Annotated in this window: 59 protein-coding genes and 1 riboswitch (1 of these 60 cut by a window edge); of the genes, 23 read left to right on the top strand and 36 right to left on the bottom strand. The window is 64.5% G+C overall.

The window, feature by feature from the left end:
* Positions 1–16: 16 nt before the first annotated feature.
* Positions 17–2419, bottom strand: coding sequence for an excinuclease ABC subunit UvrA (locus tag QP884_RS04285; protein ID WP_284820913.1), 2403 nt, complete (start codon positions 2417–2419; stop codon positions 17–19).
* Positions 2420–2778: 359 nt separating this feature from the next.
* Between QP884_RS04285 and QP884_RS04280 the strand changes: the two genes are divergently transcribed.
* On the top strand, positions 2779–3549 hold the full coding sequence (locus QP884_RS04280) for a hypothetical protein (RefSeq protein ID WP_284820911.1): 771 nt from the start codon (positions 2779–2781) through the stop codon (positions 3547–3549).
* A 3-nt stretch (positions 3550–3552) separates the two neighbouring features.
* Here QP884_RS04280 and QP884_RS04275 read toward each other — a convergent pair whose 3' ends face one another.
* A complete protein-coding gene (locus QP884_RS04275) occupies positions 3553–4578 on the bottom strand; it encodes an o-succinylbenzoate synthase (protein WP_434736446.1) in 1026 nt (341 codons plus the stop codon).
* Between the two features lie 75 nt (positions 4579–4653).
* Between QP884_RS04275 and QP884_RS04270 the strand changes: the two genes are divergently transcribed.
* From QP884_RS04270 to menE, 4 genes are all read left to right on the top strand, one after another.
* Positions 4654–5115 (top strand): DIP1984 family protein, encoded by a 462-nt coding sequence (locus tag QP884_RS04270; protein WP_005322951.1) that lies wholly within the window; start codon positions 4654–4656, stop codon positions 5113–5115.
* Positions 5116–5408: 293 nt separating this feature from the next.
* Complete coding sequence (locus QP884_RS04265; protein WP_239194736.1) at positions 5409–6377, top strand: 1,4-dihydroxy-2-naphthoyl-CoA synthase; 969 nt, start codon at positions 5409–5411, stop codon at positions 6375–6377.
* Positions 6377–6502 (top strand): hypothetical protein, encoded by a 126-nt coding sequence (locus QP884_RS04260; RefSeq protein ID WP_284820907.1) that lies wholly within the window; start codon positions 6377–6379, stop codon positions 6500–6502. Before QP884_RS04265 ends, QP884_RS04260 begins: the two co-directional genes overlap by 1 nt.
* A 10-nt stretch (positions 6503–6512) precedes the next feature.
* Positions 6513–7649, top strand: coding sequence for an o-succinylbenzoate--CoA ligase (menE, locus tag QP884_RS04255; RefSeq protein ID WP_284820905.1), 1137 nt, complete (start codon positions 6513–6515; stop codon positions 7647–7649).
* Here the strand turns inward: menE and QP884_RS04250 are convergent.
* Positions 7646–8329, bottom strand: coding sequence for a metal-dependent transcriptional regulator (locus tag QP884_RS04250; RefSeq protein ID WP_284820904.1), 684 nt, complete (start codon positions 8327–8329; stop codon positions 7646–7648). The two genes, menE and QP884_RS04250, sit on opposite strands and share 4 nt — an antisense overlap.
* Positions 8330–8437: 108 nt before the next feature.
* Between QP884_RS04250 and QP884_RS04245 the strand changes: the two genes are divergently transcribed.
* From QP884_RS04245 to QP884_RS04225, 5 genes are read left to right on the top strand one after another with little or no spacing between them, the layout of a single operon-like run.
* Entirely contained in the window at positions 8438–9358 is a 921-nt protein-coding gene (locus QP884_RS04245; RefSeq protein WP_284820902.1) for a metal ABC transporter substrate-binding protein, read from the top strand.
* Entirely contained in the window at positions 9358–10068 is a 711-nt protein-coding gene (locus QP884_RS04240; protein WP_284820900.1) for a metal ABC transporter ATP-binding protein, read from the top strand. The genes QP884_RS04245 and QP884_RS04240 overlap by 1 nt, the downstream gene beginning before the upstream one ends.
* The gene (locus QP884_RS04235; RefSeq protein WP_284820899.1) at positions 10065–10919 is read left to right on the top strand and encodes a metal ABC transporter permease; all 855 of its coding nucleotides are present in this window, start codon (positions 10065–10067) and stop codon (positions 10917–10919) included. Before QP884_RS04240 ends, QP884_RS04235 begins: the two co-directional genes overlap by 4 nt.
* Positions 10916–11743: a metal ABC transporter permease gene (locus QP884_RS04230; protein ID WP_284820897.1), complete on the top strand. Its 828-nt coding sequence runs from the start codon at positions 10916–10918 to the stop codon at positions 11741–11743. Before QP884_RS04235 ends, QP884_RS04230 begins: the two co-directional genes overlap by 4 nt.
* 38 nt (positions 11744–11781) lie before the next feature.
* Positions 11782–12708 (top strand): 1,4-dihydroxy-2-naphthoate polyprenyltransferase, encoded by a 927-nt coding sequence (locus tag QP884_RS04225; protein WP_284820895.1) that lies wholly within the window; start codon positions 11782–11784, stop codon positions 12706–12708.
* On the opposite strand, the gene QP884_RS04220 is transcribed toward QP884_RS04225, so the two are convergent.
* Positions 12705–13031: a DUF4229 domain-containing protein gene (locus QP884_RS04220; RefSeq protein WP_284820894.1), complete on the bottom strand. Its 327-nt coding sequence runs from the start codon at positions 13029–13031 to the stop codon at positions 12705–12707. The genes QP884_RS04225 and QP884_RS04220 overlap by 4 nt on opposite strands.
* A 38-nt stretch (positions 13032–13069) precedes the next feature.
* Between QP884_RS04220 and QP884_RS04215 the strand changes: the two genes are divergently transcribed.
* Complete coding sequence (locus QP884_RS04215) at positions 13070–13315, top strand: hypothetical protein (RefSeq protein ID WP_005327924.1); 246 nt, start codon at positions 13070–13072, stop codon at positions 13313–13315.
* On the opposite strand, the gene QP884_RS04210 is transcribed toward QP884_RS04215, so the two are convergent.
* The 8 genes from QP884_RS04210 to QP884_RS04175 form a co-directional block, all read right to left on the bottom strand.
* Positions 13312–13572, bottom strand: a complete 261-nt coding sequence (locus QP884_RS04210) for a helix-turn-helix domain-containing protein (RefSeq protein ID WP_200436254.1) — start codon at positions 13570–13572, stop codon at positions 13312–13314. The genes QP884_RS04215 and QP884_RS04210 overlap by 4 nt on opposite strands.
* Positions 13573–14592, bottom strand: coding sequence for a c-type cytochrome biogenesis protein CcsB (gene ccsB / locus QP884_RS04205; protein ID WP_284820893.1), 1020 nt, complete (start codon positions 14590–14592; stop codon positions 13573–13575).
* Between the two features lie 94 nt (positions 14593–14686).
* Positions 14687–16318 (bottom strand): cytochrome c biogenesis protein ResB, encoded by a 1632-nt coding sequence (locus QP884_RS04200; RefSeq protein WP_284820892.1) that lies wholly within the window; start codon positions 16316–16318, stop codon positions 14687–14689.
* 7 nt (positions 16319–16325) lie between these two features.
* Positions 16326–17129, bottom strand: a complete 804-nt coding sequence (locus QP884_RS04195) for a cytochrome c biogenesis CcdA family protein (protein ID WP_284820891.1) — start codon at positions 17127–17129, stop codon at positions 16326–16328.
* On the bottom strand, positions 17130–17741 hold the full coding sequence (locus tag QP884_RS04190) for a TlpA disulfide reductase family protein (protein WP_284820890.1): 612 nt from the start codon (positions 17739–17741) through the stop codon (positions 17130–17132).
* Positions 17741–18349, bottom strand: a complete 609-nt coding sequence (locus QP884_RS04185) for a histidine phosphatase family protein (protein WP_284820888.1) — start codon at positions 18347–18349, stop codon at positions 17741–17743. Before QP884_RS04185 ends, QP884_RS04190 begins: the two co-directional genes overlap by 1 nt.
* 8 nt (positions 18350–18357) lie before the next feature.
* On the bottom strand, positions 18358–19668 hold the full coding sequence (hemL, locus tag QP884_RS04180; RefSeq protein WP_284820887.1) for a glutamate-1-semialdehyde 2,1-aminomutase: 1311 nt from the start codon (positions 19666–19668) through the stop codon (positions 18358–18360).
* Between the two features lie 607 nt (positions 19669–20275).
* Positions 20276–20590 carry a DMT family transporter gene (locus tag QP884_RS04175; protein WP_005327239.1) on the bottom strand — a complete coding sequence of 105 codons (315 nt, stop codon included), beginning with the start codon at positions 20588–20590 and terminating at the stop codon, positions 20276–20278.
* A gap of 8 nt (positions 20591–20598) precedes the next feature.
* Positions 20599–20664, bottom strand: a riboswitch (guanidine-III (ykkC-III) riboswitch).
* A gap of 31 nt (positions 20665–20695) precedes the next feature.
* Here QP884_RS04175 and QP884_RS04170 point away from each other — a divergent pair.
* Complete coding sequence (locus QP884_RS04170; protein ID WP_005327238.1) at positions 20696–21544, top strand: NAD(P)-dependent oxidoreductase; 849 nt, start codon at positions 20696–20698, stop codon at positions 21542–21544.
* Positions 21545–21660: 116 nt separating this feature from the next.
* On the top strand, positions 21661–22698 hold the full coding sequence (locus QP884_RS04165; RefSeq protein WP_284820886.1) for an HNH endonuclease signature motif containing protein: 1038 nt from the start codon (positions 21661–21663) through the stop codon (positions 22696–22698).
* Between the two features lie 71 nt (positions 22699–22769).
* Here QP884_RS04165 and QP884_RS04160 read toward each other — a convergent pair whose 3' ends face one another.
* From QP884_RS04160 to QP884_RS04120, 9 genes are all read right to left on the bottom strand, one after another.
* Entirely contained in the window at positions 22770–24149 is a 1380-nt protein-coding gene (locus tag QP884_RS04160) for a protoporphyrinogen oxidase (RefSeq protein WP_284820885.1), read from the bottom strand.
* Positions 24150–25184: a uroporphyrinogen decarboxylase gene (hemE, locus tag QP884_RS04155; RefSeq protein ID WP_284820884.1), complete on the bottom strand. Its 1035-nt coding sequence runs from the start codon at positions 25182–25184 to the stop codon at positions 24150–24152. It lies immediately after the preceding gene.
* Positions 25185–25221: 37 nt separating this feature from the next.
* Entirely contained in the window at positions 25222–25713 is a 492-nt protein-coding gene (locus QP884_RS04150) for a tellurium resistance protein TerC (RefSeq protein WP_250413605.1), read from the bottom strand.
* Positions 25710–26447: a hypothetical protein gene (locus tag QP884_RS04145; protein ID WP_284820880.1), complete on the bottom strand. Its 738-nt coding sequence runs from the start codon at positions 26445–26447 to the stop codon at positions 25710–25712. The genes QP884_RS04150 and QP884_RS04145 overlap by 4 nt, the downstream gene beginning before the upstream one ends.
* A 9-nt stretch (positions 26448–26456) precedes the next feature.
* Complete coding sequence (gene hemB, locus QP884_RS04140; protein WP_284820878.1) at positions 26457–27440, bottom strand: porphobilinogen synthase; 984 nt, start codon at positions 27438–27440, stop codon at positions 26457–26459.
* A gap of 28 nt (positions 27441–27468) precedes the next feature.
* A complete protein-coding gene (locus tag QP884_RS04135; RefSeq protein ID WP_284820876.1) occupies positions 27469–29145 on the bottom strand; it encodes a uroporphyrinogen-III synthase in 1677 nt (558 codons plus the stop codon).
* Between the two features lie 208 nt (positions 29146–29353).
* Positions 29354–30241 carry a hydroxymethylbilane synthase gene (gene hemC / locus QP884_RS04130; protein ID WP_284820874.1) on the bottom strand — a complete coding sequence of 296 codons (888 nt, stop codon included), beginning with the start codon at positions 30239–30241 and terminating at the stop codon, positions 29354–29356.
* Complete coding sequence (locus QP884_RS04125) at positions 30242–31576, bottom strand: glutamyl-tRNA reductase (protein ID WP_284820873.1); 1335 nt, start codon at positions 31574–31576, stop codon at positions 30242–30244.
* A 73-nt stretch (positions 31577–31649) separates the two neighbouring features.
* Positions 31650–31892: a glutaredoxin family protein gene (locus QP884_RS04120; protein WP_150851354.1), complete on the bottom strand. Its 243-nt coding sequence runs from the start codon at positions 31890–31892 to the stop codon at positions 31650–31652.
* An 88-nt stretch (positions 31893–31980) separates the two neighbouring features.
* Between QP884_RS04120 and QP884_RS04115 the strand changes: the two genes are divergently transcribed.
* Positions 31981–33018: an HAD family hydrolase gene (locus QP884_RS04115; RefSeq protein ID WP_284766078.1), complete on the top strand. Its 1038-nt coding sequence runs from the start codon at positions 31981–31983 to the stop codon at positions 33016–33018.
* 86 nt (positions 33019–33104) lie between these two features.
* Here QP884_RS04115 and QP884_RS04110 read toward each other — a convergent pair whose 3' ends face one another.
* The 5 genes from QP884_RS04110 to QP884_RS04090 form a co-directional block, all read right to left on the bottom strand.
* A complete protein-coding gene (locus QP884_RS04110) occupies positions 33105–33206 on the bottom strand; it encodes a 30S ribosomal protein bS22 (RefSeq protein WP_003855542.1) in 102 nt (33 codons plus the stop codon).
* A gap of 250 nt (positions 33207–33456) precedes the next feature.
* Positions 33457–33645: a helix-turn-helix domain-containing protein gene (locus QP884_RS04105; RefSeq protein ID WP_005276651.1), complete on the bottom strand. Its 189-nt coding sequence runs from the start codon at positions 33643–33645 to the stop codon at positions 33457–33459.
* 225 nt (positions 33646–33870) lie between these two features.
* Positions 33871–34662 carry a pyrroline-5-carboxylate reductase gene (gene proC / locus QP884_RS04100; protein WP_284820871.1) on the bottom strand — a complete coding sequence of 264 codons (792 nt, stop codon included), beginning with the start codon at positions 34660–34662 and terminating at the stop codon, positions 33871–33873.
* 72 nt (positions 34663–34734) lie between these two features.
* Positions 34735–35688, bottom strand: coding sequence for a tripartite tricarboxylate transporter TctB family protein (locus QP884_RS04095; RefSeq protein WP_284820870.1), 954 nt, complete (start codon positions 35686–35688; stop codon positions 34735–34737).
* Between the two features lie 9 nt (positions 35689–35697).
* Positions 35698–36627 (bottom strand): Ppx/GppA phosphatase family protein, encoded by a 930-nt coding sequence (locus QP884_RS04090; protein ID WP_239193825.1) that lies wholly within the window; start codon positions 36625–36627, stop codon positions 35698–35700.
* A gap of 33 nt (positions 36628–36660) precedes the next feature.
* On the opposite strand from QP884_RS04090, the gene QP884_RS04085 reads away from it, so the two are divergent.
* The gene (locus tag QP884_RS04085) at positions 36661–37587 is read left to right on the top strand and encodes a hypothetical protein (protein WP_284768379.1); all 927 of its coding nucleotides are present in this window, start codon (positions 36661–36663) and stop codon (positions 37585–37587) included.
* Here the strand turns inward: QP884_RS04085 and QP884_RS04080 are convergent.
* The 4 genes from QP884_RS04080 to mshA all read right to left on the bottom strand — a co-directional run bounded on the left by QP884_RS04080 (position 37584) and on the right by mshA (position 41665).
* Positions 37584–38291 carry a response regulator transcription factor gene (locus tag QP884_RS04080; RefSeq protein WP_284820868.1) on the bottom strand — a complete coding sequence of 236 codons (708 nt, stop codon included), beginning with the start codon at positions 38289–38291 and terminating at the stop codon, positions 37584–37586. The genes QP884_RS04085 and QP884_RS04080 overlap by 4 nt on opposite strands.
* The gene (locus tag QP884_RS04075; protein ID WP_284820866.1) at positions 38288–39550 is read right to left on the bottom strand and encodes a sensor histidine kinase; all 1263 of its coding nucleotides are present in this window, start codon (positions 39548–39550) and stop codon (positions 38288–38290) included. The genes QP884_RS04080 and QP884_RS04075 overlap by 4 nt, the downstream gene beginning before the upstream one ends.
* 63 nt (positions 39551–39613) lie before the next feature.
* Positions 39614–40360 carry a phosphoglyceromutase gene (locus QP884_RS04070; protein WP_200435960.1) on the bottom strand — a complete coding sequence of 249 codons (747 nt, stop codon included), beginning with the start codon at positions 40358–40360 and terminating at the stop codon, positions 39614–39616.
* 39 nt (positions 40361–40399) lie between these two features.
* Positions 40400–41665, bottom strand: a complete 1266-nt coding sequence (mshA, locus tag QP884_RS04065; RefSeq protein WP_284820865.1) for a D-inositol-3-phosphate glycosyltransferase — start codon at positions 41663–41665, stop codon at positions 40400–40402.
* A 66-nt stretch (positions 41666–41731) separates the two neighbouring features.
* Here mshA and QP884_RS04060 point away from each other — a divergent pair, with 66 nt between their 5' ends.
* The 4 genes from QP884_RS04060 to QP884_RS04045 all read left to right on the top strand — a co-directional run bounded on the left by QP884_RS04060 (position 41732) and on the right by QP884_RS04045 (position 47266).
* Positions 41732–43447 (top strand): long-chain-fatty-acid--CoA ligase, encoded by a 1716-nt coding sequence (locus tag QP884_RS04060; RefSeq protein WP_284820864.1) that lies wholly within the window; start codon positions 41732–41734, stop codon positions 43445–43447.
* Between the two features lies 1 nt (position 43448).
* A complete protein-coding gene (locus tag QP884_RS04055; protein ID WP_284820863.1) occupies positions 43449–43934 on the top strand; it encodes a methylated-DNA--[protein]-cysteine S-methyltransferase in 486 nt (161 codons plus the stop codon).
* Between the two features lie 72 nt (positions 43935–44006).
* Positions 44007–45716 (top strand): long-chain-fatty-acid--CoA ligase, encoded by a 1710-nt coding sequence (locus QP884_RS04050; protein WP_284820861.1) that lies wholly within the window; start codon positions 44007–44009, stop codon positions 45714–45716.
* Positions 45717–45727: 11 nt separating this feature from the next.
* Positions 45728–47266, top strand: a complete 1539-nt coding sequence (locus QP884_RS04045; RefSeq protein ID WP_284820860.1) for an AMP-binding protein — start codon at positions 45728–45730, stop codon at positions 47264–47266.
* Here the strand turns inward: QP884_RS04045 and QP884_RS04040 are convergent.
* Entirely contained in the window at positions 47263–48561 is a 1299-nt protein-coding gene (locus tag QP884_RS04040; RefSeq protein WP_284820858.1) for a YihY/virulence factor BrkB family protein, read from the bottom strand. The two genes, QP884_RS04045 and QP884_RS04040, sit on opposite strands and share 4 nt — an antisense overlap.
* A 71-nt stretch (positions 48562–48632) precedes the next feature.
* Here QP884_RS04040 and QP884_RS04035 point away from each other — a divergent pair, with 71 nt between their 5' ends.
* Complete coding sequence (locus tag QP884_RS04035) at positions 48633–49109, top strand: S-ribosylhomocysteine lyase (protein WP_239230480.1); 477 nt, start codon at positions 48633–48635, stop codon at positions 49107–49109.
* Positions 49110–49245: 136 nt separating this feature from the next.
* Here the strand turns inward: QP884_RS04035 and QP884_RS04030 are convergent, their stop codons facing one another.
* Complete coding sequence (locus QP884_RS04030) at positions 49246–50352, bottom strand: UDP-N-acetylmuramate dehydrogenase (protein ID WP_284820854.1); 1107 nt, start codon at positions 50350–50352, stop codon at positions 49246–49248.
* A 24-nt stretch (positions 50353–50376) separates the two neighbouring features.
* Here QP884_RS04030 and QP884_RS04025 point away from each other — a divergent pair, with 24 nt between their 5' ends.
* From QP884_RS04025 to QP884_RS04015, 3 genes are all read left to right on the top strand, one after another.
* Positions 50377–50868, top strand: coding sequence for a DUF2505 domain-containing protein (locus QP884_RS04025; protein WP_284820852.1), 492 nt, complete (start codon positions 50377–50379; stop codon positions 50866–50868).
* A gap of 20 nt (positions 50869–50888) precedes the next feature.
* Positions 50889–51701: a class I SAM-dependent methyltransferase gene (locus QP884_RS04020; protein WP_284820849.1), complete on the top strand. Its 813-nt coding sequence runs from the start codon at positions 50889–50891 to the stop codon at positions 51699–51701.
* A 64-nt stretch (positions 51702–51765) separates the two neighbouring features.
* Entirely contained in the window at positions 51766–52617 is an 852-nt protein-coding gene (locus tag QP884_RS04015; RefSeq protein ID WP_284820847.1) for an LmeA family phospholipid-binding protein, read from the top strand.
* On the opposite strand, the gene QP884_RS04010 is transcribed toward QP884_RS04015, so the two are convergent.
* The 4 genes in view from QP884_RS04010 to QP884_RS03995 are tightly spaced (at most 19 nt apart) and all read right to left on the bottom strand, a layout consistent with a single transcriptional unit that may run on beyond the window.
* Entirely contained in the window at positions 52614–53123 is a 510-nt protein-coding gene (locus QP884_RS04010) for a deoxyribose-phosphate aldolase (RefSeq protein WP_284820845.1), read from the bottom strand. The genes QP884_RS04015 and QP884_RS04010 overlap by 4 nt on opposite strands.
* The gene (locus QP884_RS04005) at positions 53123–53413 is read right to left on the bottom strand and encodes a DUF2516 family protein (protein WP_284820843.1); all 291 of its coding nucleotides are present in this window, start codon (positions 53411–53413) and stop codon (positions 53123–53125) included. The genes QP884_RS04010 and QP884_RS04005 overlap by 1 nt, the downstream gene beginning before the upstream one ends.
* Positions 53414–53418: 5 nt before the next feature.
* On the bottom strand, positions 53419–53856 hold the full coding sequence (locus QP884_RS04000; protein WP_284820841.1) for a CGLAU_01105 family protein: 438 nt from the start codon (positions 53854–53856) through the stop codon (positions 53419–53421).
* A 19-nt stretch (positions 53857–53875) separates the two neighbouring features.
* Positions 53876–55078, bottom strand: the 3' portion of a protein-coding gene (locus QP884_RS03995) for a DUF445 domain-containing protein (protein WP_284820839.1). Its footprint extends 132 nt past the window's final position; the window shows 1203 of its 1335 coding nt (coding positions 133–1335); the start codon falls outside the window, past its right edge — the gene reads right to left on this strand; its stop codon occupies positions 53876–53878.

The following is a 55078-nucleotide window of genomic DNA, read 5'->3' as shown; positions in this document are numbered from 1 at the left end:
AGCCGCGGCTCGCCGCTTAGTGCGCTTGGCGTGCGCTCAAGGCGCGGCCGGTGGCGGTATCCTCTGCGGCAACCTGCGCCGGGGTGGCATCCGCGATGATGCGGCCGCCATCTTCGCCAGCGCCTGGGCCCATCTCGATGATGCGGTCCGCATGCGCCATGACCGAAAGATCATGCTCGACGACGATTACCGTATGGCCCGCATCCGCCAGCTTGTGCAGTTCGGTATTGAGCAGGTCGATATCGGCTGGGTGCAGGCCCGTGGTGGGCTCGTCCAGCAGGTAGACCGTGTGGCCGCGACGCGAGTTGCGGGAGCGCTGCAGCTCCGTGGCCAGCTTGATGCGCTGGGCCTCGCCGCCGGACAGCTCCGGTGCGCCCTGGCCCAAGCGGAGGTAGCCCAGGCCGACGGCCTGCAGCGTGGCGATGGCGCGGTAAATCTTTTCTTCCTCGGCGAAGACCTCCGCGGCCTCATCCACGGTGAGCTCCAAGATGTCCGCGATGGTGCGGCCCTGCCAAGTCACCTCCAAGGTCTCGTCGTTGAAGCGAGCGCCGCCGCACTCCGGGCAGGTGGTGTACGAGCCCGGCAAGAAGACCAGCTCCACCTCGATCTTGCCCGCGCCGCCGCAGGTGGGGCACTGGCCTTGCTTTACGTTGTAAGAAAAGCGCGAGACCGTCCACTTGCGCTGCTTGGCCTCGTCGGTGGAGGCGAAGAGCTTGCGGACGTTATCGAAAAGCCCGGTATAAGTTGCCAGCGTGGAACGCGGGGTGCGGCCGATGGGCTTCTGGGTAATCTGCACGACGCGCTTTACTCGATCAAAGCCCTCCGTGCTCTCTACGGACCAGCCCTTGTCCTCGGTCTCTTCCTCATCGGAAACGGCCGTGGCGGACTGTCGCAGCAGGCCAGCCAGCACCGTGCTGACCAGGGTGGATTTGCCCGAACCGGAGACACCGGCTACCGCCGTGAATTGGCCCAAGCCAAAGTCCACATCCAGGTTGTCGATGCTGCGTGCGTTAATGCCGCGGAGGGTGAGGTGGGAGGAAGGGGTGCGGGGGTCGTCGGCAAGCGCGAGCGTGCGATTAGCCAGCGCGTTGGCGGTAGGGGTGTCCGCGTCATAGTCTGCAACCGGGCCCGAATAGACCACGTTGCCGCCGCGCTCGCCGGCCAGCGGGCCGACGTCAACGAGCCAGTCCGCCTGCGCGACCAAATCCATGTCATGCTCCACCAAGAGCACGGAGTTGCCGGCCGCGATGAAACGGCGGCACATATCCATGACCGCGTCGCGCTCATCGGGGTGCAGGCCGGCCGAGGGCTCGTCGAGCACATAGGCCACGCCGAAGAGGCCGGAGCGCAACTGCGCCGCCAACCGGATGCGCTGCATCTCGCCGCCGGACAGGCTCTGCGTCGGCCGATCCAGGCTGAGGTGCGCCAAGCCGAGCTCCAGCGCCGAGGTCAACGCGGGCAGAATCTGCCGCAGCAGCAAATCCTCGGCCGAGTTCTCCTCCGGGTTCTGCTTGCTGAGCACCTCATGCACCCAATCCAGCGGCAGCGCGCCCAGCTCATCAATCGGCATGCCCGCATAGGTCACCTTCAGTGCGGCCGGGTTGAGGCGGCGGCCGCCACAGGTCTCGCACTCGCGGGATTCCATATAGGACAGGGTGCGCTTGCGCAGCGTATCCGATTGGGTCTCCGCCAGCGTCTTATTGAGGTAGCTGGCCACCGAGCGCCACGTGCCCTCATAATTGCGCTGAATCTGATCCTTGCCGCGTAGAGGCTTCACGGTGACGACGGGGCGCTCTTCCGTGAAGAGGATCCAGTCGCGGTCTTTTTGCGGTAGGTCCTGCCAGGGCGAATCCAGGTCGTAGCCCAGATTCATCAGGATGTCGTGGAAGTTCTTTCCGGCCCAGGCGCCGGGCCATGCTTGGATGGCGCCTTCCTCGATAGAGAGGGTGGGATCCGGGACCATGGAGTCCTCGGTCGGCTCGTGAACCACGCCCGTGCCGTGGCACTGCGGGCACATGCCCTCCGGGGTATTCGGAGAGAAAGAATCCGAGTACAGGCCCTCCGGGTTATCCCCGGCGCGCGAATAGAGCAGACGCACGCTATTCGAGAGCGCGGAGACGGTGCCAACCGTGGAACGCGCACCGCCGCCGGAGGTGGATTGCTGCAGCGCGACCGTCGGCGGCAGGCCCTCTACCTGGCTAACCTGCGGGTCGACGGCCGAGCTAATGAGGCGACGGGCGAAGGGCGCCACCGATTCGAGATAGCGACGCTGGCCTTCGCCGTGAATCGTGCCGAATGCCAGCGAAGACTTGCCCGAACCAGACACGCCCGTGACCGCAACGAGCTTGCCGCGGGGCATATCGACGTCGACGTTGCGCAGATTGTGCAGGTGGGCATCGCGGACCTTGATAGTAGACATGTCCTCTAGCGTACGCACAGGTGGCGGGCTAGGCAGTTTGAAGTTTGACAGCAGTCTCCTTAAGCGGTTCGCCGGTTTTCGTGCGCAGGCCACCGCTTTTCAACGATTTCGTCCATACATATGGCGAAAATCGTCGACGATTTAGGTGTTTTAGATGGACGAAATCGTTGAAACGAGGAAAGCGGAACCTTCCTGGAAGATTTCCAGTCCAATGAGTCATGTGGACGAGAAATGAATTACTAGATTTAGGCCTTACTGACTATCAAATCCGCAGCAGGGTTAGTGAGGGGACGCTGTTACGCTTGCGGCGCAATTGTTACGTCCCAGCGGAGGCGAGTGCGAAGGATAAGCTCGCCGCGGTGGCGCAGCTTTATCCGGATGCGGTATTTACAGGGACGGCGGCGCTCGCGGCGTACGGCTTTTGTGAGGTGCAGCTGCCGGTAACGATTCGGGTGGATAACAATTGCCGGACACATGCGAATGAGCTGGTGCGTACTGTGAGGTCGCGGCCGGTGCCAGCAAATCGGGTGAAAGGCGTGCGGATGGCGTTGCCGGCGCAAGCGGTGGCAGATGCCCTAAGTTTTGAGCGCTGCGGCGAGTGGCTGCTGAAGGAAGCACTGGCGCAGGCGTACCGCGGGCTCAATGGAAGGGGAAGGTTCGCGGCCGATTTAGAGATGGTGACCAGCAAGGAAAAGGATGCGGTCCGCGAGCTGGCGGAGCTGGCGCCGGTCGGGACGGCATCGAAGTGGGAGCAGCGGATGTACCACGAGATGCGGCGGGTGGGTCTCAAGCCCGTACCGAATTTCCGGCTGGGACCGTACACCTGGGATTTAGGCTTCGAAGCAGGAACGACCGTGGTGGACTTGGACTCGCTTTACTATCACACGCCGGAGAATAATCACCGGGAATTTCTCATCGGGACGTGGAAGACCAATCATGCGGTGCAACACGGGTGGGCGCCATTGAAATTCACAGATGAATGCACCGACTACCACCTCAAGCTGGTGGTGGAGACGGTGCAGGAAACGGTGGCGCATCGGCGCAGTGTGCGCGGGCTAAAGAGCAGGCCGCAGAAGGTGCGCCGGGCACTGGCGACTCCGGCGTGGAGGTTTCACCAGAGCTTGCTCTAGGCCCTAGTCAGCAAGGTGCTGCCAGCAAGCACGAACGCGGTCGAACCACCAATCACGGCGGTCGGCGGGGGCGGCGAGTGCAGCGAGGCGATCTGGGTCGGGGGCGAGGATATCGGCGGAAAGGTGGCCATCGATAAGCGGGCGCGGGGCGGTGACGTCCTCTTCAAAAAGGGAGCCGGTAGCAAGGCCGGCGGCGGCCGGGGTGACGTCGATGTCCTCGTCGTCGTAGATGCGCGGGAGGGCGGCGACGGCGGCAAGGCCCATATTGATGCCGACGGAGGTATCGAGCGCGGAGGCCACTGTGATATCCATGTGACGCTGGCGCAGGTGTTGGGCCACTTCGAGGACGCGGCGCACGCCGCCCAGCGGGGCGGGTTTGACCACGGCGACATCCGCGGCCTGCAATTCGGCCACGCGATACGGGTCCGCGACCTTACGAATGGATTCATCGGCGGCAACGCGCACAAAGAGGCCGGCGCGCATAAGGCGGCCGCGGACCTGGGCAAGCTCCTCAGTGGTGGCACAGGGCTGTTCCATATAGTCCAGCGGCATCATCATCTGCGCGGCCTCGACCGCCTCATCGACGCTCCAGCCGCCGTTGGCGTCCACGCGCAGGATAGGGATATCGCCGCGTTGGGTGACGGCGTCGCGGACGGCGCGGACGCGAGCGGCGTCGTCGGCAAGCGTGTGGCCCTTTTCCGCCACTTTGATTTTGAAGGTGCGGCAGCCGGCGTAGCGCTCCACCACGGCCGGGACCTCGCTGGCGGGTACGGCCGGGATGGTGGCGTTGACCTCGATGGAATCGCGCACCGGCTCCGGAAATCCCTCGTAGGCGGCCTCAAGCCCGGCGCGCAGCCACGCGGCGGACTCGGCCTGGCCGTATTCCAAGAAGGGCGCGAACTCGCCCCAACCGGCCGGGCCCTCGATGAGCAGGGCCTCCCTAGTGGTAATGCCGCGGAAACGCACGGCGAGCGGGAGGGAGACTACGTGGGCGCGGTCGAGGACGTCATCGATATGCATGGCCTTCATGGTAGCGCCCGCCGGCCGTTGACCCCTCCCCCGCTCTGCGCTATTTTGGGAACCTATACCAATAAAGGAGGAATTATGCTGCTAGCTGAGGCATTGGCGGAGCGCGCACAGGCGCAGGAGCGCCTCAATAGCCTGCACGAGCGGCTGCTGACCGTGGCCCGCGTGCAGGAGGGTGATACCCCGGATGAGGATCCGCAAGAGCTGCTGCGCGAGCTCGACGGCGTGGCCGGGCGCATCGATGAGCTGGTGCAGGCCATCAATGCGACGAATATCGCCACCGCCTTTGATGAGAAGAGGAACCTGATGGAAGCCCTCGCGCTTCGCGACGGCCTCTTGCGCAAGCGCCGTATCTACCACGACCTGGCGCAGCGGGCGGGTACGCGCTCGGATCGCTATTCCCGCACCGAGATTAAGTTTGTCTCCACCATCCCGGTGGCGGATCTGCGCAAGCGCGTCGATGATTTGTCTAAGCAGTATCGCGAGCTGGATACCCGCATCCAGCAGCTGAACTGGAATACCGAACTGAAAAACGGATAGTCATATCGCGCGCTGCTCAAAGCGCGCGATGGTAGCCCACACACCTGCAGCGAGCAGGCCCCCACCCTGGAGGGGAAAATCCTGGGACACTGGCCCCCTTTAGCGCTTTAAGGGGCGGGGAGTTCGAGTCTCCCCATGGCATGGAGTACCGCGCTGGTATGGCGTACACGGGTATTATGCGGGGCAACAACCTCGCAGTATCGCGTATTGATTATTACCGGCCTGCTGGGCAGCGTGTGTGGGTGAGGGTTGGGAATGGGGACTATTCTTCTTTTGCCACTAAGCTGGCTTTTATGAGCGAGCAGAGAAAGTACAGCACCGATAATCCGTTCCGGCCGGAATTGTGGCATTCCGTAGAAGGGTTTGAGGACCTGACGGATATCACTTATCACAGGCTCAACGGCGAGGGGCGCAAGAACGGCATCGTGCGCATCGCCTTCGATCGCCCGGAGGTGCGCAATGCGTTTCGCCCGCATACCGTAGACGAGCTCTACCGCGCCCTAGATCACGCCCGCCGCACGCCGGATGTGGGCACGATTTTGCTCACCGGCAACGGCCCCTCCGAAAAGGACGGCGGCTGGGCGTTTTGTTCCGGCGGCGACCAGCGCATTCGCGGCCGCTCCGGATACCGATACGCCACCGAGCACGCCCACGATGACGCCACCGCGGATGAGTCCACAGTGGACACCGCCCGCGAGAAGGTGGAAGGCGGCCGCCTGCACATCCTCGAGGTCCAGCGCCTGATCCGCACCATGCCCAAGGTGGTTATCGCCGTGGTCAATGGTTGGGCGGCCGGCGGCGGTCACTCGCTGCACGTGGTCTGCGATATGACGGTCGCTTCCCGCCAAGAGGCGCGCTTCAAGCAGACGGACGCGGACGTGGGGTCCTTCGACGCCGGCTATGGCTCGGCGTACCTGGCCAAGATGGTGGGCCAGAAATTCGCCCGCGAGATCTTCTTCTTGGGCCGCACCTACGATGCCCAGCGCATGTACGAAATGGGCGCGGTCAACGAGGTCGCGGACCACGGCGAACTTGAGGACGCCGCCATCCGCATGGGCCAGGAGATCAACATGAAGTCCCCCACCGCCCAGCGCATGCTGAAATTCGCCTTCAACCTCACCGATGATGGGCTCATGGGCCAGCAAGTCTTTGCCGGCGAGGCCACCCGCTTGGCCTATATGACCGACGAGGCCGTCGAGGGCAAGGAGTCCTTCCTGGAAAAGCGCGAGCCTAATTGGGATAGCTTCCCGTACTACTACTAATGCTTATCGCTTTTTGTATCGGCATTGCCGTCGTTGCCACGGGTGCGCTCATCGTTGGGCGCATTGTGTTGCTGCGCGGCATACGCAAGGCGGAAAAAGACGAAACCCGCCCCTTCGACGATTAAAATCGCCTCCGTGACTATCCTCTCCCCGCTTCCGGTTGATCCGCACAACCCGGCCAGCATCCTCCCCGATTTGGAGGCCGCCATTGCCGGGCAGGCCTGCTTCTTGCCGCTCCCGCTTGCCGACGCCACCCGTGCCACCCTCCTGCGCAATACCCAACGCGCCGGCGAGCCCATCGACCCCAGCATCGCCCTGGTGATGTCCACCTCTGGCTCCACCGGCACGCCGAAGGGCGCGCAGCTTACCCCAGCAAACCTGGTGGCCAGCGCTGATGCCACCCACCAGGTGCTCGGCGGCACCGGCCAGTGGTTGCTGGCCATGCCGGCCCACCACATCGCCGGCATCCAGGTACTAGTGCGCTCGCTGGTGGCGGGCGTGGATCCGCTGTGCATGGATCTCAGCGAGGGCTTCGATATTCCCACCTTCGCCCGCGCGGCCGCAGAGCTCGACCGCACCGGGGACCGCACCTATACCGCGCTGACCCCGCTGCAACTGGCCAAGGCCATGGATTCGGTCGAGGGGATCGACGCGCTGCGCACTTTCGATGCCATCCTGGTCGGCGGCGCGGCCATCAACCCGCGCCTGCGCGCAGCGGCCGAGGAGCTGGGCATTGCAGTAGTGGCGACGTATGGATCCTCCGAAACCGCCGGTGGCTGCGTCTACGACGGCCGGCCGATTCCCGGCGCGCAGGTCCGCGTCCAGGACGGCCGCATCCTCTTAGGCGGGCACACCATCGCCCACGGCTACCGCAACGCGCCCGAGCACGAAGCCTTCCGCGAGCCAGGCTGGTTCGCTACTTCCGACGGCGGCTTTATCGACGCCGGCACCCTCACCGTCACCGGCCGGCTGGATAACGTCATCGACTCCGGCGGTCTCAAGCTTCACCCCGAGGCGCTAGAAACCGAAATCCTCAAGGTTAAGGGCGTGGACCATGCCTGCGTCGTCGGCGTGCCACACCCGCGGCTCGGCCAGGCCATCATGGCGGCATATACCGGCTGGGCCGATATCGGCGATATCCTTGAGGCCCTCGAAGACGCCGAGCTTCCCCGCTGGCAGATACCGAAAGACATCAAGCGCCTCGCGGAATTTCCCACGGCCGGGCCAGGCAAAATAGACCGCCGCGCGGTGGCGCGCATCTTCGGCGCTTAGCCACCTTCCACGTCGCGCACCGCGATATCGCGCGCCGCGGATTCCCCGAGCGAAAAGCTGGCTCCATTATCCACGCTAACCTCTAGGAGGCCGGCTACCGGCGGGGCAACGACGGTCAGCCGCACGCCTGGACGAACCCCGTGTTTGTCCAGGTAGCGCAGGAATTCGCCATCGGCGTCATTGACCTGTTCCATGGTGACGGGAGAGTTGGGTGGGACGTCGGCAAGCGTAATGCGCGAGAGCGGCTCAGCCGTGCCATCGGCCGCCGGAATGGGATCGCCGTGGGGATCGCGCGCAGGGGCGCCGAGGAAAGCATCGATGCGCTCGACAAACCTATCGGAGGTCGCATGCTCTAGCATTTCGGCTTCCTCATGCACCTCGTCCCAAGTATAGCCCAAGGTGCATACCAAAAAGGTCTCGAGCAGGCGGTGGCGGCGCACCATGGCCACGGCCAATTCGCGACCTTCCCTGACCAGCCGGACGCCAAAGTAACGCTCGTGTTCCACGAGTCCCTTGGCCGCGAGGCGCTTGACGGCCTCGGAGGTGGTGGGCAGCTTCTGGCCGGCAGCCTTAGCCAGATCACCGAGCGGCATGGCGGTATCGCGTCCCGCCTTTTCCTCGTGGTTCCACAAAATCTTGAGGTAGTCCTGGGTGCGTTCGGGCAGCTCGCTTACGTGCATTCACCCCATCGTAGTTCATCCTATTGCTTCCGTAAGTTTCAATATGTATGTTTTACAGAGTTCATTCCAGTGAACTTTGGTATTCATTTCTACTTTAAGGACTTTTCGTTGCAGAAAACCACCGCACTTCCCCTCGCCGTACTGCTCGCCGCTACTACGCTAACGGCCTGCTCAAGCGGCGATGACAACCACGGAGATAGCCTAAAAATCTTCGCCACCACCGGCTACTTGGCCGATGCTGCAGCCAACCTCGCCCCCGAAGCCGATATCACCACCATGGTCGGCCCCGGCGGTGATCCGCACACCTACCAGCCCACCACGCACGATATTGAGGCTATGAAGGACGCCGACCTCGTACTCTGGAATGGCCTCCACCTCGAGGCCCAGATGGTGGACCAGCTCAAGTCCCTGGGAGACAAGCAGCTCGCGGTGGGCGATCAGCTCGATGAACAAGATCTCCTGCCCTGGCCGGAACAAGGAAAGGGCGGCGAGCAACTCTATGATCCGCATATCTGGAATAGCCCCAAACTGTGGAGCCAGGCCGTCGAGAGCATCGGCGACAAACTTGGCGATATCGATTCCGAGCACGCCGCGGACTACTCCACTGCCGCCGATAACTACGAAAGCCAGATCGCCGCTGCACACGACAAGGCTAAGAAGGAACTCGCTGCTGCGAAGCCCCGCGTGCTCATCACCGGCCATGATGCTTTCAACTACTTTGGCAAGACCTTCGACTTTGACATCCACGCCACCGATTTCGTGACCACCGAGGCCACAAAATCCGCCACCGAGATCTCCGAGCTGGCCGATACCATCGCCGATAAGAAGGTCCCCGTCATCTTCAAGGACAATCAAGCCAACCCACAGGCCATCACCTCGCTGCAGCAGGCCGTGGAGTCCCGCGGCTGGAAGGTTACCGTCTCGGACGAGGAGCTCTTCGCCGATACCCTCGGACCCGACGCGCCCACCGATACCTACCTCGGGGCTTTCGAGCACAACGCACACACCGTGGCAAAGGCCTTAAGCTAATGCTGCGCGCCACCCACCTCACCGCGGGCTATCCGCGCACGCCCGTGCTTGCCGACGCCACCTTTGCCCTCACTCCCGCCACCATCACCGGCCTCGTGGGCGCCAACGGCTCCGGCAAGTCCACTCTTGTGCGCACCTTGGTGGGCCTGCTTCCACCGCTTAACTGCGAATCGCTCACCTTTGATGGCACCAACCTTGCCCATTTCCGCCACCGGCTCGGTTACATGCCGCAGCACGCGGAGATCGATTGGGATTTTCCGGCCACGGCCTTCGACGTCGCCCTTATGGGTCGCACCGCCGGCCTGCGCTGGTGGCAGTGGCCGAGCCGCGTCGATAAGCGCGCCGCTCACGACGCGCTCGCCCGCACCGGAATGCAAGAGCACTCGCACCTGCCCATTTCGGCCTTGTCCGGCGGCCAGCGCCAGCGCGTCTTACTCGCTCGCACGCTCGTGAGCGATCCCGAGCTCATTATCTTGGATGAGCCCTTCGCTGGGGTCGACGCCGCAAGCCAGCGCGCCATCATGGAGGTACTGGAGAATCTGCGCGCCGATGGCGCCACCATCCTGCTGGTCCACCACAACCTCGCAGAGGTCGCCGATTTCTGTGATGAGGTCCTCATGGTGGGCCAAGGCCGCCTCATCGCGGCCGGGCCTACTAAGCAGGTGCTCACCGAATCCGCTATCGCCGACATGTTTTGCCTGCCCTCATGAACCCACTAGAACTCTTTCAGGATTTCACCTATACGCAGGCGCTTTGGGGCACCGTACTCATCGGAGCCTGCGCCGGCGCGCTCGGCCCGCTGGTCTATGTGCGCCGCACCAGCCTGCTCGCTGATGCCATCTCGCATTCCTCCTTGCCTGGCCTGCTGGTCGCCTTCATCGTGGCCACGGCCTTAGGGTGGGACGGCCGCAATATCTGGCTGCTTTCTGCCGGCGCCATCCTCACCGGCACACTGGCCGTCGGCTGTATTCACCTGATTCCACGGCTGGCCCCGCTCGGCCCGACCACCGCGATGGCCGCTACGCTTACCACATTCTTCTCCATCGGCATGCTGCTCATGCAGCATATTTCCCGCCAGCCCTTGCCCGGCAAGGCCGGCATCCAGGATTACCTGCTGGGAAACGCGTCCACGCTCACGCGCGCCGATGTGAGTTCTGCGCTCGTCATTGGCGGCGGCGTCTTGCTAATTCTTTCTTCGGTACACACTCGGCAAGCCACCGTCGCCTTTGACGCCCCCTTTGCCCGCGTAGCCGGCATTCGCACCACGGCCTTAAATGCCCTCAGCTTCCTCTCCTTAACCGCCGTAACGGTTATAGGCGTCAAGGTGGTCGGCGTGGTCCTCATGGTGGCCGTAGTCATCAGCCCGGCCGCGGCCGCCCGCCCCTGGGTTCACCGCCTGCTTCCCTTCATTGCACTAGCCGGCTTCCTAGGCGCGCTTACTGCCGCCGTGGGTTGCTACCTTTCCATCGCCTTTGGCCCGCTGCCTACCGGCCCCATCATCGTGCTGGTGCAAGCCGCCACCGTAGCGTTCAGCCTCGTCACCAGAAAGCTTCGACCATGACCCTTGCCGCTACCGCTTGCCTGCTCGCCGTCCTTACCGCCGTAGCATGCGCGCTGCCCGGCACTTTTGTAGTTCTACAGGGACAGGCCATGCTTATCGACGGCATCGGCCACGCCGTCCTCCCCGGCATCGCCGTGGGCTACCTTTTAACCTCCGATATCGACTCCCCGCTGCTGCTTATTACCGCCGCGGCCGGTGCCCTGGCCGTCGCGCTCGGCACACGGTGGCTGCAGCGCAGCGCGCTGGTTACTGCCGATGCCGCCCTAGGCCTCATCTTCCCCGCCCTCTTTGCCGCCGGCGTCATCCTCATCTCTACCCGAATGAGCCACGTACATATCGATGTCCACGCCGTCTTGGTTGGCGATGTTAACCTCGCCGCCTTTTCCAATCCCCACTACTGCTATGTCATGGCCGGCGTGCTTGCCGCCAACGCAATCTTCCTCGCCCTTACCTTGCCGCGGCTTTCCGCCACATCCTTTGACGCCCCCTTCTGCACCGTGCGCGGGGTCCGCTCCCGCGCCGTACAAACAACGTTTATGGCGGTAGTTGCCTGCACTGCTACTGCCGCTTTCCACGCCGCCGGCGCCATGCTGGTAATCGCCTTGATGGTCTTTCCCACCATGACCGCGCGGCTTTTCACCCGCCGCGTGCCTACCCTAATGCTCGCCGCTTGCGGCATCGCGGCACTCAGCGCAGTCGCAGGATTCTGGCTTGCCTATTGGCTTGATGCGGCCACCTCCGCCGCGATGACGGTCACCAATGCCACTCTTTTCTTCGCGGCACTAGCCGCCTATCGGCTGCGCCGTCGCGCCTACCTTGGCTAATTGCCGCCCGCGCGTGACGCAGTGGCACAATAGTGGCTATGTCTGCCTCGAAGTCTGCCCCGCATTCCAAGGACCATTCCGCCGGCCGTTTCTCCGCCACTGCCCAGGATTGGCTCGAGGGCGCGCGCCCACATACCTGGGCTAATGCGTTCGCGCCCGTCGTGGCGGGCACCGGCGCAGCCTTCGGCATCGGCGGCGGCCACGTGGGCCGCGCGCTCCTCGCACTCATCGTGGCATGGGCACTTATCATCGGCGTGAACTACGCCAATGACTATTCCGATGGCATCCGCGGCACTGACGATGACCGCACCGGTCCGCAGCGCCTGACCGGCGGCGGCCTGGCCCGCCCGCAGCAGGTGAAACTCGCCGCCTTCGCCGCGTTCGCCGTGGCCGGGCTCGCCGGCATCGCGCTGTCCCTGGCAGCACATGCGTGGTGGCTCATCCTCATCGGCGCGCTATGCATCGCTGGCGCCTGGTTTTATACCGGCGGCAAGAACCCGTATGGCTATCGCGGGCTCGGCGAGGTCGCCGTGTTCGTCTTCTTCGGGCTCGTCGCCGTGCTCGGCACCGAATTTACCCAGGCCGGCCGGCTGTCGTGGTCGGGCCTCGCGCTGGCCGTGGGCATCGGCGCGATGAGCTCTGGCGTCAACCTGGTCAATAACATCCGCGATATTCCCTCCGACGCCGAGACCGGCAAGATTACCCTCGCCGTGCGCCTCGGCAACGAGAAGGCGCGCCTGCTCTTTACGGTGCTGCTCCTGCTGCCTTTCTTGCTGACCATCGGCATCGCCTTCGGCAGCTGGCTCGCGCTCGCCGGCTTGGTCTACTTCCCCCTTGCGCTGCGCGCCATCCGCACCGTCAACCGCGGCGCCCAGGGCCCAGAGCTTATCCCCGTGCTCGGCCTGACCGGCCGCGCGATGCTGCTGTGGGCCGTTATCGAGGCCGCCGCGCTCATCCTCGTCTAATCCTGGGCGGCGCGGCCTTCCAGCTCCGCCTGGACCCAGCGCTTGTGGGCCTTACGCTGGGCGGAGTACTCGGCCAGCGTCTGGGTGGCCTCGATGCGCCACTTTTTAAAGATCAGCATCGATAGTGGCAGCGCCACAAAGAGCGCCAGCAGCGCCGCGATGAGCACCGGGATGGGAAAGCCGATGGCGAAGGCCAAAAGCTCAATCACCACGGTCAAAGCGATAAAAAGCACCACGCGGGCGAGCCCGTACTTCCACAGCGCCGCGCGCGAACGGCGGCGCAGTTCTGGGTCCGGCTTGGGTGGCTCAGGGTTATGCGTCATGGGGGTTGATTGTACGCGGTGCAGGTAGAATCGCACGCATGGGCCGAATCATCCTCCTCCTACTCTTTGTTCTCGCCGCCTACCTCGTCTGGAAGGCCTTCGGGCCCTCGACATGGAAGAAGCGCGAGGTGGAACAACCCCGCGCTATCAAGGGCCCCGATGATGACGAGGAATTCCTCTGGAATCTAGAGAAGGAGCGCTTCAAGCAGCGCCGCGCCCAGGAGGCAGAAGAAGAAAAGCGCCGCCAGCGCCGCAAACGCGACGCCGACGGCGAGAAGGACTAGGCTTCCTTCGGCACGAAACGCATCTCAAGGCCTAAGGCCTCGGCCACGGCGGTAATCTTTTCCCACCGCACGCCCGCACCACCGTGCTCGATGGTGTGGAGGGTGGAGCGGGAGACCCCGGCGGCGTCGGCAAGCTGCTGCTGCAAAATGCCCAACTCGCGGCGCCGCTCGGCAAATTGGGCGCCAAGGCCCAAAATCACGGCATTATCGCCGGCCGGCTTGCCCTGCTTATGGCGCGGACTCGTATGCTCCGCCATCTAGTTCAGCCCCGCATAGGAGTGCAGGCCGGAGACGACCATATTGATAAAGAACAGGTTGAAGACCATCAGCGCCATCGCCATGACGTTGATCCACGGCGCCGCCTTGCGGAAGGCCGGCGTCGCACGCGCATGCAGGTATGCGGCATACAGGATCCAGGTGGCAAAGGACACGGTCTCCTTCGGATCCCAGCCCCAGAAGCGGCCCCAGGCGGACTCGGCCCAGATGGCACCCAAGATGATGCCCAGACCCAAGGTCGGCAGGGTGATAACAGCCAGGCGATAGGCCAGCTGGTCAATCTTCGCGGCCGAAGGCAGCGGGCGGGCCACCGCACCGAAGAAGCCATGCTCGGCATGCTTCGGTTGCGCCATACGGAACAGCGTCAGCAGCGAGACAATGCCGGAGATAATACCGATGGACGCGCCCAAAGAAACCACGGTGACGTGGATGGGCAGCCAGTGCGACTGCAGCGCCGGCACCACTGGGGCGGACTCGGCATAGAGCTTGGTGGAACCATAAAACATCAGCGCGAGGGTCGGGGTGAGCAGCCACGGCCACACGGTGCGCCATTCCTTGCGCTGCATAGCCATATTGCCCACCAGCAGCACACCAAAGCTCACCATCAGCACGTACTCGTACAGGTTGCCAAAGGGGAAGCGGCCGGTGGCCAGGCCGCGCAGCACGATCGCCGCGGCGTGCAACGCAATGCCCACCCACATCAGCGCGCTGGTCATGCCGCCGAGCTTATCGGCCTTGCGCTCCTTTTCCTGCAGCTCATCGGCCGTGATTCCGGAAGAAGACTGGGCAACCTCGCCGGCATAGCTCTGCTTGTCGACGCCCCCAGCGCCCGCCCCCACCAAGACCTTCGCGGCCTCGGACTTCACGGCGCGGCGGCCCTCGATGATGCCCTGCATGCGGCCGTAGTAAAACAGCGACAAAAAGAGCGCGAAGCAGTACACCACAAAGGCGGTCTGCACCGCGATATCCGAGAAATTAGACAGATTCTGATCGATCTGCATGAATGCTCCTAGCCTTCACACGTGCGGGGTAAGTGCTGATTACCTTACTCAGCGAAACGGCCCAATCCAACTTTTGTTGGATCGGGCCGGGGCGCTAGTCATCGGTATAAAGTTCGTCTTCTTCGACCTCGTCTGGGTCGGGTAGTTCGAGCAGCGCTCGGTGCAGCTCGTGGAACTCCTCGGACCAGCCGGCGCGGTCGGTGCGGGCGAGGCCGCCCATCTCCACGTCGGTGCCGCCAGCCGCGTTCGGCCGCAGGCGGATGTAGACGCGGCGGCGCTTAATTATCAGCGATCCCACCAAGGAAATGAGCATCACCAGCGCGGAGACCAGCACCCACTTCTGGAAAGGATCATAAGAGACCTGGTAGTTGGCGAACTCGCTGGCGCCGTCGAAGGTGATCTTCGTGCCATCGTCCAGGGTGACGTCCTCGCCCTGGTTGAGGTTCACGCGGTCGATCTTTTGCAGCTGGCCGGACTGCACCAGGTTCGGGTCCAGTGAGAAGAAGGATTGCGGGGTGCCGGTGTCCAGGCCGGCATCGCCGCGGTAGATATCGATGGCCATCGCCGGATCCTGCAGGCCCGGGTATGCGGACTGGAGCAGCTTGCCGTTCTCGCCGGCCCATTCGGCCGTGGGTGCGAAGAGGCCCTGGATGGCGATCTGGTTCTGGCGGCGGTCATAGAGATCCGGGTGCATGCCGGCCGGTGGGTCGAAGCGCATCGCGCCGGAGGACAAGAAGAAGGTCGTGTCATTCGGCTGGAACTGAACGGTCTGGGTGCGCTTTTCACCATTGGGCCATTCCACCGTGACCGTCGGCGCGTAGCCGTGGCCCTGCAAGTAGACGCGGTTGTGCGCCAAGCGCAGCGGGTGGTTGACCTTAAGCTCATAATCCTTCCACTCGGAATCGTCCTTGTAGATGTCCTCGCCCTCCGCGTAGGAAACGTTGGAGGTAAACATCTCCGCCTGGCCGTTGGGCAGGTATTCGGCGGCGAAGTCATGGGCGACGAAGCAGAAGGGGTGGAGACCGGTGCCGTCGAAAAGCGGGCCGGCGCGGAAGGAGTCAAAGTTGGACGTGGAGGTATTGCAGAACTCCGTGGACTGATCCAGGGTCTGGCCGCCGCCCTGCGAGCCGGACTCGGTGACTACGATGACCTGGCCCTCGTAGTTGACCAAGCGGCCGGCGGCGACGGTGACCAAGATGGCCACGAGCGCCACGTGGAAGATCAGGTTGGCCAGCTCGCGGCCGTAGCCGCGCTCCGCGGAGAAGGTATGCACACCGGCGCGGTCTTCTTCTGGGGAGTACTCGGCCACACGCCACTTCTTCAAGCGCTTTGCAATTTCCGCGGAGAGCTCTTCCTCGCTCTTGTCCGAGTGCCCTTCGGCCGCCAGCGGCAGCTTGTGGAGGTACTTAGGCGCGCGTGTTGGCGGGGTCTTCCACGCCTTGTAGTGATCCCAGGAGCGTGGCAGGATGCAGCCCACTAGGGAAATGGCCAAGAGGATGAAGATGGCCTGGAACCAGACGGAAGAAAAGACGTCGAAAAGCTGCAGCTTATCGTAGATCTTCGCCACGTTGCCATTGGACTCAATGAAGTCCTGCACGTTCTGCTCGTTGAGATCGCGCTGCGGCAGCAAGGAACCGGGAATCGCGGCCAGCGCCAGCAAGAAAAGCAGCGCCAGTGCCGTGCGCATGCTGGTCAGCCAATGCCAGGCTTTGCGGAAATATTTCACGTCTCTCCTAAATCAGGGTGGCGCCGTAGTCCACGGTCCACTGGCGGATGAAGTTAATAAACTCGCCCCACAGGCCGGTTACCAGGGCCAAGCCGACGAGGATCATGGCCACGCCGCCGATTATCTGGATGGTATGCGAGTGCTTGCGGGCCCACGAAATCGAGCGCATCGCCCGCGCGGAGCCCAGCGCCACCAGCAGGAATGGCAGGCCCAAGCCCAAGCAATAAAAAATGATAAGCAGCACGCCGCGCGCGGCTGTCATGCCTTCGGTGCCGGCCGATACGGAAATGATGGCGGCCAGCGTTGGGCCCAAGCACGGCGTCCAGCCCAGCGCGAATATCCCGCCCAGCAGCGGCGCGCCCAGCCAGGTGGTCCAGCGCTTCGGTGCCATGCGGGTGTCTTTTTGCAGCGCCGGGATAGCGCCGAGAAAAACCACGCCCATCAGGATGGTCACGCCGCCGCCGATGCGCATGAGCGTCTCCTCATTGAGCCGGAGCGCGGAAATCGCGCCGAATACGGAGACCGTCGCCAGCAAGAAAACCACGGTAAATCCTAGGATGAACAAGGCGGCGGCCAGTACCACGGCCCATTGCCTGCGCTTGCCGACGCCCACCCCCAGCTCCCCATCGAAGGTAACCTCACCGCCTACCACGCCGGCCAGGTAGGAAATATAGCCGGGCACCAGTGGGATGACGCACGGGCTGGCGAAGCTCACCAGCCCCGCCACGGCGGCCGCGAACAGGCCCAGAATGAGTGGGCCGGAGGTCGCGGCCTCGGCAAAAGAGTTGCCGATGCTCGCTGCGTTGTCCATTTATTCCTTTTCTAATTTGTCCACTACGTCCATCACATCTTGAGCCGTGATGGACCGCAAAAAGACCGTAGCCGGGCGGTGCTGTTTATCCAACACGATGGTGGTCGGGACCACGGAGGTGGGCACGCCGCCCAAGGCCGCCGCGGTCTTAAACGGTGGATCGTAGATGGAGGGGTAGGTCAGGCCATTATCCTTGAGAAAGTCATTGGACACCTGCGGGTTATAGTCGCGCACATTAATGCCCAAGACAGTGCCAATCTTCCGCTTCTGTAGCTCGGAGTGGACCTCTTGGAGGTCATCGGCCTCGGCGCGGCACGGAGCGCACCACTGGCCCCAGGAGTTGAGCACGACGATTTCGCCCTCATAGTCCTCCAGAGAAATGGTCTTATCCCTATCGCGCACATCCTCGCCGGAGAAGGTGCGCAATGGCTTGCGCTCGGATTCCTCGTAATTGATGACCTTTTCGCCGCCGGGCGTGATGAACTCGAAGTTGCCGCCGGTAGCAACCGCGTTTTGCGCTTTATCGGAGTCCTGCGAGCAACCGGCAAGCGGCAGCGCTACCGCCACCGCAGCGAGCACCGCGCCGACTGCGCGTCTGCGTTGTAGTGCCATTAAATCTCCTGCGCCGGTTCGGAATAGAAGATATCGGTGACCTGGTTATCCTCAAAAAGCAAAGAGGTGACCGAGGCCAGGTCGCATTCGCGATTCCACGGCGCGTGCGGCAGGCGCTGGCCCAGCACGGTACGCTGCACCATCACAATGGGCAGCTGGTGGCTGACCAAGATCGCCTCGTGGCCGGCTGCGGCGGTGCGGGCGCGCTCGATGGAGCCCAGCATGCGCTCGGCAATCTGCTCATAGGGCTCGCCCCACGAGGGCTCCAGCGGGTTGACCAGCAGCGGCCAGCGGCGCGGGTTCCACAGCGCGGAACGCAGGCCCTTGGTACGCAGGCCCTCGAAACGGTTGCCGGACTCGATGAGCGTCTTATCGACGTCCACGTCTAGCCCCGTTACCTGCGCAATCGGCCGCGCGGTCTCCTGGGTGCGCTGCAGCGGCGAGGCCGCCAGGTAGGTCACGTCATGATCGCGGAAGGACTCTGCGGTACGCGCCGCCATGGAATGCCCGCGCGAGGACAGGTGATAGCCCGGGATGCGACCGTAGAGGATCTTCTCCGGGTTGTGGACCTCGCCGTGGCGCACGAGGTGAACGATAGTGCGTGTCATGTCTCTCCTTAGTGTGCGGGACGCGCGGCGGCCGCAGCCTTGGCGGCGGGCTTGAGGGCGGCTTCGATGAGTTCGAAGTCGGCGTCGGTAAGTGCATCCGAGACAAACCAGGTCTCGAATGGGCTTGGTGCGACGTAGATGCCGTTATCCAGCAGGGCGTGGAAGAACGGGGTGAAGCGGAAGGTCTCGGCCGCCTGCATATCGGCAAAGTTGCGGCCCTCGCCCTCGGCAAAGCGGATGGAGAACATCGACGACGCCCGCTGGATGTGGTGCGCTACGCCCTCGGCCGACAGCGCGGAGGAAATCATGCCGGTCAGGCGGTCCGCGTTGGCCTGCAGGCGCTCATAGAGCGATTCATCGGCCAACTCCAAAGACTTCAGGCCGGAGGCCATCGCCACCGGGTTACCGGACAGCGTGCCGGCCTGGTAGACCGGACCGTCCGGGGCGAGGTAGTCCATAACCTCGGCGCGGCCGCCGAAGGCAGCGGCCGGCAGGCCACCGGAGACGACCTTGCCGAAGGTCACCAGGTCCGCCGCCACGCCGTCGACGCCGTACCAGCCCTTATAGGAGGTGCGGAAGCCGGTCATGACCTCGTCGAGGATGAGGAGGGCGCCGTCTTCATGGGCGACGTCGGCAAGCGCGGCGTTGAAGCCTTCCTCTGGAGCCACGGTGCCCATGTTGCCGGCCGAGGCTTCCGCGATGATGCAGGCAATCTCGCCCGGGTGCTGCGCAAATGCCTCGCGCACGGCCTCGATATCGTTATAAGGAACGACGATGGTATCGGCCGCCGTCGCGCCCGTAACGCCAGGGGAATCCGGCAGCGCGAAGGTCGCCACGCCGGAGCCGGCCGAGGCCAACAGCGCATCCACGTGGCCGTGGTAGCAACCCTCGAACTTCAGCACCTTGGCGCGGCCGGTATAGCCGCGGGCCAGGCGCACCGCAGACATGGTGGCCTCGGTGCCGGAGTTAACCATGCGCACCTTATCGGCCGCGGTGCGCGACACAATGGCCTCCGCCAGCAAAGCTTCGCCTTCTGTGGGCGAGCCAAAGCTCAAGCCACCCGCAGCCGCCTTTTGCACGGCCTCCACAATCTCTGGGTGCGCATTGCCGTGAATCATCGGGCCATAGGAGCTGACCAGGTCAACGTACTCATTGCCGTCGGCATCCCACAGGCGCGAGCCCGCACCGCGCTCAATCACGCGAGCCTGGCCACCCACGGAGCCAAACGCGCGCACCGGCGAGTTCACCCCGCCCGGAATCACCTTGGAGGAACGCTCAAACCACTGTTGCGACTGGGAAGTATTAGGCATGTCTGACATTCTAGCGATTCGCGCGCTATACAAAAGTTGGAGTGCGCGATTCACAGTCAGCCGCTAAACTTCGGGGCGTTGCACTTTTCAATTCGGGGGGATTTTCAATGCAGCGCACTCTCATTGTCGCCATCCTGGCCGCTTTCTGCCTCGCCGGCTGCGCTCAGCCCGAGCCCGAGCGGCCGCTGCCTACCTCGGTGGGTGCCACCCCGCTTGCCGACGCCCCCTCCTGGCAGCCCCCTCCCCGCCCGCTCGCCCCGCGCGACCTGCCTCGGGAGGACGCCCCGGTTCCCTCGCCGCCTACCGATCAGCCTTCGCCGTCGGATGCGGCGCCGGCGCCTGAGTCTGCGCCTGGTTCGCACCCTGGCCCGGCTCCCGCGCCCAGGCAGCGTCCCGCACCCGGGCCTGCACCGGCGCCCCACCCGCAACCTGCGGCGCCGGACCCACGCCCACCTGCGCGGGACAAAAGCGGCCTGCCGAACCTGAATATCCCGCCGCACGAAGTCCGCGGGCGCATCGAGGACGCGGTGCCTGATATGCCGGCCGTGCCCGCTATGCCCGCGCCGGCCCCGCCACCTGCGCCGCCGCTGCCGCCCGCGCCGCGGATTCCGGGTCTCTAACTCACCGCTTTCAGCCCCACGATGCCGCCGATGATCATGGCGAGAAATAGAACCTTCCACACCGTGGCGGCCTCGTGTCCAGCGGCGAAGGAATAAATAACCGCCACCGACGCGCCAACGCCCGCCCACACCGCATAGGCCGTGCCGACCGGGATGCTGCGCATCGCCCAGGCCAGCCCACCCATAGAAATCGCGCAGGCCACGAGGAAAATAAGCGAGGGCCACAGGCGCGTAAAACCTGCGGACTTATCCAGCGCCGCCGCCCACACGGCCTCGAATGCGCCGGAGAAAATCAAGATGAACCACGCCATAACTACTTCCTGGCCGTCTTGTCGCGTTACCGGGTACGGCTCCCTCGTCCGGGGCTCGCGCAAGCCGCGGCGAACCTGCACCCAATGATGGCACACTAGGAAACCATGAAGATTGCATTTCTTGGAACTGGCCGCATGGGAACCGAACTAGCCCGCCGCCTGCTCAACGAGCAAGACGGCATCGAGTTGACCGTCTGGAACCGCACCGCCGAGCGCGCCCAGCCGCTGGTGGAGGAAGGCGCCGAGCTTGCCGCCTCGCCCACCGAGGCCGTAGCGAACGCCGAGGTCATTATTACCTCTCTCTTCGGGCCTGACGATGTCCGCGAGGTCGTCGTCGAGCCGCAGCTCATCCCCGCCGGCGTGACCTGGATCGACACCACCACCGTCTCACCCAACGATGCCCGCGAGTTCGCCGCCGCCGTGGAAACCTACGTCCACGCCCCGGTCGTCGGCACGCTCGGCCCGGCCCGAGAGGGCAAGCTCGGCGTCTATGTGGGCACGCCAGACGACGCCCGCCGTGAGCAAGCCATGTCCCTCGCCGAATCCTGGGCGGGCGAAGACAAGCTCATCGGAGTGGAGGCAGCGGCCACGGCGGCCATCGGAAAGCTGCTGGCCAACCTCGCGCTCGCCGTCACCGCCGAGGGCCTGCTCGAAGCCCTGCAACTCGGCGAGTCCGAGGGCCTAGACTCCGAGGTGGTGCTGCAGATGCTCGATATCACCGGCCTGTCCTTCATCGCCAATATGAAGGCGCCGTTTATCACCGGCGAGCGCAATACCGACCCGGGCGATTTCACCGTCGACGCCCTGGCCAAGGACGCCAAGCTCATGGAGATGACCTCCACCAAGCCGCTGCCCGCCCTGACCGCCGCCATCGGCCGCTTCGAGGAAATGCAGGCCATGGGTCACGGCGATCAGGACTTCTCCTCCATCTTCGTCTTCCGCAATAAGGGCTAGTTATCCACAGGCTCGCCGGGCGTGCGGGCCGAAATTCGCCCTGTGGGCCCTAGTTATCCACAGGTTCGCGCGCTCGCCCTCGCACAGGTTGCGCGCCGTGGCTTAGGCTGCGGGGCATGACAGCTCTTCAGACCTATCTCGCGGCCCTGGCGCCCGGCATCGACATCGTTGCCGGGTGCGCCGGCATGTCTGAAGACCAGCTGCGCGCTGCCGGTGCGCCCAATAAGACGGCCCGCACCTTGCTCACGCTTGCCGACGCCCTCTTTGCCCCCACCTCCTTTGCCCGCCTGCAGCGCCAGGCGGTTACCGCCGCCCGCGACCGCGCCCACCCGCTGCCCACGCTGGAGGTAATCGAGCGCTACGCATCCCGCGCTAAGACCAAGCGCGATGCCTGGCGCCTGCGCGTGGAACTGTGCCGCACCGCCGCCGATACCGATGAGATGGAAAAGCTGGCGCGCAAAAAGCTGCGCGAGCTCAATCCCCCGGCCCCGCCGCGCCCCGGCGTGCGCATCCGCCGCCGCAAGGACGCGCCGTGGACCCTCGCGATTACCGGGCCCTCTTCGCTCATCGCGGATTTGGAATCCAGCCTGGATGAGGATGCTCCCCTCGATTCCGTTGCGGAGCTCTTCTCCCCTTCCGGCGCCTCCCCGGCTGCCCGCCCGACCATTACGACGAACGCGATCATCACGCTCGACGAGCTCGACCGCATCATCGATGGCGACGGCGAGGAAATCACCATCCAGCTCACCAATGGCGCCCGCCTCACCGGCGCGGAACTTGTCTCGCGCACGCTGGCAGACCGCGGCCTTATCACCCTCGTTCACCCCTTCGAGGGCGCGGTCAACCTCTACCGCACGGAGCGCATGGCCAACGAGAAGCAGCGGCTCATGGCCGCCGCGGAAAATCCGGTATGCCCGTGGGCGGAATGCAACTATCCGGCGGATAAATGCCAGGTGCACCACTTGCAGGCGTGGCAGCACGGCGGCGATACCAATATGGCAAACCTCGCCACCTGTTGCCCGTACCACAACGGCGTCAATGACGATGACCCGAATGCCCCACCGGTGCGCGGGCGCCTCGTTCGGCGCCGAGGCCGCGTGGTGTGGCAGCCACCCTGGGCTGACACCGCGCCAGCACCGCCATCGGCCCACTAGCCCCCTAAACCGCCAGGCAGCAGGATGCCCTGCTGCCGCATTGGCATGCCCGCAACTAGCGAACCCCGCAGCTAGCGAGCGATGCGGGCCGCAGCAGCGCGGGCGTCCGCGATGACATTGGGTACGCCAACTCCGCCGGCCCAAGCGCCGGTGGCATCGATGCCTGGCGTCGCTGCCAGCGCACCGCGCGCACCGGCCACGGTTTCCAGGTGGCCGGCATCAAAGCGCGGCAGGCCGCCGAACCAGCGCTGGGTGAAAATCTCGGCAACGCCAGCGGCACGGCCGTCGAATCCGGTGAGGCGCTGGAGGTCATCGAGGGCGTAGTCGACCAGGTCGTCTTCCTCGGCGCGGACGATGGCGTCGTCGCCAAAGCGGCCGAAGGAGGCGCGCACCAAGGCACCGCCGCGCTCGGCCAGGTGCGGCCACTTGCGCGAGGACAGCGTGAAGGCCTTGGCGTGCACGTCGTCTTGGTCCGTAGCAACGAGGATGCCGGAGTTCTGCGGCAATGCGTTGCCGGCCGGATCCGTGTCAGACTCGAACTTCAGGCCCACGACTGCCGACGCCGCCAGCTTCACGCTCTTCAGCCGCTCCGCCGCCCGCGGGGACACCTTAGGCAGCAGGCGCGCTGCGGTCGGGGCCGGGGTGGCGACCAGCACACGGTCGAAGGGGGCGGTGTCGCCGGGTGCGCCGGCCAAGCGGAATTTTTCGCCCTCGCGAGTGATGCCGGAGATGAAGGTATCGAGGTAGATCTTGGCGCGGGATTTATCGGCCAGCGCCTCGTAGAGCTCTGCGTAGCCGCCGCGGAAGGTCTGAAAGACGGGTCCGCCGCTGCTCGGCTTGGCCGCGCGGGCTTCTTCCAACGAGCGGACCGCGGCCGAGAGGGTGACTGGGCCGCGCTCGGATAGCGCGTCGAGCGTCTCGGCCAGCGCCGGGATGGTCGCGCGCACACCCAGGTCATCGGCCGAGCAGGAGTACACGCCGCCGAGGAGGGCGGAGATAACGTGGTCGACGAGGTCGTCGCCAAACTGCTGGCGCACTAGGCGGCCGACGGAGACGTCGCTGCCGGCCGTCCATTCGAAGGGCTCCTCGTTATCAATGCGGCGGGCGGTCTCGGCCGAGACCAGGTGTGCGACCGGCTCCGAGTGCGAAGGAATGCCCATCATCCCGCCGCGCGGCAGCGGCTTAAGCTCGCCGGAGTACACCAGCGAGTGCAGGCCGGAGGGCTCAACCAGGCTGTCGCCCAGGCCGAGGGATTCGATGAATTCCACGGCGTCGTGGCGGCGGGCCAGGAAGGCCTCGGCGCCCATGTCGGTGGGGCCGTCATTAAACGGCACGGAGTACAGCTTGCCGCCGATACGGCCGGCGGCCTCGAAAACCTCAACGTCGTGGTCGCGCAGCTCGTAAGCGGCCGTCAAGCCCGCCAGGCCGGCACCAATAATCGCAATACGCATTTAGCCCTCCTCATGAATGATGGATACGGCGCGGGTGATGGCCTCCGCGTCGGTAGTTGGCAAGACCCCGTGGCCGAGGTTCCAGATATGGCCGTCGATATCGCCGCGCTCGCGGGCCCGATCGACCTCGCCGCGGATGGTGCGCACGGCCTGGCGCACGGCGTCGTCGCCGGCAAAAAGCATGGCCGGGTCGAGGTTGCCCTGCAGCACGCGGGCGCTCACGCGCTCGGCCGCGGCGTCCATGGGCACGCGATAATCGACGCCCATAACTTCCGACCCCGCCTCCGACATAGCCGGCAAGAGCTCGCCGGTGCCGACGCCGAAATGGATGCGCGGGATAGTCACGCCGGCCAGGATCTCCCGGGAGTACGGCAGCACGAATTCGCGGTAGTCACGCTCGTTGAGGTAGCCGGCCCAGGAATCGAAAAGCTGCATGGCGTCAATGCCGGCGTCGACCTGCACCTGCAGGAAGCGGGTGATGGTCGGCACCAGACGGCGCATGAGCATGTGCCAAGTCTCCGGATCGGCGTGCATGAGGGCCTTGGTGCGCTCGTGGTTCTTGGATGGCCCGCCCTCAACGAGGTAGCTGGCCAGCGTGAACGGCGCGCCAACGAAGCCGATGAGCGCTTGGGTTTCGGTGAGCTCGGCCAGGATGCGGGCGATGCCTTCGGTGACCTCGGGGACGTCGGTCTCCAGCAGCGGCAGCTTGCCGACGTCCTCCCTACTCCGCACCGCCTGCTCCATCACCGGCCCACGGCCCGGCACAATATCGACCTTGACGCCCGCGGCCTTGAGCGGGACGACGATATCGGAGAACAAGATGGCGGCATCAACGTCGTGGCGGCGCACCGGCTGCAGGGTGATTTCTGCCAGCAGTTCCGGCATGAAGCAAGAATCGAGCATGCTAATCCCCTCGCGGGCGACGCGGTACTCCGGCAGTGAGCGGCCGGCCTGGCGCATGAACCAGACTGGAGGGCGGGAGGGGGTGCGGCCGAGGGCGGCGTCGATAAGCGGGGCACGATTGAGTCGAGACATGCCCCAATTATGAATCAAAAGTTGGAGTGAGGGCTAATTAGCCACGCAAGCTGCGGTCCTTGATGAAGCGGTTGGACTGCGGCTGGAAAAGCAGCGCGAGGGCGACGATCAAGGTGATGGGGATAATCAGCAACCCGAGCCCGCCGATGCCGAGCGCGAGGGCGGCGATATTGGTAAAAAGCGCGAACGCGATGACCGCGGTAATGATGCGGCGCGCCCACTTGGACCCGCCGGCCAGCTGCGCCGCGAAGAGCGCAAGCAGGATGGCACCGACGGAGTTGGTCACCGCGACAAACAGGCGATTGGAGTGGAGGTACTCCGCGACCTGCGCATTCTGCGGCTCCACCTGTGGCCCGCCCGAGCCGAAGATGCCCACCATGCCGCTGACCAGCATGATCACGGCGCTGACGACGAGCACCCAATATGCCCAGCGCAGTGGCCGCGGCCACGCGTCGAGGCTCTCTTTGGCGGAGGTGTTTCGGGCCGCGCGGTTATAGTCGCGGGGCCCGGGCCGCTCGGTGTTATTCATCGCTTGTCCTCCCGGTCATTGCGGCTGGCACGGTCAGCACGCTTGCCGCCGTCGCGGTTGCCGCGCTGGTCGTCCTTGGAGCGCTTGCGCTCTTCCTCGGCGCGCTTCTTCTCGCGCTGCGCTTGCTCGAGTTCCTTTTCCAGCTCGCGCATCTGCTCGAGTTCGCCGGTGTAGTCCAAGGTCTCGGCCCGCACGGAGAAAATCAGGCCGAGGACCGCCGCGACGCCGACAAGGATCTGCACCATGCCATCGGCGGCAAAGAGCCAATCGGGCACGTCCGCGCCGGCCGGGGTGACCATGAAGGTCAGCAGAATGCGGAATCCGAAGTACAGCGAGAAGGCGAACCACACGCGGCGCGAGGTGCCGACCCGCTTGCTGCGGTTTGCAAGGGACCGCAACAGGAAGGCCAGCAGCACGATAATCGCAAGCGAAATGGCCGCCGAAAGGGCGACGGAGCCGTAGGCGGCGGCGCGGAGGAAGGCGTCGGAAAGCTGGGCTTCATCCACGCCGGCCGGTGCGGATTTGGCCATGTCCTTGGCCTGCGACATGAGTACGTCGTGGTTGAGCAGCGTGAGCACCACGTTGAGCACCTGGTGCACGGCCTCGCCGCACAGCGCGCCCAGCCACAGCCACAGCATGTACGTCACGGACTCCGGCCGCTGCTGCTGCCGCGGCGGGCGTTGCGTGCGTGGCGGGCGCGGGGCAGGGGCGGGCGACGGGGGCGTAGCAGTCACAAGGGTCCTTTACTTGAGCAGGCGGGCGGCTTCGGTAGCGAAGTAGGTCAGAATCTGATCGGCGCCGGCGCGCTTGAATGCGGTCAGGGACTCGAGCATGATGGCTTCGCCGTCGATCCACCCGTTGGCGGCCGCAGCCTTGACCATCGCGTACTCGCCGGAGACCTGGTAGACCGCAACCGGCACGGGAGAAGTCTCCGCCACGGCCGAAAGCACGTCCAGGTAGGGCAGGCCGGGCTTGACCATAACGAAGTCCGCGCCCTCGTCGATGTCGAGCTCGGCCTCGAGCAGAGACTCGCGGAAGTTGCGCGGATCCTGCTGGTAGGTGCGGCGGTCGCCTTCCAGGGAGGAACCGACGGCATCGCGGAACGGGCCGAAGAAGGCGGAGGCGTACTTGGCGGAATAGGCCATGATGGCCACGTCCTCGTGGCCGGCCTCGTCGAGATCGGCGCGGATGGCGCCGACCTGGCCGTCCATCATGCCCGACGGGGAGACGATCTGGGCGCCGGCGCGGGCTTGGGAGCGGGCCATGTCTTGGTAGAGCTTGACGGATTCGTCGTTAAGCACGCGGCCCTTGTCATCCAGCACGCCGCAGTGGCCGTGGGAGGTGAACTCGTCGAGGCAGGTATCGGCCATAACGATGAGGTCATCGCCGAATTCCTCGTGCAGGCAGGAAATACCGCGGTTCAAAATGCCCTGTGGGTCCCAGGCGACGGAGCCGGTGTCATCCTTGTCCTCATCGAGCGGCACACCGAAAAGGTCGATGCACGGCACGCCGGCCTCCAACGCCTCCTCGGCCGCGCGGCGCAGGGAATCGAAGGTGTGCTGGTAGACGCCCGGCATGGAGGGAATCTCGCGCGGGGCGTCGAGTCCGTCCACGATGAACATGGGCAGAATCAGGTCCGAGGGGCGGACCTCGGTTTCGGCCACGAGGTTGCGCATCTGCGGGGTGGTGCGCAGGCGGCGTGGGCGGCGGGCTGGGAAGGTGCTCATTGGGTACTCCTTAGAGCGAGACTAAAACTTATGCCTTGTCGACCTTAGTAGCCTTCTTGCGCGAACGGCGTTTCTTGCGCGGCGCGGGCAGGTTTCCGGCGGCGCGGAGGGCGGCGACGTGGTCTGCGAGGGCGTCGACAAGCGAGGGCACGTCCGCAACCTCGGGCACGACATCGACGCGCAGGCCCATCTCTTCCGCGGCCGCTCTTGCCGACGGCCCGATACACGCGATGATCGTCCGCTGGTGCGGTTTGCCCGCAATGCCCACCAGATTGCGCACGGTGGACCCGGAGGTAAAGGCGACGGCGTCGAAGCCGCCGGTCTTGATCATGTCGCGGATTTCGGCCGAGGGCGGGGCGGCGCGGACGGTGCGGTAGGCCACGACGTCATCGACCTCCCAGTCCAAGGCCTTGAGCCCGTCAACTAGGGTATCGGCCGCGATATCGGCGCGCGGGAGCAGGACGCGGCCGACGGCGTCGATGTCTTCTACGAAGTTGGGGAAGACATCAAGCAGGCCCTCGGCGTTCTGCTTCTTCTTGTGTGGCAGAAGCTCCGGAACCATGCCTTTGGCGCGGATGGCGGCCGCGGTTTTGGTGCCCACGGCCGCGAGGTGGACGCCGGCGAAATCGCGGGCGTCGAGGCCGAGCTGGGCGATCTTGTCCCACACCGCGGTCACGGCGTTGACGGAGGTGAAGACGATCCACTTGTAGCGGCCCTCGACGATGCCCTTGATGGCGCGGTCCATCTGCGCCGGGTTGCGCGGCGGCTCGATGGAGATGGTGGGCACGTTTTGCGGGATGGCGCCGTAGCCGGCCAGGCGCGCGGACATCGGGCCGGCCTGCTCCTTGGTGCGCGGGACGAGCACGCGCCAGCCATAGAGCGGGCGGTTTTCCCACCAGGAGTACTTGGTGCGGTCGTCGATGCTGCGGCCGAGGGTGACCACGAGCGGGCCGGTGAGGTCCGCGTCGAGCTTGCCCATGGTGCCCAGCGTGGTCTCATAGGTGCGCTGCAGGCGGGTGGTGCCGTGGACGGTGACAAATGCCTCGGTCTCGGCCGGCATGCCGCGCTGCTGCAGCTCATCGGAGATGACTGGCAGGTCTTCCTTGGTGGCCTGCAGGACGATGGGCTGGGTGGCGTTAGCCAGCGCGTCCCAATCGGCGCCGTCGGTAACGTCGGCCTCAGTATAGGTCGAACCGAGCGCAATGCCGGCAAAGGACGGCACGGTAGACGGCAGGGACATGCCCGGCACTACCTGGAATTCCAGGCCGGCAGACGCCACGGCGTTGATCTCGGCCTTGATGGACTCGCGGTGCAGCGGGTTGCCGGTGACCAGGCGGATGACATCCTCACCATCGGCCTCGACCAAGCACTCGCGCAGCTGGCCGACGATATCTTCGGCCGGCTCGTACAACACCGCGGCCGTTGGCGGCGCGGGGCGCGGTGGTTTGCGGCGCGCGCCCTTGGCTTTGGCATCGGCGCACATTTGGGCGTATTCGGCCTCGGCGGCGTCGAGAAGCTCTTGCGGAACGGGCAGCGCGGCGGCGACGGCATCGCGCACGCCCTGCATGACCTGCGGATCGGTCACGGCGATGGCACTATTTGCCAGAACCTCGCGGGCGCGGACGGTCAGCAGGTCGGGATTACCTGGACCAGCGCCCACAAAGACGATCTTGCCCAATTGGGTGTCTGGCGCGGCATTGCTCATAAAGTTCTTTTCTAAAATCGGGCGCGCGGCACCGCGCACGGACATGATCGCATGCGGTGTGGTTCCCCGCGCCGGCGGTGGGTGACACGGTCTTAACGGCCAAAATCCCAGGCCTTGCGTCCTGGGATGCCCTTAAAGGGGGCCGGATCATTGCGGGACAATGATCTGTGGTATCTACACCTTAAATTATTAGCGCCTAAAGGCGAAATTACTTGCCCAGCAGCTCGGCCGCGCCACCGGCGAAAAGCTCGTCCGAGATGCGCGCGCCAAGATCGGCGGCTTCGGCCGCGGAGCCGGAGGCGGTGGCGGTGAGCTGGCGGGATCCGTCGAGTGCAAAGACGCCGCCGCGCACGGTGAGCTGGTCGCCGTCCCAGCGCGAGGTGGCGGCCACTGGCGCAGTACAGCCGGCCTCGAGGCGGGCCAGCACGGCGCGCTCACCGGCAGCGGCGGCCGAGGCGCGGTCGTCGACAATAGCGTCTAGGGCCGCGGCGGCCTCAGTGCCGGCCACGGCCTCGATGGCGAGTGCGCCCTGGGCCGGCGCCGGCATGAAGACGGAGGGTTCGAAGATTTCGGTGGCGCGGTCCGCGTAGCCGCCGCGCAGCAGACCGGCGTAGGCCAGCAGAACGGCGTCGAGCTCGCCGTCGGTGACCTTGGACATGCGGGTATCGATGTTGCCGCGCAGCGGGCGAATCTCCAAGTCCGGGCGGAGGGCGGCGAGCTGGGAGATGCGGCGCGGGGCGGAGGTGCCCACGCGCGCGCCCTGCGGCAGCTGCGCCAGGCTCAGGCCATCGCGGGCGACGAGCGCCTCGCGGGAATCCTGGCGCTGCGGCACCACGAGGCGGAAGCGTTCATCGGGCGCGGTAGGCAGGTCCTTAAACGAGTGCACAGCAATATCGCACTCGCCGGCATAGAGCGCCTCGCGCAGCGCCTGGGTAAATACGCCGATGCCGATGCGCTCGACCGGCGCCATATTGACGTCGCCGGCGGTGGTGACGATGTGGAGTTGGGAGTCAAAGCCGGCGTCGATAAGCCAATCGCGCACATGGCCGGCCTGGGTGGTGGCGAGCTTGGAGCCGCGGGTACCAATCTGAAACATTTAGGCCTCCTTAGTCATGGTGGGCAGTTCATTGACGGCCACGGACACCCCGGAGCCTTCCAGCTGCAGGCCAAAGAGCTCCTGCAGGGCGCTTTCGCTGCTGACACTGCTTTCCGACGCCGCCAGCTTCTTCGCCCTAACCGTCGGTTCATGCAGCAGTTTATCGGCCACGCGCTTGAGCGCGCGCTGCACGTCCTCGAGCTGCTTGCCCGCGAGCTCGGGGTGCTTGTGCTGCAGGCGCGCGGCCTCGCACTCGACGAGATCGGCCGCGCGGCGGTGCAGGGCGCTTACGGCTGGGGCGACGTCGCGCACGCGCTGGGCCGAGGTATAGGCCGCCAGTTCCTCGTCGACGATGTGGCGGGCCTGCGCGTGCGGGCTGGTACCGGCCGCGACATCGGTATCGGCGGCCGAAAGCGACTTGCTCAGACGCTCGATATTGACCAAGTCCACGCCCTCGGCCGCGGCGGCGGCATCGTCGATATCGCGCGGCAGGGAGAGATCAATGAGCATGAGATCGCGGCCGGCGGGGAGGTCGGCGGCTTCGATGGTGAAGTTATCGGCGCCGGTGGCGGAGATGGCTAGGTCGACGTCGGAAAGCGCGGCGGCGCGCTCAGAAAAGTCCACGACGCGGGTGGCAACGCCCGCCTCCTCGGCGTGGCTGGCCAGGCGCTCGGCGCGCTCGCGGGTGCGATTGGCCAGCACCAACTCCTTGACGCCCAGACGGCCGGCGTGGGTGGCGGCGAGGGACGCCATGGCGCCCGCGCCGAGCACCAGCGCGGTCTTGCCGGTCAGGTCCGCGGCGTCGAGGCGCTGCAGAGCCTGGTCGAAGGCGAAGGACACCATGGAGGCGCCGGCCTCGTCGATATCGGTCTCGGAGTGCACGCGCTTGCCGGCCCGCAGCGCGGCCTGCGCCAGCGCGTGGATGCGCGGGCCGACCGTGCCCTGCTCGGAGGCGGACTGGTAGGCGCTGCGCACCTGGCCGATGATCTGCTGCTCGCCCACCACCATGGAATCCAGGCCGGAGGTCACGGACATCAGGTGCTCGGCCGCGGCGTCGGCATAGCGCACGTAGAGGTAGTTGCGCAGCTCCTGCTCTCCCACGCCCGAAACCTGGGTGAGCACGCGCACGACTTCCTGCACGCCAGCGTGGAAGGAGTTGGTGACGGTGTAGACCTCCATGCGGTTGCAGGTGGAGATAATCATGGCCTCTGAAAGTGGCTCGGCCGCCACGAGTTGCCCGCAGGCGGAATCCTGGACCGCACTATCCATGCTCAGCTTCTCCAGCAGCGCCACCGGCGCCGACTGGTGGGACATGCCCACGACGAGCACGCTCATGCACAACACTCCTCAACCCTTTGATTGATTTTAATCCTCCAAAAGACTACCCGTCGGTGTCGCGGATCCCGAATCAACCGGCCAACTCGGCCGCTAACTCCTCGTTATCTACTTCCCAGCAGGCAAACTCTTCGCCGTCGATGACCACAACGGGCACGCGGTCGCCGAACTCCATGGCCAGCTCCGCGTCCTCATCCACGTTACGCACGGCAAGCTCCGCGCCTGCCTGCTTGACGACGGGGGTGATCTGCTCCCTCACGCGCGCGCAAGAACCGCAGGTGGTGCGCACCATGAGCTCGACGAGATGCTGAGACATATTCTCCTCACAAGGACGGCGGCGGTCGAAACCATTACTATGGACACGTTAGTCCACCCCGCGTTTGCGAAAGCTGTTTGTCTCACTCGTGTCCGCTACCACTCCCCCAGGGTTCCCCGAATCCCCCCGCGACTTCTTGGCCAATTGGACCGCCTCGCGCGGCAATCTGCGTAATTTCTTGGAGACCCAAGCGCTCGCCCCGTTGGACGAGGAATCGCAGCGCACCGCCGGTGAGGCCGCGGCCGCCGCGGCGCTGGAGGAATTTGGGCTGGAGTTGGAAGATTTTGCTTCCGGCGTGGACTCGGTCACCGGCTCCTATGACGCGGCTGGCGCGCAGCGCATCACCGCCCAGGACCCAGACGTGCCGGTGGATGTGGGCGCGGCAGCGTTTTTCGACGTCGACAACACCCTCATCCAAGGCTCTTCCCTCGTGGAGTTCGCCTTTGGCTTGGCGCGCAAGCGCTACTTCCGGCTTTCTGAGATCCTGCCGATTGCGTGGAAGCAACTCAAGTTCCGCGTCTCCGGCAGCGAAAATGCCAAGGACGTGGCCGTCGGCCGCGCGCAGGCGCTGGAGTTTGTCAAAGGCCGCAGCGTCGACGAGCTGGTGGAACTATGCGAGGAAATCGTGGACGCCTCGCTGGCCCGCCGCGCCTACCCCGGCACCACGCAGCTCGCGGAGATGCACCTAGCCGCCGGCCAGCAGGTATGGCTGGTCACCGCCACGCCGGTCCAGCTGGCACAGGTGCTCGCCCGGCGCTTCGGGTTTACGGGCGCGCTCGGCACCGTCGCGGAGGTCAAGGACGGCAAATTCACCGGCCGGCTGGTCGGCGATATCCTGCACGGCCCCGGCAAGAAGCACGCCGTGGCCGCGCTCGCGACCATCGAAGGCCTCGACCTCTCGCGCTGCACCGCGTATTCGGATTCCGCCAACGATGTGCCGATGCTGTCCATGGTCGGCACCGCCGTGGCCATTAACCCAGACCGCAAGCTGCGCGATATTGCTGGCGACCGCGGCTGGCTCGTGCGCGACTATCGCTCCGTGCGCCGCGCCATCCGCACCTATGGCCTCCCTGCGCTGGCCACCGCCGCCTTTTCCTATGGCGGCTGGCGCTACTACCGGCGGTAGCCAGGGCGGTAGCGGGCGCTGGGGGACGTCGGCAAGCATGCAAAAGCCCTCCGCACAATGGCGGAGGGCAAGAAGCGGGCTGGGGTTTACTTGCCCAGCTTACGGCGCTGCACGCGGGTGCGGCGCAGCATCTTGCGGTGCTTCTTCTTGGACATGCGCTTGCGGCGCTTCTTAATGACGGAACCCATGGAGTCCTCACTTTCGTGTAGTACGTACTGTCAAACTTGTCAGCGCTAAAACGGCGAAGGTGCACTCTTGCCGCCGTGGCCACACGGACCGCGGGCCACATCAGCGAGCCGACACGAATGCACACCATCTTACCCAGCACCCAGCCCGTGACCAAAAAGGGCCCGCGACAACAACAGTGAGAAACAACAGCGCCCACCACCGCTGACCACGAGGGCCAACAGAGGTGGGCGCTGTCTGTGCGGCGCGAGCCTAGGCTCCGTAAACGGAAGCCTCCAGGTACTCGTTGACGGCAGACTCGTGAACGCGGAAGGAGCGTCCGACGCGAACAGCCGGCATTTCGCCTGCGTGAACCAAACGGTAGACGGTCATCTTGGAGACGCGCATAATCTCGGCGACCTCCGCGATCGTCAGAAAGGTTCCCTTTTCTTCATTTGCCATATATATCTAACCCTTCAGCTCGTTACGCGCTGTAGGCTTCCCCTCCCACAGGACTTCACGCACGTGCTTGCCCTAGCCTATCGTGAAACATGTGACTAATGCGACCCAAGTGCCAAATTTTTTCACAGCATTCATTAGGGTTTCCCCTAAAAGCGCTGCTTAACACCCGCCCCAACACTCCCGGGTGGGTACACCCCCACCACGGGGAGGTCGCACACGGCGGCGCTAGCCGAGCTCCTTGGCCTTATCGGAGCAGGCTTCTGCCGCGCGGTAGAACGCGCCGCGCAGGCCGGACTCCTCCAACTCGCGGACGGCGGCCGCGGTAGTGCCGCCCGGCGAGGTTACGCCAGCGCGCAGCTGGGTGGCCGAGCGGCCGGAGCTAGCCAGCATCTCACCAGAGCCGGCTGCGGCCTGGGCGGCAAGCTTCTCGGCGACGTCGCGGGGAAGGCCGAGCTGCACGCCGGCATCGACAAGCGCTTCTGCCACAAGGAAGAAATAGGCCGGGGAGGATCCCGCCAGTGCGGTGGCGGCGTCGATATTCTTCTCTGGGATGACCGCTACCTCGCCGACGGCCTCCAGCAGCTCGCGCACGCCGTCCATCTGGGCGTCGCTCACGTGCTCACCGGCCGCGCAGGTGCACATGCCGCGGCGCACCAACATGGGGGTATTGGGCATTACGCGCACCACCGGCACGCCTTCGCCCGCCGCACCCTGCAGCTGCTCGAGCGTCAGGCCCGCTGCCATGGACACGACCACGGCATCCTTGGCCGGTTCAAGGCCTTCGAGCAGGTCCAGGATGGCGTAGGGCTTCACGCACGCGAAGATATAGTCCGCGCCGTCCACCGCCGCCGCATTATCGCTGGTGGTGGCGACGCCATAAGTTTCTTTGAGTTCCTGGCTGCGGGATTCGGTGCGGTTAGTGACCGTGATATCCGAGACCGCAAAGCCCGAAGCTACGAGTCCCGAGGTCAAAGCCTCACCGATTTGTCCGCCGCCTAAAATTGCAATCTTTGTCATAGTCTCCACCATGCCAAAAATGCGGAACCCCGGCTACCGCGTGGGGTAACCGGGGCGTCGACAAGCGGGGGCTTAGAGCATAACCAGCAGCAGCGGGCCGAAGGTCAGGATAAGGCCGGTAAAGCCGGCCAGGAACATGGAGAATCCATCGCGCGCGGTGCGCAGGGCGTGCGTCACGCCCACCATAATCGCGGTGACGCACAACGCGAGGATGGCGACGATCACGCGCGGGAAGCTATCCCACAGAATCTCAAAGCCCTTGAAGATGACAATCGCCAGCAAGATGCCCGCGACAATCATCAGCAGGATGGAAACTGGGTTGAGCTTCTCGTGCTCTTCCTCGATCCACTCTTCGTCGTCCTCAATCTTGGGCAGGTTGCCGGTTTCCTCGGCATCCTTAGCGACGCCCGCCTTCTTCGACGCCGGCACCGCCGCCGCAGCGGCCGCTCCAGCGCCTGCAGCGGCAGCTCCCGCTCCAGCTGCCTTCGCGCCCTTGTCGGCCTTCGGCTTTTCAGCAACGGGCTTCGCTGCGGTGGCCTTGTCCGCGCCGGCCTTGTCAGCGGTCGGCTTCTCCGCTGCAGGCTTGGCCGTAGCTGCGTTCGCCGCGGCAGGCTTGGTGGCAGCCGGCTTAGCGTCGTCCGCCTTTGCCTTATCCACGCGCTGGATTACCGCGGTGTCATCGGCAGAAGGCTGCTTCTTCTTCGCCGCCTCCTGTACCGCGCCGGCAGCGGCAGGCTTCTTTGCGGTGGACTTCTTCGCGGAGTCGGCATCGGTCGCGTCGGCAGCCTTGGGGGCGCGGATGACGGGAGCGTCCTCGTCGATGGAGACGGAGGTGTGCTTGGCCTCGGCAGGCGAAGCCTTGACCTTCTTGAGGTTGCCGGTTAGCTCGGCAACGGAGATGCCGCCTTCATCGAGGCTGCGGCGGTGGCGGCGCGAACGCTTGTCGTCCTTGCCGCCCTTTTCGCCGCGGGCCTTTTTATCGCGAGCCAGCAGCTCTGCCACGGTCAACTTGTTCTTGTCAGCCATGATCTCTTCCTATTCCAATCCCTTGTCGGTCCGGCGCAAAATGACGCCCTCACGCAGCGCCCACGGGCAGATTTCCAGCTTCTCGATGTCCAAGGCTCGCATGGATGCCTCGGCCACTAGAGCGCCGGCAACGATTTGGTGCGATCGGTTAGAACTTACACCTTCTAGGTCCGCTCTGTCTGCCGCAGTCATGCGAGAGATAAAGGAGATCAACTGGCGCAGACCCGGTGCAGTCAACGTGCGCTTGACGTATGGGCCGGCAGACGAAGGTGCGGCACCGGTCAGGCGGGCCAGCGTACGGAAGGTTTTGGAGGTACCCACGGCAAGGCCAGCGGGGCCCATGGCCTTCATCTGCTGGGCGGCGTCCTCAAGCTCCGCATCAATGAAATCGCGCAGCGCGCTTACCTTTTTCTTCTCTGGCGGGTCGGTGTCGAACCAATTATGGGTCAACCGGCCAGCGCCCAGGTCGAGGGAGAAGGCAAGGTCTGGGTGCTCGTCGGTACCGGTGGACAGCTCTAGCGAGCCGCCGCCGATGTCCAGGTTGGTAATGCGGCCGGCGGACCAGCCGTACCAGCGGCGTGCGGAGAGGAAGGTCAGTTGGGCTTCTTCCACGCCGGAGAGGATCTGCAGGCGTACGCCGGTCTGCTTTTCCACCTCATCGAGCACGGCCTCGGAATTGGGTGCAGAGCGCACCGCCGAGGTAGCAAAGGCGATAAATTCCGCGCAGCCCAGCTTATCGCCTAGCTCGCTCGCCTCCGCCACGGCGCTGACCAGCTTCTTTACACCCTTTTCATGGATGTTGCCCTTCTTGTCCAGCTGTTCTACCAGCCGGAGCGGGGTCTTCCAATCGCTCATCGGAGTGGGCCGCCCGCCCGTCGCGGCATCGACCGCAACGAGGTGGACGGTATTGCTTCCGACGTCTAATACACCTAATCGCACACTAATAGCGTAGTAGGTCTACCGTGGTTAGGTGTGAATCGCCCAAAATCTGACACGGTATACCTAGGTTTTCCCGCGAGCTCGCCCGCGGCGGCGTCGATAAGAGCGGGCCGCGAAGAGGCCCCTGATTTCCCGCGGGAGTGGTTCGAATTTACCAACCCGAACGACCCACACCACGTCTTTTCCATCGACCTGACATGGGTGGAATCGCACTACAGCTGCCAATTTGGGACGTCGGCATGCCGGGGCATCGATAAGAGCCAGCCCGAGGTGGGCTGCTGCGTGCATGGCGCCTATATGGCCGATGAGGAAGACCGCGACCAGCTTTACGACGCCGTCTCGCGCATGCCCGCCAAGTATTGGCAGCTGCGCCCAGCGGGGGTAGATGAGTTCCTCGCGCAGGACGCTACGGACGAGTTGGAGCCATGGCTGGAGTGGGACGAGCTCGACGGCGAGGACGGCGAGCCGGAACCGGCGCTAAAGACCCCCATTGTGGATGGCGCGTGCATTTTTGCCAACCGCGCCGGCTGGGCAACGGGTACGGGCTGCGCGCTACACCAGTGGGCTGTCGATACCGGCGAGGAGCTCACGGTGGTAAAACCCGAGGTGTGCTGGCAGCTGCCGCTGCGCCGGTACGAAGACTATGAAGAGCGCCCGGATGGGCAGGAGATTTTGCGCACGCAGATCGGCGAGTATGACCGCCGCGGTTGGGGCAATGGCGGCGAGGACTTTGATTGGTATTGTTCGGCCGATGCTGCCTGCCATGCCAACCCGCTGCCGATGTGGCAGTCGCACGAGGACGAGCTGGTAGCGCTCATGGGCCGGGAGTCCTATGAGATTCTGGCCGCGCACTGCAAGGCCCGCGCCGCGGCGGCCGAGCACGGCGTCCAGCTCACGCAGCACCCGGCCAGCGTGAAGGCCGGGAGCCTACAGGCAGGAAGCCAGCAGGCGGAGAGCTAGAGCTCGAATTTATAGCCCAGGCCGCGCACCGTAACCAGGTGCTTCGGGCGGGAGGGCTGCTCCTCGATCTTGGAACGCAGGCGCTTGACGTGAACATCGAGCGTCTTGGTGTCGCCAACATAATCGGCGCCCCAGATGCGGTCAATGAGCTGGCCGCGGGTAAGTACGCGGCCGGCGTTGCGCAGCAGGTACTCCAGGAGGTCGAACTCTTTAAGAGGCATGGATACCGGCTCATCCGCCACGGTAACGGTGTGGCGTTCCACGTCCATCTTGACGCGACCGCCCTCGAGGATCTGCTCGGCTACGTCTTCTTCGGCCTCGGTATCGGCACCGGCTCCGGAATCGTGGCCGCGGCGCAGAACCGCGCGGATACGCGCGATGAGCTCGCGGGAGGAATAGGGCTTGGTCACGTAGTCATCGGCGCCCAGCTCGAGGCCGACAACCTTGTCGATCTCGGAATCGCGCGCGGTCACCATGATGACCGGCACGGAAGAAGTGGTGCGCAGCTGCTTGCAAACCTCGGTGCCAGACATGCCGGGCAGCATGAGGTCTAGAAGGACGATATCGATGTCGTTAGCGGCAAACTTTTCCAGCGCGGTGGGGCCATCGTGCGCGATGATCGGCTCGAAGCCCTCCTTGCGGAGGAGAAATGCCAGCGGATCTGCCAGCGACTCTTCATCTTCAACGATGAGGATGGTGGTCATTGTGCTTTATCCTTTCGACGTGCTGCGACGCGTGCTACTGCACGCGGGAGCCCAGGCGCCGCCGCAGTGACGGCATCCTTTTTCTCATTATCCTTCATGCCAGCATCCTGCGCTGGCTTTTCTTCCCTGTAGATAGGCAACTCAATGGTGAATGTGGAACCGGTACCGGGTCGGGACCACAGTTTGATGTTGCCGCCGTGGTTGGCCACCACGTGTTTAACAATTGCTAATCCTAGGCCAGTGCCTCCGGTCTGCCGCGACCGGGCTTGGTCTACGCGGAAGAAGCGCTCGAAGACGCGCTTTTGATCATCTGGTGCGATGCCGATGCCGCGGTCGGTGACACGGATGAGCACGACCCCGCCATCCACCACTTTCTGGGAGACCGATACCGGCATCTTCTCCGGCGAATAGTTAATCGCGTTGGAGATGAGGTTAGACAGTGCGGTAACCAGCAGGGACCTATCTCCTTTGACCTGCACGCCAACGGAGGCGCCCCGGTTGAGCTCGATGGAGCGGGCCTCCGCAGCCAGTTGGTTGCGCGAGAGCGCTTCCTCGATGAGGTCATCGACGGCCAACGGTTCCATCTCTGGCAGCGCCTCAGCGCCCTGCAGCTTGGACAGGGAAATAAGCTCGCTGACCATATCGGCCATGCGGTTGGCTTCCTTGTAGACCTTGTTGCCAAAGTACTCCACGGTTTCCGGGTCACCGGGGTCTTGTAACAGGGCCTCGGCCAGCAGGGCAATGCCGCCGACGGGGGTCTTGAGCTCGTGGGAGACGTTTGCCACGAAGTCGCGGCGTGCGGATTCCATGCGGACGTTTTCGCTCTCATCGGTGCCGTAAATGATGACAAAGCGGCCGTCGTTAAGCGTCAGCGGCTTAATGACCGCCTTGAACTGGGTGACGCGGTGGCCCGTGCGGCGCTTGGGAATGGCCAGGTCGACGGTGCGGGTCTCCTTGTCCTCGAAGACCTCCTGCGCGGTCTGCCACACGTCCGGGTTCACGGCGCGATCATGCACCAGGGACATCTCGTGGGCTGCCGGATTGGACATGACGATTTCTTGGCTGCGGTCCAGCACCGCCAGGGCCGTCGGCGAGCCCTGCACGGCCAAGTGCAGCACCTGGCTGACCGTCGTGACCTGGTTGGCCTCGGCATCGGTGGCTTGGCGGTAGCGCGCAATGCGCCCGCGCAGCCAAGAAATCACCGGCAGCGCCAACCCGCAGGCCACCACGCCGGCGGCAAAGGAAAGAATCAATTCCACGTGTCTACCCTATCCACCACAAAGTCCCCAGGGAATACTCCCCGGGGACTGTGGCGCAGTTTCTTACTTACCACCCTGCGCAGCAACGGCGGCGGCACCGGCAGCGGCGGCTTCCGGATCCAGGTAGGTGCCACCTGGGTTTACTACGGAGCCATCCTCGGTGATCTCATAGACCAGCGGGATGCCGGTCGGAATATTCAGGCCGGCAATATCATCATCGGAGATATTGTCCAGGTGCTTGACCAGTGCGCGCAGGGAGTTGCCGTGCGCGGCGATGAGCACGGTCTCGCCCTTCTTGGCACGTGGGAGGATTTCCTCCTCGAAGTACGGCACGAAGCGGGCGACGACGTCCTTCAGGCACTCGGTCTGCGGGACCTTATCCAGGTCCGCGTAGCGTGGGTCATTGGTCTGGGAGTACTCGGAGTCATCGGCCAGCTCCGGCGGGCGCGTGTCATAGGAGCGGCGCCATGCCATGAACTTTTCCTCACCGTATTCTTCCTTGGTCTCGGCCTTGTTCAGGCCCTGCAGGGCGCCGTAGTGGCGCTCGTTGAGGCGCCAGTCGCGCACCACTGGGATCCAGTGGCGGTCGGCGGCGTTGAGAGCGATGTTCGCGGTGCGGATAGCACGGCGCAGAAGAGAGGTATAGAGTACATCGGGCAGAACGCCTTCCTGCGCGAGCAGCTCACCGCCGCGCTTGGCTTCCGCCTCGCCCTTTTCGGTCAGATCTACATCAACCCAGCCAGTGAACTGGTTGGACTCGTTCCACTTGGATTGGCCATGGCGAAGAAGAATCAGTTTTCCGTTAGTCATGCCTCCAGCATGCCACGAAATTATTACCGGCGTCGGGGTTTAATCCCCAATCGCCCGCCGTTGATGGCAATCCGGGACCTCGATGCGGCTGGCCTCGTCATAGATTTCTGCGAGCGCGGCGGCGGAGCTGGCCCAGCTAAAGCGCGCGGCGTGGGCGACGGCGGCTTCGCCCATGGCGATGCGCATGGGGTCGTCGTCAAGCAGGCGGGCTAGAGCATCGGCCCAGTCGGACGGGTCATGCGAGTGCACCAGCAAGCCGGTCTCCCCGTCGGCCACGGCTATGGGCAGCCCGCCGACGGCCGCGGCTACCACCGGCGTGCCAGAGGCCTGGGCCTCCAGCGACACTAGGCCGAAGGACTCGTTATAGCTAGGCACCGCTACGATATCGGCCGCGCGGTAGACCCCCACCAGCTCCTCTGGCGGGCGGGCTCCCAAAAAGCGCACGCGCTTATCGACGCCCAACTCACGCGCCAACTCCCTATACGCCTCCGGCGCCGTATTGGCCCCCGATGGTCCGCCACAGATGACCACGCGCAGGTTGCGGGTCGGTTCGCGGCGGAAGAGCTCGGCCGTGGCACGAATGAGGACCTCTGGGCCCTTGAATTTTTGCAGGCGCCCCACAAAGGCCACCACCTTGGTGTGCAGTGGAATGCCCAGCTCGCGGCGGGAGCGCTCCGTATTGCGGTCCGTACCTGGGGTAAAAAGCTCGACGTCGGCGCCGGGAGAGACCACGCGAATGATGTCGCACTCGGCGTCGTAGTGCTCGGCCAGGTCGCGGGCCTCTTGCTCGGTATTGACCACGAGCAGGTCCGCGTTATCCACTAGTTGCTGCTCGCAGATGCGGCGGGCCTCGGACTCCAAGGTGTCATCCGCGGTACGGGAGGCGTTCTTCACCGCGGCGAGGGTATGGGCCGTGTGGATGAGCGGGATGCCCCAGAGATCCCGCAGTAGCCAGCCCACCTGACCGGAGAGCCAGTAGTGCGAGTGAATAAGGTCATATTTCTTGCCCTGCCACTTGGCAAATTGCACCATGCCGCCCGCGAAAGCGGCCAGCTGGGTAGGCAGATCCTCTTTATCCAGGCCCTCGTACGGCCCGGCGACGATATTAATAACGCGCAGGTGGGGTTCAACCTCAATGATTTCGCCTTGGCTAGGCCGCGTCGCGCGAGTGTAGACGTCCACCTCTATTCCCCGGCGAGCCAGTTGGCGCGCACTATTGAGGACGTAGACGTTCATGCCGCCGGCGTCCCCCGAGCCGGGCTGTTCAATCGGCGAGGTATGCATAGAGATCATGGCGATGCGCATGGCGCTCAATTCTACCGGCGCTATACTGGCCCCTGCCAGAAACCTACGCCACCGAAAGGTAAAGTTTTGTCCGCATACGAATCACAGGCTTGGCTCCAGTATTACCCGGAATGGACACCGCACCACCTCGAGTACGGCGACACCACGTTGCTGGATATCTACGACAACAACCTTGAGGTCAACGCCGATAAACCGGCCACCTACTTCTTCGGGCGCACCCAAACGTATGCGGAGCTGGACCGTCAGGTTCGCGCTGCGGCCGCTGGCTTGAAGGCCTTCGGCGTGCGCCCCGGTGACCGCGTCGCCATCGTGGCGCCAAACTCGCCGCAGTACATCGCGGCGTTCTACGCCATCTTGAAGCTGGGCGCCCAGGTGGTGCTGCACAACCCGCTCTACACCGCCCACGAGCTGGAGGGTCTCTTCCAGGATCACGGCGCGCGCATCGCCATCGCCTGGGATAAGGCAGCGCCGACCTTGGAGAAGCTGCGCGCGACCACCAACCTGGAAACGGTCGTGTCCATCAACATGATCAACGCCATGCCTACCTTGCAGCGCGCGGCCCTGCGCCTGCCCATCCCGCCACTGAAATCAAAGCGCGAGCAGCTATCGTCCCCGGCGCCCAATACCGTGCCGTGGGAGACCCTGGTGGGCAATGCCATCGGCGGCGACGGCAGCGATATCACCACGCCGGAGGACGTGGACAAGGACACCATCGCACTCATCATGTACACCTCCGGCACCACCGGAAAACCCAAGGGCGCCATGCTCTCGCACGGCAACCTGTTTTCTAACCTGATGCAGGGCAAGGCGTGGGTTCCTGGCCTGGGCGATAAGCCCGAGCGCATGCTCGCCGCCCTCCCCTTCTTCCACGCGTATGGCCTGACCATGAACGTAACCTTGGCGCAGTTCATCGGCGGCGAGTTAGTCATCCTGCCCAAGCCAGATATGTCGCTCATCATGCAGCTGATGAAGAAGCACACCCCGACCTGGGTACCGGGCGTGCCGACGCTCTACGAGCGCATCGTGAAGGCCGCCGAGGATCAGGAAATCCCCATCAAGGGTGTACGCGCGGCCTTCTCCGGCGCGTCTACCCTGCCTTCGGACACGGTCAACAAGTGGGAGAACTACACCGGCGGCCTCTTGGTGGAGGGCTATGGCCTCACCGAGTGCTCGCCGATTATCGTGGGCAACCCCATGAGCACCGACCGCCGCCCGGGCTACGTGGGCATCCCGTTCCCGGATACCCAGGTGCGCATTGCCAACCCGGATAACCTGGACGAGACCCAGCCGGACGGCGTTGAGGGCGAGGTGCTGGCCCGCGGCCCGCAGATCTTCAAGGGCTACCTCAACAATGAAGAGGCCACCGAGGCCGCCTTCCACGGCGAGTGGTTCCGCACCGGTGACATGGGTGTCATGGAAGAAGACGGCTTCATCCGCCTGGTCAGCCGCATCAAGGAGATCATCATTACCGGCGGCTTCAACGTGTACCCGGGCGAGGTGGAAGAAATCCTGCGCGAGCACCCGAGCATTGATGACGTCGCCGTGGTCGGCCGCCCGCGCGAGGACGGCTCCGAGGACGTCGTGGCCTGCCTCGACCTCGCCGATGGCGCCGCCCTGGATCCGGAGGGACTCAAGGACTACTGCCGCGAGCGCCTGACCCGCTACAAAGTCCCGCGCACCTTCTACCACTTTGAGGAGCTGGCCAAGGACCAGATGGGCAAGATCCGCCGCCGCGAGGTCCAGGCTGACCTCATCCGCCGCCTCGAGGCCGAACAGAACTAACATGTTCCGCCTCATCGATAGCCCCCTCGGACCCCTGCGCTTGCAGGCGAGCCCGCGGGGGCTTTCCCGCGTCGAATTCACCGCGGCCAGCACCCCGCTGGAAGCGGTGGGCGGTGTGGATGAAGGGGGCATCGATAAGCGCAGCGCGGACGTGCTCGACGCCGCCCAGGCACAGCTCGCGGAGTATTTCGCCGGCCAGCGCCGCGCCTTTGAACTGCCCCTCGACCCGCCTGCGACGACCGACTTTCGCGCCGCGGTGCATGCGCGACTGGCCGAGATTGGCTATGGGGAGACGGTCACCTACCGCGACGTCGCCAAGCTGCTGGGCCGGCCCGGCGCGACGCGGGCCGTGGGCAGTGCGTGCGGCGCCAATCCCCTGCTCATCGTGCGGCCATGCCACCGTGTGCTGCGCAGCGACGGCGGGCTCGGTGGCTATGCGGGCGGTCTGGACGCCAAACGCTTTTTGCTAACACTAGAAGAAAACTAGAGGGATTCCTCATATTTGAGATATGCTATCCCCTCAGAAATAGTTTTTGTAGCCAAACGAAAGGTTTTCCGCGTGTCCGCTTCCACCTCCCGAGCCTGGCTCGAGCACTACAGCGATTGGACCCCACACACGCTGGACTATGGCGATAAAACCATCGTCGACTACTACCGCAATAACCTGCGAGTCAATGGCAATAAATCCGCCACCTACTTCTTCGGTAAGACGCAGACCTACGCGGAGCTCGATACCCAGGTGCGCGCCGCTGCGGCCGGGCTCAAAGCTTTTGGCATTCGCCCCGGCGACAAGGTCGCCATCGTGCTACCGAACTGCCCCCAGCACGTCGCGGCCTTCTACGCGGTGCAATTGCTTGGCGCCACCGTGGTCGAACACAACCCGCTCTACACCGCCCCGGAGCTAGAAGGCTTGCTCAATGACCACGGCGCGCGCGTGGCCATCTCCTGGGATAAAACCGCCTCCACGCTAGAAAGGCTGCGCTCGACCACCCCGCTGGAGACCATCGTCTCCGTCAACATGGTCGATGCCATGCCACCGCTCAAGCGCCTCGCGCTGCGCCTGCCCATCCCACCGCTGGCCGCCAAGCGCGAGCAGCTCACCAGCCCCGCGCCCAATACCGTGGAGTGGTCCACCCTCATCGGCGCGGCCATTGGCGGCGATGGCTCGGACCTCGACGTCCCTGAGATCTCCCAGGACGATATTGCGCTCATCCTCTATACCTCCGGCACCACCGGAAAGCCCAAGGGTGCCCTGCTCTCACACGGCAACCTCATTGCCAATGCCATCCAAGGTAAGGCCTGGGTGCCACAGATGGGCAAGCAACAAGAGCGCTTCCTCGCGGCACTGCCCATCTTCCACGCCTATGGCATGACCACGTTGTGCATCTTCAGCATCTACCTTGGCGCCGAGCTCATCCTGGTCCCCTCCCCGCAGATGCCGCTGATTATGGACATCGTAAAGAAGCGCACGCCTACCTGGCTGCCGGGCGTGCCCACGCTGTATCAGAAGATCATGGACGCGGCGGAAGAAAAGGACGTCGACTTAAGCGGCATCCGCAATGCTTTCTCCGGCGCCGCCACGCTGCCCGTAGAGATTGTGGAGCGCTGGGAAGCCTTGACCGGCGGCCGGCTGGTGGAGGGCTTCGGCATGACGGAGACTTCCCCGGTACTTACGGCCAATCCCATGAATGGCAAGCACCGCCCCGGCTATGTGGGCGTGCCTTTCCCGGATACGGAGGTGCGCATTGCCAATCCCGATAACCTGGATGAAACCCAGCCCGACGGCCAACCGGGTGAGATGCTCGCGCGCGGCCCACAGATCTTCCAAGGCTATTTTGGCAATGCCGCGGCCACCGAAAAGACCTTCCACAATGGCTGGTTCCGCACCGGCGATATGGCACTCATGGAGCCGGATGGCTATATCAAGCTGGTCAGCCGCATCAAAGAAATCATCATCACCGGCGGCTTCAACGTGTATCCCGCCGAGGTGGAAGAGGCCATTGCCCAGCATCCCGACGTCGTGGAGGTCGCCGCCGTGGGTCGCCCGCGCCAAGATGGCTCCGAGGACGTCGTCGGCTGCGTCACCTTGCGCGATGGCGCCGTGCTCGATCCCGAGGGTTTGAAAGAATTCTGCCGCGAGCGCCTGACCCGCTACAAGGTCCCGCGCACGTTCTATCACTTTGAGGATTTAGCGCGCGACAATCTGGGTAAGATTCGCCGCCACCAGGTACGCAAGGACCTACTCGAGCTGCTGGAGGCAAAGGCCTAAACTTAGCGGCTATGGCAGACATTCATTACGGCGCTACCCTGACGGATTTCCTCGCGGCCGCCGTCGCCAGGTTTCCCCAGCGCCCCGCCACCTATTTCGCTGGCCAGACGCTGACCTATGGCGAGCTCGACGCCCAGGTGGCGGCCGCGGCTGGGGCCCTGCGCGAGATGGGTGTGCGCCCCGGCGACCGCGTGGCGCTCCTGCTGCCCAATTGCCCGCAGCACGTGGTGGCATTCTTCGCCATTCTGCGCCTGGGCGCGGTGGTGGTGGAGCACAATCCGCGCTATACCGCGCACGAGCTCACCCCGCTGCTCGCCCACCATGGCGCCCGCGTGGCGATTGCCTGGGAGGACATCGCCCCCACCGTCTCCGCGCAGGTAGAGACCACCATCTCCGTTTCCCTCAGCGAGCCGCTTCCCCTCAGCGGCGCCCCGGTGGAACCGCACCCTGCCGCACTTGCCGACGCCGCCCTTATCCTCTACACCTCCGGCACCACCGCCCAGCCTAAGGGCGTGGTCTTAACCCACGGCAACCTCGCGGCCAACTGCCTGCAGCTGGAAACCCAGGCCCCGCTGCGCCCCGGACACGAGCGCTTTCTGGCCGCACTGCCCATGTTCCATTCCTATGGCCTGACTATGAGCGTGCTCCTCGCGGTGCGCTGCGCGGCCGAGATCATCCTGCTGCCTGCCCCACACACCGACGCGGTGACCAAGGCGCTTGCTGCCCGCCGCCCCACCTGGATGCCGGGCGTGCCCACCATCTACGAGCGCGCCATGGCGGCCACGCCCTCGGCCGCAGACACAGCCGCTTCTGACGCGCCCGCGGACCTCGGCGGGGTGCGCTACTCCATCTCGGGCGCGGCTTCCCTCCCCTCGCGCATCATTGAGCCGTGGGAGGCGCGCACCGGCGGCATGCTGGTGGAAGGCTATGGGCTTACGGAGACCTCTCCCGTGCTGACTATCAATCCCCTCGATGACACCCGGCGCGCCGGCACCATCGGCCTGCCGCTGCCGGATACGCAGCTGCGCATCGGCGATCCTCACGACCTCAGCCGCACCCAGCCGGATGGCGAGGCCGGCGAGATCCTCGCCCGCGGCCCGCAAGTCTTTAGCGGCTACCTTGCCGACGCCCCCGCCACCGCCGCCGCCTTCCACGACGGCTGGTTCCGCACCGGGGACATGGGCGTGCGCCAGCCTGACGGCCATATCCGGTTGGTGGGCCGCATCAAGGAAATCATCATCACCGGTGGCTTCAATGTCTATCCCGGCGAGGTCGAGGAGGCTTTAACCTCCCATCCTGATATTGCCCAGGCCGCGGTCGTCGGCGTTCCTCGCTCCGATGGTTCAGAAGACGTCGCCGCCTGCGTGGTGCTTGCCCCCGGCGCGCAGCTCGACGAGTCCGCCTTGCGCGACCATTGCCGCGTGTTGGTGGCGCGCTATAAGGTCCCGCAGCGCTTCTTTGCCATGGAGGCGCTCGCCAGCGATCAGCTGGGCAAGCTGCGCCGCCGCGATGTCCAGCGCGATCTCCTCGCGCTACTCAACCAGGGCTAGCCTTCTTCCTGCCCTCCCCGGCGCACCGCCTGTTGGTAGATGCGCTCAGAACGTTCCTCAAGGTCGTGCTGGGCGCGGGCTTGGGACTTAGCGGCGGCGTCGGAACGCGGCGGGGTCTGGATATGCCGCGCGGCGTGCAGACCCAATTGCAGCTCTTTGGCGCGCAGGATCTCCGCATCGAGCTTGATGCCCAGAATGAGCATCGTATTAGATAGCCATACGGCCATGAATACGGCCATGATGAGGCTGAAGGCGCCATAGACGCTGGCTCCGGCAAAGCGCTGGGTATACAGCGCAAATGCGCCCCACACCACAACATTGGTGCTCAGCGCTACAACGGAGCCTAGGGTTATCCACCGAAAGCGCGCCGGCCGCACGTTCGGGGAAAAGTGATACAAGATAGCGATCAAGCTCAGCACGATCACCACGGTGAGCGGGAAGCGCAGCCAATTCCACACTGGCATGAAGATCCCACCCAAAAAGTCCGCGGTGCCTTGCATCTCCAGTTTGCCCGCGAGCGGATCGATGACGCCGCTCACGATGGTATCGCGCAGCAGGTTAGCAAAGAGCACGATGACCGCACCGATGACGAGGACGATGGTCAGCCCCCACATCAACGCCCAAGTGCGGATGATTCCGCGGCCCTCTACTCGCCCATAGACGGTATTGGCCGTGCGCGAGAAGGCGCGCACATAGGCCGAGGCGGCAAAGAGCGAAATCAGCACGGATACCACCAGCGCGAAGGTGCCTTGCGCCGTGGAACCAATGATGGAGCCCACGAGCTTTTCCGCCTGCTCCGTCATGGAACTGGGCACGTAGTCCGCAATGAACTGTGAGGTTAATTCGTGTACCTCGGCGCGCCGCGAGGAAAAGATGAGCGTGGCTATCGAATAAGCCGCGAGCACCGTGGGGGCAAAGGCCATGAGCGTGAAGTACGTCATCGTGGCCGCACGATCCATCAAGGCATCGTGAAAGAAATCGGCCCACACGCGGCGCACCACCAGCCCCCAGCTTTCCTTGCGCAAGCGGTTGCCGCGGGCCAGGGGATCTACTTCCTCGGTGTGGCCCTCAATTTTGACCACAGTGGGCGCGGTGCTGGGCACGATCTTATCCGCCCCCTCGTACTCGGATTCGCTCACCGGAGTGGCCGCGGCGCTCGACGGAGTGCCGGCAGGCTGGCGGCCGGCAGGCTGTTCGCCGGCGGGCTGCTCGCCGTCAGGCTGTTCGGCAGAAGGCAAGTCCCCAGGGGTGCGTGTGGCGCCGGGGACCTCGGCTGCGTCGTCGAGAGTGCTCATGTTATCCCAGCGTATGCGGTAAAGAATCTATTTCAGGAAGTGACACTCAGCTGTGATTACACTAGAAAAGCATGACTGAACAAAATGACACCAAGCTCAACGTTAAGTCCTTCGAACTCGACCACCGCCTAGTCAGCGCGCCGTATATTCGCGTGGCCGACCGCACGGATTTGGGCGGCGGCGTCGAAATCATTAAGTATGACCTGCGTTTCTGCCAGCCTAACCAGGATCACCTGGATACCAAGGCGCTGCATTCGGTGGAGCACATGATGGCAAACTTCATGCGCAATTACACCGATAAGCTCATCGGTTTCGCCCCGATGGGCTGCCGCACCGGCTTCTATGCCATCACCAACGGCATGGAGCAGGACGAGCTGCTGCGCGCGGTGGAAGGCGCGCTCAACGATATTCTTAACGCTACCGAGGTACCGGCCGCCAACGAAGAGCAGTGCGGTTGGGGTGCGCACCACAGCTTGGAGGGCGCGCAGGAGGCAGCCCGCGCATTCTTGGGCGCTAAGGATGAGTGGCTCCAGGTCATGGCCGCCTAAGCGAGTCGCCGGCGCGCTAGGCGCCGAACTGAAAAAGCAGCCACGATAGACCCGAAAACCGCGTGGTTAAGGGCGCTATCGTGGCTGCTTTGCAGGTTTTATGCCCCAGAGACCGGAGCGACAGCGCGGTCGCGCGCTACTCGTCGAGGGAAAGGCCGATCCACACGGGTTCGGGCACGAGTTCCACGCCGAAGGTCTCGTGGACGCCGTCGCGGATGGTGCGAGCCAGGTCCACGATATCGGCGGCCGTGGCCTCGCTGCGGTTGGTCAGCGCCAGCGTGTGCTTCGTCGAGAGGGTGGCCCGGCCGGAGCCCGGGTAGCCCTTGGCAAACCCGGCGCGATCAATGAGCCAGGCGGCGGACAGCTTTTCCCGGCCGGCCTCGGCAGAGGGATGGCGGGGCATGGAGTCTGCGGTGGCGTCGCCAAGCGAGGTACGGACCTTGGCCTGGACGGCGTCGGCAAGAGCGGAGTCCACCACCGGGTTGGTAAAGAAGGAACCGGCGGACCAGGTGTCATGGTCGGTGGGGTCGAGCACCATGCCCTTGCCGCGGCGGAGCTTGAGGACCTCCTCGCGGACCTCGGCCACGGGGCGGCGCTCGCCCGGGTTCTGGGTGAGCTGGCCAAAGCGCAGCGGGCGGGAAAGGCCCTCGGTATCGAGCTGGAGCTCCACCTCCAGCACCACGGCGCGGCCGGTGAATTTTAGGTTGGAATAGCGATAGGCCAGCTCCAGATCGGAGGCGGGAACCCATTCATCGGTACCGGTGCGGCGGTTATAAAGGCGCACGCGGGTAAGGACCTCGGAGATCTCGGCGCCGTAGGCACCCACATTCTGCACGGGGACCGCGCCCACGGTGCCGGGGATGCCGGAGAGGCACTCGATGCCACCCAGGCCGAGCTGCACTGAGCGAGCCACCACGTCATCCCAGACGGCGCCCGCCTGTGCGCGCACCATTCCGGTCTCGGTATTCATAGAGACCTCGTCGAAGTCGAGGATGACCGCGACGAGATCCACTGCGCCATCGGCCACCAAGAGGTTGGAGCCGCCGCCAACGACGATGAATTTCACTTCGGCGTGATCAAGGGCACGCACCGCGGCAACGGCGGCCTCCGGCTGCGAGCAGCGCAGTGCGGCCTGCGGTTTTCCGCCTACACGCAGCGTAGTCAGGTCCGCGAAGGTGGCGGCGGGGTCCAGTTCTACGCCGTCGATCGCTGTGAGCTGTTGCGTCAAAGATTTATCAAGCACGCCTACCAAGGTAGTCTGTTAGGCATGTCAACCCGTAGTGAAAACACCGTAACCATCAATCAGCCCATCGAAAAGGTTCACAAGGCGCTGCTCACCAAGGAATACTGGGAGTACATCGTGGCCAACCTCTCCCCTGAGGCGGGCCAGGTGCACGAGTTCAGCGATAACGTAGCCACCCTCTTCGAGGTTCTGCCGACCACCCTGCTGCCAGAGGCAGTACGCGCCATGGTCTCCCAGGACCTGAAGGTCAAGCGCGTGGTTACCGTGGGCGAGCTCAACGGTGAGGCTGCTGACGTTAACTACACCGCGGATGTCAAGGGCACCCCGGTTGATTTCAAGGGCGATATCTCCCTGGCTGGCGAGGGCGAGATGACCAAGCTGTCCTACGTCAACGAGATTTCCGTCAACATTCCGATGATGGGCGCCGCCATCGAGCCGAAGGTGGGCGAGTCCCTGGGCGAGCTCTTCGATAACGAGGGCAAGCTGACCGAACAGTGGATCTCTGAGAACGCCTAAGTTCTCAAAACCCAAAGTCTATGGCCGACCACGCACATAATCTGCGCGCTAGCGCAGCTGCGGGTCGGCCTTTTGGCGTTATTACCCGCGGCACCACCAACCACAACCGGCTGCGCCGCTGCGATAGGTGGATGCTCGCGCACCCGGAGATTTCCGCGCTGCTGCGGCATGTGGATACGCCGCTGGCGCTGGATGTGGGCTACGGGGCCTCGCATGCCACCACCGTGGAGTGGGCAGGCTGGCTGCACCGGGCGAATCCGCGGGTAGACGTGCGCGGATTGGAGATCCACCCGGACCGGGTACTGCCGCCGCGCGATGGCGTGCGCTTCGAGCTGGGCGGTTTTGAGCTGGCCGGCTACCGGCCGCAGCTGGTGCGCGCGTTTAATGTGCTGCGCCAGTATGACGTGGACCAGGTGGAAGAGGCCTGGCAGACGGTGTGCTCCCGGCTTGCCCCGGGCGGCTTCTTTGTGGAGGGCACCTGCGATGAACTCGGCCGGCGCGCGGCCTGGTTGCTGCTCGATGCCCACGGTCCGCGGACGCTCACCCTGGCGTGGGACCCGTTTGATGTGGCGCGCCCCTCCGATATTGCCGAGCGCCTGCCCAAAATCCTCATCCACCGCAATGTGCCCGGCGAGCCCATCCACGAGCTACTTCAGGCCGCCGACGAGGCCTGGGACCGTGCGGCCGGCTGGGCGCCTTACGGACCGCGCGTGCGCTGGCGTATGGCAAGGGCCATGCTTGCCGACGCCCCCTTTAACATCCACCCCGTCCGCCGGCGCCTGCGCGATAATGTGCTCACCGTGGACTGGGAATCGGTGGCGCCGCAAGGTTAAAAATGTCCTGCTAACTTCGCCGCAGACTTTGCCCCGCGCCGTCTCATGCGCCACACTGGTACGCATGGCTTCGAAGAAATCGGCGGGTTCACTCGCCTGGAAAATCATCATTGGCATCCTCGTAGCACTCCTCGTGCTCATCTTGCTGGCCGAGTTCGGCCTGCGCTGGTTCATCGGCCACCAGATGACCTCGCAGTTCAACGAGGCCGCTGAGCAAGAGGGCATCCAGGTCAAAGAGGACCCCTCCGTCAGCTTCGGCGGCAGCCCGCTGCTATTGGGCCTGTTTAAGGGTTCCATTTCCCAGATGGATATGACCACGCCGTCCACCCTGCAAATCGACGGCACCGAGATCAAGGGCCAGCCTGCCTCCGATATCCACGTGGAAGATATGAGCACGGACCAGGACAATCCGGTGGCCGGTAAGCTGCGCGCTTCTACCACCGTGCCGGATGACTACCTGCTGGCCTCCTTCCAGAAGGGTATTTCCGAACAAGCCGGCAACGACAAAGTGGGCAATATGGTGGTCACGGAGATTACCGCCAATGAGCAGGACCATGTGCTGGACGTGAAGTTCGCCGGCGGCCTGGCCAACCTCTCGCTGGAGCCCACCGCCCACGATGGAAAGCTCGATATCCGCGCCACCGAGGCCGCCATCTTCGGCCTTGAGCTGCCGGAGCAGGCTACCGAAGCCATCTCCTCCGCGCTGCAAAACGGCATGTCGGATCAGTTCGTGGGCTCGGACATGAACGTCGATTCCGTGGAGGTGCTCGATGGCGAACTCAAGCTCACCATCACCGGCACCGATGTTCCGATGAACGACATGGACAAGCTGGCCGGTGGCGGCGAGGGCACCACCGGCAATGGTGGGGCCAACGATGACGCGCCGCAGCAGGACGCGCAGAAGGAAGCCGTCTAAACCAAAGCCGCGGGAAATTCGAGGACCGGAAGAATGGCAGCCGCCAACGCCGGTCCTTTTTTCATGCCTTCTTCACCGGCGCCGGAATCCGCGCGGTCCGCGGCCGCAGCCTCGCTTCTGCGGACAATGAGGCGCTGATAGCCGGCTTGGTGGGCGGCGTTGAGGGTGGCGTCGGCAAGCGGGGCGTCTGGGACGATGAGGCCCAAGCGGGCCGGATCCGGGCAGGCCTCGCGGATGGCGATGAGCTCGGAGAGCACGGCATTGGCATCCGTCACGGTCTCATCGAGGCTGACCCACACCTCGCTGGCGCCGGATTGGATGGCCAAGCGCGCCTCAGAGGCCTTGATGAGCGTGTGGTGGCGGCCGGTGGGATAACCGGCAACGGAGATGATATCGGCCGCGCCGGCCCCCGCGGCAATGGAAACATGGTGCGGGGAGACCACGACGGTGTTATCGGCGGCGCGGTCCTTGACCGTCGCGGCCGGGGCAGCAAGCAGGTTAAGCATTAGTAGCTGTAATCGCCGTTGATGATGGCCTTGAGCTGCGGGCGCACATCAAACCAGTACACGCCGGTAATGACCGCGCCGATCCAGGACAGGAATGGCATGCCGGTGGCCATCGCTACCGCCGAACCAGCCAGCAGGCCTACCCATACCCACTTACCTTGTCGGTCGCCGGCTCGGAAGGCATCCTCGCGGGTGGTGGCGGCGAGGACCGCACCGACGATGGCGGTCAGGGCGAGGACCTGGAAGAGGTACCTGTCTAGGTTCAGGGCAAGATCATAAAGAAAATACATGTAGTTTAATTCTGTGGATCGTCAGTCTCGATTACTTCGCCATCGATAATATTATCGCCCTGCGAAGGAGCCGAATCCTGGCCAGGGCGCGCCGCATTCTTCTTTTCCGCACGGCGGGCCTGGGCGGAATTATAGGCGTCCATCACGCCCTCGCGGGTCTCGCTATAAGCGGTGGAGAACTTGCCCTTAGCGTCAGCGAAAGACGCGGACTCGCGGGTGCCGTCCGCGGCCTTCTTCAAGGAAGCACCAAATTCCTTCGCGGTGGCAGTGGCCTTATCTACCAGGCCATCCTTGCCGGTGGCGCCGTAAGGGCTGTGTGCCTGCGCGCCTTGAGCGTGCTGGGTGCGTTCTTCTTGCAGGCGGCCGCCGAAGTCCTTGGCTACCTCAAAAGCAGCGCTGCCGGCATCCTTTAGGGAATCGAAAATCTTCTTATTATCACTCATTGCTCATTACTCCTTTTATCTAAGCACCAAAGATAAGGTGGTTGATCGCGAATATCACCAATCCTGCCAGGGAACCGACGATAGTGCCGTTCAAACGAATAAACTGCAGGTCCTTGCCCACCATGAGCTCGATATTGTGGGAGGCTTCCTCCGCATCCCAACGCTTGATGGTCTCCGGGATAATCGCGATAATTTCCGGCGCGAATTTCTCCACCGCGTAGCGCGCGGCCTTGTCCACGAGCGCATTGGCCTGGGCCAAGAACTCGGAGTCCTCGAGCAGGCGGTGCGCCAGCTCCTTTACCTTCGCCGTAATCTTCTGGCGCAGGAAGGACTCCGGGTCATTGAGCTGATCAATGAGCGTGGTGGATACCGTGCGCCACATGGCAGCCGGTGCCTGCTGGGCTTGGTCGGAGGCGAGCATTTCTTGCTTGATGCCCTCGATGCGCCCGCGCATGTCCTCGTCCCACTGCAGATCCGAGGCCAGCTTGGACAGGTTGCGGCGAATGGCCAGGCGGGCCTCATGGTTGCCGTTGCGGCGCACCTCATCGGCGAATTCCACGAGCTCGGTATAGACCTTCTCCCCCACCATCTCGCGGGCAAAGCGCGGCGCCCATCCCGGCATGCGCTCGTCGATTGCGGTGACCACGGTGGGCTCCATGCTCAGAATCTTGCCGTGTGCCCACTCAATGAGGTCGTCTTCCAGCGGACGAGCCTTGCCGTCAGCAATATAGCCCTCCAGCAACCTACCCAGCGGCGGGCCCCACTCTGGCTCGGCCAGACGATCCATGACTTGGGTGCGGATGAAATGCTCTGCCTCTTCGGGGTCGAGATCCTCCACCACGCTGGCGGCACGCTGGCCAATCCACGCGGAGACCTCCTCCGCCTTGCCGGGCTCCACACCCTGGCGCGCCAGCCATAGTGGCAGCTCCGCCTCCCGGACCTTGGCGCTAAGCGCATCCGCAGTCAGGAAGTTCTCCTCCACAAAGTCACTTAAGGCATCGCCCACGCGGTCCTTGTTATTCGGAATCAGCGCCGTGTGTGGGATGGGCAGCCCCATCGGCCGGCGAAATAGCGCGGTCACCGCAAACCAGTCCGCCAGGCCACCCACCATGCCGGCCTCTGCCGCTGCACGCACGTAGCCCACCCACACTGGAGCCCCGCTTTCCGACGCCTGCCACCACGAACACCCCAAAAAGATCACCGCCGCACCAATCAGGAACGA

The organism is Corynebacterium tuberculostearicum (assembly GCF_030229345.1).
Classification (GTDB): Bacteria; Actinomycetota; Actinomycetes; order Mycobacteriales; family Mycobacteriaceae; genus Corynebacterium; species Corynebacterium tuberculostearicum_G.
This window is presented reverse-complemented; position numbering and strand designations above follow the sequence as displayed.

Coding starts and splice junctions, on each gene's coding strand:
- QP884_RS04190 (WP_284820890.1), bottom strand. CDS start 17,741: ATGGCACTACAACGCAGACGCGCAGTCGGCGCGGTGCTCGCTGCGGTG.
- QP884_RS04250 (WP_284820904.1), bottom strand. CDS start 8,329: ATGCACGTAAGCGAGCTGCCCGAACGCACCCAGGACTACCTCAAGATT.
- hemC (WP_284820874.1), bottom strand. CDS start 30,241: ATGTTTCAGATTGGTACCCGCGGCTCCAAGCTCGCCACCACCCAGGCC.
- QP884_RS04095 (WP_284820870.1), bottom strand. CDS start 35,688: ATGGCTGACAAGAACAAGTTGACCGTGGCAGAGCTGCTGGCTCGCGAT.
- QP884_RS04210 (WP_200436254.1), bottom strand. CDS start 13,572: ATGGCGGAGCATACGAGTCCGCGCCATAAGCAGGGCAAGCCGGCCGGC.
- QP884_RS04230 (WP_284820897.1), top strand. CDS start 10,916: ATGACCCTTGCCGCTACCGCTTGCCTGCTCGCCGTCCTTACCGCCGTA.
- QP884_RS04070 (WP_200435960.1), bottom strand. CDS start 40,360: ATGACTAACGGAAAACTGATTCTTCTTCGCCATGGCCAATCCAAGTGG.
- QP884_RS04175 (WP_005327239.1), bottom strand. CDS start 20,590: ATGGCGTGGTTCATCTTGATTTTCTCCGGCGCATTCGAGGCCGTGTGG.
- QP884_RS04170 (WP_005327238.1), top strand. CDS start 20,696: ATGAAGATTGCATTTCTTGGAACTGGCCGCATGGGAACCGAACTAGCC.
- QP884_RS04265 (WP_239194736.1), top strand. CDS start 5,409: ATGAGCGAGCAGAGAAAGTACAGCACCGATAATCCGTTCCGGCCGGAA.
- QP884_RS04035 (WP_239230480.1), top strand. CDS start 48,633: ATGACTGAACAAAATGACACCAAGCTCAACGTTAAGTCCTTCGAACTC.
- QP884_RS04005 (WP_284820843.1), bottom strand. CDS start 53,413: ATGTATTTTCTTTATGATCTTGCCCTGAACCTAGACAGGTACCTCTTC.
- hemB (WP_284820878.1), bottom strand. CDS start 27,440: ATGAGCACCTTCCCAGCCCGCCGCCCACGCCGCCTGCGCACCACCCCG.
- hemL (WP_284820887.1), bottom strand. CDS start 19,668: ATGTCAGACATGCCTAATACTTCCCAGTCGCAACAGTGGTTTGAGCGT.
- ccsB (WP_284820893.1), bottom strand. CDS start 14,592: ATGCAGATCGATCAGAATCTGTCTAATTTCTCGGATATCGCGGTGCAG.
- QP884_RS04120 (WP_150851354.1), bottom strand. CDS start 31,892: ATGTCTCAGCATCTCGTCGAGCTCATGGTGCGCACCACCTGCGGTTCT.
- QP884_RS04195 (WP_284820891.1), bottom strand. CDS start 17,129: ATGGACAACGCAGCGAGCATCGGCAACTCTTTTGCCGAGGCCGCGACC.
- QP884_RS04055 (WP_284820863.1), top strand. CDS start 43,449: ATGTTCCGCCTCATCGATAGCCCCCTCGGACCCCTGCGCTTGCAGGCG.
- QP884_RS04125 (WP_284820873.1), bottom strand. CDS start 31,576: ATGAGCGTGCTCGTCGTGGGCATGTCCCACCAGTCGGCGCCGGTGGCG.
- QP884_RS04270 (WP_005322951.1), top strand. CDS start 4,654: ATGCTGCTAGCTGAGGCATTGGCGGAGCGCGCACAGGCGCAGGAGCGC.
- QP884_RS04105 (WP_005276651.1), bottom strand. CDS start 33,645: ATGGCAAATGAAGAAAAGGGAACCTTTCTGACGATCGCGGAGGTCGCC.
- QP884_RS04225 (WP_284820895.1), top strand. CDS start 11,782: ATGTCTGCCTCGAAGTCTGCCCCGCATTCCAAGGACCATTCCGCCGGC.
- QP884_RS04010 (WP_284820845.1), bottom strand. CDS start 53,123: ATGCTTAACCTGCTTGCTGCCCCGGCCGCGACGGTCAAGGACCGCGCC.
- QP884_RS04025 (WP_284820852.1), top strand. CDS start 50,377: ATGTCAACCCGTAGTGAAAACACCGTAACCATCAATCAGCCCATCGAA.
- QP884_RS04240 (WP_284820900.1), top strand. CDS start 9,358: ATGCTGCGCGCCACCCACCTCACCGCGGGCTATCCGCGCACGCCCGTG.
- QP884_RS04045 (WP_284820860.1), top strand. CDS start 45,728: ATGGCAGACATTCATTACGGCGCTACCCTGACGGATTTCCTCGCGGCC.
- QP884_RS04135 (WP_284820876.1), bottom strand. CDS start 29,145: ATGAGCAATGCCGCGCCAGACACCCAATTGGGCAAGATCGTCTTTGTG.
- QP884_RS04150 (WP_250413605.1), bottom strand. CDS start 25,713: ATGAATAACACCGAGCGGCCCGGGCCCCGCGACTATAACCGCGCGGCC.
- QP884_RS04110 (WP_003855542.1), bottom strand. CDS start 33,206: ATGGGTTCCGTCATTAAGAAGCGCCGCAAGCGCATGTCCAAGAAGAAG.
- QP884_RS04000 (WP_284820841.1), bottom strand. CDS start 53,856: ATGAGTGATAATAAGAAGATTTTCGATTCCCTAAAGGATGCCGGCAGC.
- QP884_RS04260 (WP_284820907.1), top strand. CDS start 6,377: ATGCTTATCGCTTTTTGTATCGGCATTGCCGTCGTTGCCACGGGTGCG.
- QP884_RS04080 (WP_284820868.1), bottom strand. CDS start 38,291: ATGACCACCATCCTCATCGTTGAAGATGAAGAGTCGCTGGCAGATCCG.
- QP884_RS04040 (WP_284820858.1), bottom strand. CDS start 48,561: ATGAGCACTCTCGACGACGCAGCCGAGGTCCCCGGCGCCACACGCACC.
- QP884_RS04185 (WP_284820888.1), bottom strand. CDS start 18,349: ATGACACGCACTATCGTTCACCTCGTGCGCCACGGCGAGGTCCACAAC.
- QP884_RS04160 (WP_284820885.1), bottom strand. CDS start 24,149: ATGCGTATTGCGATTATTGGTGCCGGCCTGGCGGGCTTGACGGCCGCT.
- QP884_RS04275 (WP_434736446.1), bottom strand. CDS start 4,578: ATGAAGGCCATGCATATCGATGACGTCCTCGACCGCGCCCACGTAGTC.
- hemE (WP_284820884.1), bottom strand. CDS start 25,184: ATGTCTCGACTCAATCGTGCCCCGCTTATCGACGCCGCCCTCGGCCGC.
- QP884_RS04015 (WP_284820847.1), top strand. CDS start 51,766: ATGGCTTCGAAGAAATCGGCGGGTTCACTCGCCTGGAAAATCATCATT.
- QP884_RS04235 (WP_284820899.1), top strand. CDS start 10,065: ATGAACCCACTAGAACTCTTTCAGGATTTCACCTATACGCAGGCGCTT.
- QP884_RS04285 (WP_284820913.1), bottom strand. CDS start 2,419: ATGTCTACTATCAAGGTCCGCGATGCCCACCTGCACAATCTGCGCAAC.
- QP884_RS04020 (WP_284820849.1), top strand. CDS start 50,889: ATGGCCGACCACGCACATAATCTGCGCGCTAGCGCAGCTGCGGGTCGG.
- QP884_RS04220 (WP_284820894.1), bottom strand. CDS start 13,031: ATGACGCATAACCCTGAGCCACCCAAGCCGGACCCAGAACTGCGCCGC.
- QP884_RS04165 (WP_284820886.1), top strand. CDS start 21,661: ATGACAGCTCTTCAGACCTATCTCGCGGCCCTGGCGCCCGGCATCGAC.
- proC (WP_284820871.1), bottom strand. CDS start 34,662: ATGACAAAGATTGCAATTTTAGGCGGCGGACAAATCGGTGAGGCTTTG.
- mshA (WP_284820865.1), bottom strand. CDS start 41,665: ATGCGCATCGCCATGATCTCTATGCATACCTCGCCGATTGAACAGCCC.
- QP884_RS04215 (WP_005327924.1), top strand. CDS start 13,070: ATGGGCCGAATCATCCTCCTCCTACTCTTTGTTCTCGCCGCCTACCTC.